58 protein-coding genes and 3 tRNA genes (1 of these 61 only partly in view) are annotated in these 54768 nt (G+C 62.3%); 29 read left to right on the top strand and 32 right to left on the bottom strand.

The features are described from left to right. The 6 genes from Q4G24_RS06415 to Q4G24_RS06390 all read right to left on the bottom strand — a co-directional run. Positions 1 to 713, bottom strand: partial view of a 3-hydroxyacyl-CoA dehydrogenase NAD-binding domain-containing protein gene (locus Q4G24_RS06415; protein ID WP_303365683.1) — the beginning only. 1483 nt of this gene lie to the left of the window's left edge; the window shows 713 of its 2196 coding nt (coding positions 1-713); it begins with the start codon at positions 711 to 713; its stop codon lies off the left edge, out of view. 11 nt (positions 714 to 724) lie between these two features. Then, positions 725 to 1936 (bottom strand): acetyl-CoA C-acetyltransferase, encoded by a 1212-nt coding sequence (locus Q4G24_RS06410; protein ID WP_303365682.1) that lies wholly within the window; start codon positions 1934 to 1936, stop codon positions 725 to 727. Positions 1937 to 2290: 354 nt separating this feature from the next. Then, on the bottom strand, positions 2291 to 4051 hold the full coding sequence (locus Q4G24_RS06405) for an acyl-CoA dehydrogenase C-terminal domain-containing protein (protein ID WP_303365681.1): 1761 nt from the start codon (positions 4049 to 4051) through the stop codon (positions 2291 to 2293). Further along, entirely contained in the window at positions 4002 to 4484 is a 483-nt protein-coding gene (locus Q4G24_RS06400) for a MerR family DNA-binding transcriptional regulator (protein WP_303365680.1), read from the bottom strand. Before Q4G24_RS06400 ends, Q4G24_RS06405 begins: the two co-directional genes overlap by 50 nt. A 108-nt stretch (positions 4485 to 4592) precedes the next feature. Continuing rightward, the gene (locus tag Q4G24_RS06395; protein ID WP_303365679.1) at positions 4593 to 5234 is read right to left on the bottom strand and encodes a trimeric intracellular cation channel family protein; all 642 of its coding nucleotides are present in this window, start codon (positions 5232 to 5234) and stop codon (positions 4593 to 4595) included. A gap of 3 nt (positions 5235 to 5237) precedes the next feature. Beyond that, entirely contained in the window at positions 5238 to 5624 is a 387-nt protein-coding gene (locus Q4G24_RS06390) for a MerR family DNA-binding transcriptional regulator (protein WP_303365678.1), read from the bottom strand. Between the two features lie 173 nt (positions 5625 to 5797). On the opposite strand from Q4G24_RS06390, the gene Q4G24_RS06385 reads away from it, so the two are divergent. The 3 genes from Q4G24_RS06385 to Q4G24_RS06375 are packed head-to-tail and all read left to right on the top strand — an operon-like array spanning position 5798 to position 8070. Then, positions 5798 to 6241 (top strand): PaaI family thioesterase, encoded by a 444-nt coding sequence (locus tag Q4G24_RS06385; protein ID WP_303365677.1) that lies wholly within the window; start codon positions 5798 to 5800, stop codon positions 6239 to 6241. After that, positions 6241 to 6756 carry a PaaI family thioesterase gene (locus Q4G24_RS06380; RefSeq protein WP_303365676.1) on the top strand — a complete coding sequence of 172 codons (516 nt, stop codon included), beginning with the start codon at positions 6241 to 6243 and terminating at the stop codon, positions 6754 to 6756. The genes Q4G24_RS06385 and Q4G24_RS06380 overlap by 1 nt, the downstream gene beginning before the upstream one ends. A 12-nt stretch (positions 6757 to 6768) precedes the next feature. Then, entirely contained in the window at positions 6769 to 8070 is a 1302-nt protein-coding gene (locus Q4G24_RS06375) for an MATE family efflux transporter (protein ID WP_303365675.1), read from the top strand. Positions 8071 to 8090: 20 nt separating this feature from the next. On the opposite strand, the gene Q4G24_RS06370 is transcribed toward Q4G24_RS06375, so the two are convergent. Beyond that, positions 8091 to 8405: a DUF1476 domain-containing protein gene (locus Q4G24_RS06370; protein ID WP_303365674.1), complete on the bottom strand. Its 315-nt coding sequence runs from the start codon at positions 8403 to 8405 to the stop codon at positions 8091 to 8093. Between the two features lie 161 nt (positions 8406 to 8566). On the opposite strand from Q4G24_RS06370, the gene purC reads away from it, so the two are divergent. Both purC and purS read left to right on the top strand, forming a co-directional pair. Further along, entirely contained in the window at positions 8567 to 9331 is a 765-nt protein-coding gene (gene purC, locus Q4G24_RS06365; RefSeq protein ID WP_303365673.1) for a phosphoribosylaminoimidazolesuccinocarboxamide synthase, read from the top strand. 11 nt (positions 9332 to 9342) lie between these two features. Further along, positions 9343 to 9582: a phosphoribosylformylglycinamidine synthase subunit PurS gene (purS, locus tag Q4G24_RS06360; RefSeq protein ID WP_303365672.1), complete on the top strand. Its 240-nt coding sequence runs from the start codon at positions 9343 to 9345 to the stop codon at positions 9580 to 9582. 7 nt (positions 9583 to 9589) lie between these two features. Here the strand turns inward: purS and Q4G24_RS06355 are convergent, their stop codons facing one another. Both Q4G24_RS06355 and Q4G24_RS06350 read right to left on the bottom strand, forming a co-directional pair. Continuing rightward, positions 9590 to 9784, bottom strand: coding sequence for a hypothetical protein (locus Q4G24_RS06355; RefSeq protein ID WP_303365671.1), 195 nt, complete (start codon positions 9782 to 9784; stop codon positions 9590 to 9592). Between the two features lie 120 nt (positions 9785 to 9904). Further along, positions 9905 to 11080, bottom strand: coding sequence for a deoxyguanosinetriphosphate triphosphohydrolase (locus tag Q4G24_RS06350; protein ID WP_303365670.1), 1176 nt, complete (start codon positions 11078 to 11080; stop codon positions 9905 to 9907). A 68-nt stretch (positions 11081 to 11148) separates the two neighbouring features. Here Q4G24_RS06350 and Q4G24_RS06345 point away from each other — a divergent pair, with 68 nt between their 5' ends. Further along, positions 11149 to 11487: an iron-sulfur cluster assembly accessory protein gene (locus Q4G24_RS06345; protein WP_303365669.1), complete on the top strand. Its 339-nt coding sequence runs from the start codon at positions 11149 to 11151 to the stop codon at positions 11485 to 11487. Positions 11488 to 11541: 54 nt separating this feature from the next. Here Q4G24_RS06345 and Q4G24_RS06340 read toward each other — a convergent pair whose 3' ends face one another. The 10 genes from Q4G24_RS06340 to Q4G24_RS06295 all read right to left on the bottom strand — a co-directional run bounded on the left by Q4G24_RS06340 (position 11542) and on the right by Q4G24_RS06295 (position 19351). Next, positions 11542 to 12006: an HIRAN domain-containing protein gene (locus Q4G24_RS06340; protein WP_303365668.1), complete on the bottom strand. Its 465-nt coding sequence runs from the start codon at positions 12004 to 12006 to the stop codon at positions 11542 to 11544. A gap of 68 nt (positions 12007 to 12074) precedes the next feature. Further along, a tRNA-Gly gene (locus tag Q4G24_RS06335) sits at positions 12075 to 12149 on the bottom strand. Positions 12150 to 12232: 83 nt separating this feature from the next. Next, a complete protein-coding gene (locus Q4G24_RS06330) occupies positions 12233 to 13570 on the bottom strand; it encodes an esterase-like activity of phytase family protein (protein ID WP_303365667.1) in 1338 nt (445 codons plus the stop codon). A gap of 71 nt (positions 13571 to 13641) precedes the next feature. Then, a tRNA-Gly gene (locus Q4G24_RS06325) sits at positions 13642 to 13716 on the bottom strand. A gap of 76 nt (positions 13717 to 13792) precedes the next feature. Next, on the bottom strand, positions 13793 to 14536 hold the full coding sequence (locus tag Q4G24_RS06320; protein WP_303365666.1) for an SDR family oxidoreductase: 744 nt from the start codon (positions 14534 to 14536) through the stop codon (positions 13793 to 13795). A 66-nt stretch (positions 14537 to 14602) separates the two neighbouring features. Further along, positions 14603 to 15469 (bottom strand): YgcG family protein, encoded by an 867-nt coding sequence (locus Q4G24_RS06315; RefSeq protein WP_303365665.1) that lies wholly within the window; start codon positions 15467 to 15469, stop codon positions 14603 to 14605. Next, positions 15466 to 16347, bottom strand: coding sequence for a polyphosphate kinase 2 (gene ppk2 / locus Q4G24_RS06310; RefSeq protein ID WP_303365664.1), 882 nt, complete (start codon positions 16345 to 16347; stop codon positions 15466 to 15468). The genes Q4G24_RS06315 and ppk2 overlap by 4 nt, the downstream gene beginning before the upstream one ends. Then, positions 16344 to 17270 (bottom strand): homoserine O-succinyltransferase, encoded by a 927-nt coding sequence (gene metA / locus Q4G24_RS06305; RefSeq protein ID WP_303365663.1) that lies wholly within the window; start codon positions 17268 to 17270, stop codon positions 16344 to 16346. Before metA ends, ppk2 begins: the two co-directional genes overlap by 4 nt. Further along, on the bottom strand, positions 17270 to 18133 hold the full coding sequence (locus Q4G24_RS06300) for an ATPase (RefSeq protein WP_303365662.1): 864 nt from the start codon (positions 18131 to 18133) through the stop codon (positions 17270 to 17272). The genes metA and Q4G24_RS06300 overlap by 1 nt, the downstream gene beginning before the upstream one ends. 105 nt (positions 18134 to 18238) lie before the next feature. Beyond that, entirely contained in the window at positions 18239 to 19351 is a 1113-nt protein-coding gene (locus Q4G24_RS06295; protein WP_303365661.1) for an OmpP1/FadL family transporter, read from the bottom strand. 192 nt (positions 19352 to 19543) lie between these two features. Here Q4G24_RS06295 and Q4G24_RS06290 point away from each other — a divergent pair, with 192 nt between their 5' ends. From Q4G24_RS06290 to Q4G24_RS06270, 5 genes are all read left to right on the top strand, one after another. Continuing rightward, on the top strand, positions 19544 to 20530 hold the full coding sequence (locus tag Q4G24_RS06290) for a tellurium resistance protein (protein WP_303365660.1): 987 nt from the start codon (positions 19544 to 19546) through the stop codon (positions 20528 to 20530). Positions 20531 to 20602: 72 nt separating this feature from the next. Next, positions 20603 to 22054, top strand: a complete 1452-nt coding sequence (gene guaB / locus Q4G24_RS06285; RefSeq protein WP_303365659.1) for an IMP dehydrogenase — start codon at positions 20603 to 20605, stop codon at positions 22052 to 22054. Positions 22055 to 22314: 260 nt separating this feature from the next. Beyond that, positions 22315 to 23445, top strand: coding sequence for an isochorismate synthase MenF (locus tag Q4G24_RS06280; protein WP_303365658.1), 1131 nt, complete (start codon positions 22315 to 22317; stop codon positions 23443 to 23445). A gap of 3 nt (positions 23446 to 23448) precedes the next feature. Then, the gene (locus tag Q4G24_RS06275) at positions 23449 to 24078 is read left to right on the top strand and encodes an isochorismatase family protein (protein ID WP_303365657.1); all 630 of its coding nucleotides are present in this window, start codon (positions 23449 to 23451) and stop codon (positions 24076 to 24078) included. Beyond that, positions 24075 to 24836, top strand: a complete 762-nt coding sequence (locus Q4G24_RS06270) for an SDR family oxidoreductase (RefSeq protein WP_303365656.1) — start codon at positions 24075 to 24077, stop codon at positions 24834 to 24836. Before Q4G24_RS06275 ends, Q4G24_RS06270 begins: the two co-directional genes overlap by 4 nt. Positions 24837 to 24899: 63 nt before the next feature. On the opposite strand, the gene Q4G24_RS06265 is transcribed toward Q4G24_RS06270, so the two are convergent. The 5 genes from Q4G24_RS06265 to Q4G24_RS06245 form a co-directional block, all read right to left on the bottom strand. After that, a complete protein-coding gene (locus Q4G24_RS06265) occupies positions 24900 to 26258 on the bottom strand; it encodes an NCS1 family transporter (protein ID WP_303365655.1) in 1359 nt (452 codons plus the stop codon). Between the two features lie 32 nt (positions 26259 to 26290). Next, positions 26291 to 27070 (bottom strand): aspartate/glutamate racemase family protein, encoded by a 780-nt coding sequence (locus Q4G24_RS06260; RefSeq protein ID WP_303365654.1) that lies wholly within the window; start codon positions 27068 to 27070, stop codon positions 26291 to 26293. A gap of 59 nt (positions 27071 to 27129) precedes the next feature. Continuing rightward, positions 27130 to 27205 (bottom strand) — tRNA-Ala (locus Q4G24_RS06255). Between the two features lie 160 nt (positions 27206 to 27365). Continuing rightward, a complete protein-coding gene (locus tag Q4G24_RS06250) occupies positions 27366 to 27758 on the bottom strand; it encodes a DoxX family protein (protein ID WP_303365653.1) in 393 nt (130 codons plus the stop codon). A 1-nt stretch (position 27759) separates the two neighbouring features. Beyond that, entirely contained in the window at positions 27760 to 28083 is a 324-nt protein-coding gene (locus Q4G24_RS06245) for a TIGR02300 family protein (RefSeq protein ID WP_303365652.1), read from the bottom strand. A gap of 89 nt (positions 28084 to 28172) precedes the next feature. Here Q4G24_RS06245 and Q4G24_RS06240 point away from each other — a divergent pair, with 89 nt between their 5' ends. Then, complete coding sequence (locus Q4G24_RS06240) at positions 28173 to 28859, top strand: M48 family metallopeptidase (protein WP_303365651.1); 687 nt, start codon at positions 28173 to 28175, stop codon at positions 28857 to 28859. 31 nt (positions 28860 to 28890) lie between these two features. Then, positions 28891 to 29535 carry a GntR family transcriptional regulator gene (locus Q4G24_RS06235; RefSeq protein WP_303365650.1) on the top strand — a complete coding sequence of 215 codons (645 nt, stop codon included), beginning with the start codon at positions 28891 to 28893 and terminating at the stop codon, positions 29533 to 29535. Positions 29536 to 29541: 6 nt separating this feature from the next. On the opposite strand, the gene Q4G24_RS06230 is transcribed toward Q4G24_RS06235, so the two are convergent. From Q4G24_RS06230 to Q4G24_RS06210, 5 genes are all read right to left on the bottom strand, one after another. Further along, positions 29542 to 30225, bottom strand: coding sequence for a hypothetical protein (locus Q4G24_RS06230; protein ID WP_303365649.1), 684 nt, complete (start codon positions 30223 to 30225; stop codon positions 29542 to 29544). 58 nt (positions 30226 to 30283) lie between these two features. Then, positions 30284 to 31597, bottom strand: a complete 1314-nt coding sequence (locus tag Q4G24_RS06225; protein ID WP_303365648.1) for a homoserine dehydrogenase — start codon at positions 31595 to 31597, stop codon at positions 30284 to 30286. 61 nt (positions 31598 to 31658) lie between these two features. Further along, positions 31659 to 32105: an isoprenylcysteine carboxylmethyltransferase family protein gene (locus Q4G24_RS06220; RefSeq protein WP_303365647.1), complete on the bottom strand. Its 447-nt coding sequence runs from the start codon at positions 32103 to 32105 to the stop codon at positions 31659 to 31661. After that, entirely contained in the window at positions 32098 to 32628 is a 531-nt protein-coding gene (locus Q4G24_RS06215; protein ID WP_303365646.1) for a hypothetical protein, read from the bottom strand. The genes Q4G24_RS06220 and Q4G24_RS06215 overlap by 8 nt, the downstream gene beginning before the upstream one ends. A gap of 222 nt (positions 32629 to 32850) precedes the next feature. After that, positions 32851 to 34236, bottom strand: coding sequence for a dipeptidase (locus Q4G24_RS06210; protein ID WP_303365645.1), 1386 nt, complete (start codon positions 34234 to 34236; stop codon positions 32851 to 32853). A gap of 185 nt (positions 34237 to 34421) precedes the next feature. Between Q4G24_RS06210 and hemA the strand changes: the two genes are divergently transcribed. The 7 genes from hemA (at position 34422) to Q4G24_RS06175 (ending at position 42239) form a co-directional block, all read left to right on the top strand. Next, positions 34422 to 35651, top strand: a complete 1230-nt coding sequence (gene hemA, locus Q4G24_RS06205) for a 5-aminolevulinate synthase (protein WP_303365644.1) — start codon at positions 34422 to 34424, stop codon at positions 35649 to 35651. Positions 35652 to 35760: 109 nt separating this feature from the next. Then, positions 35761 to 37026, top strand: coding sequence for a helix-turn-helix domain-containing protein (locus Q4G24_RS06200; protein ID WP_303365643.1), 1266 nt, complete (start codon positions 35761 to 35763; stop codon positions 37024 to 37026). Positions 37027 to 37101: 75 nt separating this feature from the next. Further along, complete coding sequence (gene ispG / locus Q4G24_RS06195; RefSeq protein ID WP_303365642.1) at positions 37102 to 38214, top strand: flavodoxin-dependent (E)-4-hydroxy-3-methylbut-2-enyl-diphosphate synthase; 1113 nt, start codon at positions 37102 to 37104, stop codon at positions 38212 to 38214. 360 nt (positions 38215 to 38574) lie between these two features. After that, the gene (locus Q4G24_RS06190) at positions 38575 to 39510 is read left to right on the top strand and encodes a siderophore ABC transporter substrate-binding protein (RefSeq protein ID WP_303365641.1); all 936 of its coding nucleotides are present in this window, start codon (positions 38575 to 38577) and stop codon (positions 39508 to 39510) included. Between the two features lie 71 nt (positions 39511 to 39581). Beyond that, a complete protein-coding gene (locus Q4G24_RS06185) occupies positions 39582 to 40517 on the top strand; it encodes an ABC transporter permease (RefSeq protein WP_368660926.1) in 936 nt (311 codons plus the stop codon). Next, positions 40507 to 41484 carry an iron chelate uptake ABC transporter family permease subunit gene (locus Q4G24_RS06180; RefSeq protein ID WP_303365639.1) on the top strand — a complete coding sequence of 326 codons (978 nt, stop codon included), beginning with the start codon at positions 40507 to 40509 and terminating at the stop codon, positions 41482 to 41484. Before Q4G24_RS06185 ends, Q4G24_RS06180 begins: the two co-directional genes overlap by 11 nt. Beyond that, complete coding sequence (locus tag Q4G24_RS06175) at positions 41481 to 42239, top strand: ABC transporter ATP-binding protein (protein WP_303365638.1); 759 nt, start codon at positions 41481 to 41483, stop codon at positions 42237 to 42239. The genes Q4G24_RS06180 and Q4G24_RS06175 overlap by 4 nt, the downstream gene beginning before the upstream one ends. 147 nt (positions 42240 to 42386) lie before the next feature. Here Q4G24_RS06175 and Q4G24_RS06170 read toward each other — a convergent pair whose 3' ends face one another. Continuing rightward, positions 42387 to 45122 (bottom strand): [protein-PII] uridylyltransferase, encoded by a 2736-nt coding sequence (locus Q4G24_RS06170; protein ID WP_303365637.1) that lies wholly within the window; start codon positions 45120 to 45122, stop codon positions 42387 to 42389. A gap of 41 nt (positions 45123 to 45163) precedes the next feature. Next, positions 45164 to 46357 (bottom strand): penicillin-binding protein activator, encoded by a 1194-nt coding sequence (locus Q4G24_RS06165; RefSeq protein ID WP_303365636.1) that lies wholly within the window; start codon positions 46355 to 46357, stop codon positions 45164 to 45166. Between the two features lie 218 nt (positions 46358 to 46575). On the opposite strand from Q4G24_RS06165, the gene rsmI reads away from it, so the two are divergent. The 3 genes from rsmI to gshB all read left to right on the top strand — a co-directional run bounded on the left by rsmI (position 46576) and on the right by gshB (position 48805). Then, the gene (gene rsmI / locus Q4G24_RS06160; RefSeq protein ID WP_303365741.1) at positions 46576 to 47394 is read left to right on the top strand and encodes a 16S rRNA (cytidine(1402)-2'-O)-methyltransferase; all 819 of its coding nucleotides are present in this window, start codon (positions 46576 to 46578) and stop codon (positions 47392 to 47394) included. Beyond that, on the top strand, positions 47394 to 47774 hold the full coding sequence (locus Q4G24_RS06155; RefSeq protein WP_303365635.1) for a YraN family protein: 381 nt from the start codon (positions 47394 to 47396) through the stop codon (positions 47772 to 47774). Before rsmI ends, Q4G24_RS06155 begins: the two co-directional genes overlap by 1 nt. 71 nt (positions 47775 to 47845) lie before the next feature. Further along, the gene (gene gshB, locus Q4G24_RS06150) at positions 47846 to 48805 is read left to right on the top strand and encodes a glutathione synthase (protein WP_303365634.1); all 960 of its coding nucleotides are present in this window, start codon (positions 47846 to 47848) and stop codon (positions 48803 to 48805) included. A 271-nt stretch (positions 48806 to 49076) separates the two neighbouring features. Here gshB and Q4G24_RS06145 read toward each other — a convergent pair whose 3' ends face one another. Next, complete coding sequence (locus tag Q4G24_RS06145; RefSeq protein WP_303365633.1) at positions 49077 to 49838, bottom strand: PAS domain-containing protein; 762 nt, start codon at positions 49836 to 49838, stop codon at positions 49077 to 49079. A 259-nt stretch (positions 49839 to 50097) separates the two neighbouring features. Here Q4G24_RS06145 and gmk point away from each other — a divergent pair, with 259 nt between their 5' ends. The 6 genes from gmk (at position 50098) to Q4G24_RS06115 (ending at position 54717) form a co-directional block, all read left to right on the top strand. Beyond that, on the top strand, positions 50098 to 50727 hold the full coding sequence (gene gmk / locus Q4G24_RS06140; RefSeq protein WP_303365740.1) for a guanylate kinase: 630 nt from the start codon (positions 50098 to 50100) through the stop codon (positions 50725 to 50727). Next, positions 50724 to 51245 carry a gamma carbonic anhydrase family protein gene (locus tag Q4G24_RS06135; protein WP_303365632.1) on the top strand — a complete coding sequence of 174 codons (522 nt, stop codon included), beginning with the start codon at positions 50724 to 50726 and terminating at the stop codon, positions 51243 to 51245. Before gmk ends, Q4G24_RS06135 begins: the two co-directional genes overlap by 4 nt. Position 51246: 1 nt before the next feature. Beyond that, a complete protein-coding gene (locus Q4G24_RS06130) occupies positions 51247 to 52344 on the top strand; it encodes an ATP-binding protein (protein ID WP_303365631.1) in 1098 nt (365 codons plus the stop codon). Positions 52345 to 52458: 114 nt separating this feature from the next. Next, the gene (locus Q4G24_RS06125) at positions 52459 to 52716 is read left to right on the top strand and encodes a hypothetical protein (protein ID WP_303365630.1); all 258 of its coding nucleotides are present in this window, start codon (positions 52459 to 52461) and stop codon (positions 52714 to 52716) included. A gap of 54 nt (positions 52717 to 52770) precedes the next feature. Beyond that, a complete protein-coding gene (locus Q4G24_RS06120; protein WP_303365629.1) occupies positions 52771 to 53472 on the top strand; it encodes an endonuclease/exonuclease/phosphatase family protein in 702 nt (233 codons plus the stop codon). An 81-nt stretch (positions 53473 to 53553) separates the two neighbouring features. Beyond that, positions 53554 to 54717, top strand: a complete 1164-nt coding sequence (locus tag Q4G24_RS06115) for an RsmB/NOP family class I SAM-dependent RNA methyltransferase (protein ID WP_303365628.1) — start codon at positions 53554 to 53556, stop codon at positions 54715 to 54717. The last annotated feature ends 51 nt before the right edge of the window (positions 54718 to 54768 follow it).

Raw genomic sequence — 54768 nt, 5'->3', positions numbered from 1 at the left:
GGATGATAGGGCGCACCACCGGGCATTTTCCAGCCCTTCTGGTCCCATGGCTTGACCAGATCGGCGGGCTTGGCATTCAGCACCCATTCGCGGGCGGCGGCGACCGGATCGTCTACCACCTCATGAATCAGCCCGGCCCCCTTGGCCTTTTCGGGCGACATCATCTGACCTTGCAGCAGGATCGGTGCCGCCGCCATCGCGCCCAGCAGGCGCGAGACGCGGGTGGTGCCGCCCATGCCGGGGAAGATGCCGACCTTGATTTCCGGCAGGCCGATCTTGGCCTTGGGGTTCGGGGCGGCAAAGATGCGATGCGTGGCCAGCGGGATTTCCAGCCCGATGCCAAGCGCAGTGCCGGGCAGGGCCGCAGCGATGGGCTTGCCGCCCTGTTTGGTTTTCGGGTCCATGCCCGCCAGTTCGATCTTGCGCAGGATCGCGTGGCTGGACATCAGCCCGTCGAACAGCCCCTTGGCCGGGTTGTCGCCCGCGCCCTCTTTCATCTTGGCGATGACGTTGAGGTCCATCCCGCCGGCAAAGTCTTTCTTGCCCGAGGTTATGACGATGCCCTTGACGGCCTCATCGGCCAGCGCGTCGTCGATCAGGCTTTCCAGCAGAGGCCATGCCTCCATCGACAAGACGTTCATCGACTTGCCCGGAACGTCCCAGGTGATGATGGCGACGCCGTCGGCGTCTTTCTTCATGGTGAAATCGGTCATGTTTCCCTCCCTCAGACGCGCTCGATGATGGTGGCCGCGCCCATACCGGACGCGATGCAAAGTGTCGCCAGCCCGGTGGACAGGTCGCGCCGTTCAAGCTCGTCCAGCAGGGTGCCAATGATGATGGCGCCGGTTGCGCCAAGCGGATGGCCCATGGCCATGGCGCCGCCATTGACGTTGACCTTGTCAGGCGACACGTCAAACGCCTGCATGAAGCGCAGCACGACCGAGGCAAAGGCTTCGTTGACCTCGAACAGGTCAATGTCGCTGATCGATATGCCGCTGTCGCGCAGGATTTTCTCGGTGACGGGCACCGGGCCGGTCAGCATGATCGTGGGGTCGGTGCCGATCTTGGCCGTGGCGCGGATGCGGGCGCGGGGTTTGAGGCCGTAAGCCTTGCCGAACTCGGCATTGCCGATCAGCACGGCGGCGGCCCCGTCCACGATGCCCGAGCTGTTGCCGGCATGGTGGATGTGGTTGATTTTCGACAGATGCGGGTATTTCATCATGGCGATTTTATCAAAGCCGGGCATGACCTCGCCCATCTCGGCAAAGCTGGCTTTCAGCTTGGCCAGATCCTCGGCAGTGGTGCCGGGGCGCATGTATTCGTCACGGTCCAGAATGACCAAACCGTTCTGGTCTAGAACCGGAACGATGGATTTGGCGAAACGATTATCCGCCCATGCCTCGGCCGCGCGGCGCTGCGATTCGACGGCCAGCGCATCGGCCTGTTCGCGGGTAAAACCGTATTCGGTGGCGATGATGTCGGCGCTGATGCCCTGCGGCACGAAGTAGCTGTTCATCGCCAGCGAGGGATCAACGGCAATCGCCGCGCCGTCGCTGCCCATGGCCACGCGGCCCATCATTTCCACGCCGCCGGCGATATAGGCCTGACCGGCGCCGCCCTTGACCTGGTTGGCGGCAAGGTTCACCGCTTCCATGCCGCTGGCGCAGAAGCGGTTGATCGAGAGGCCGGGAATCGACTCGTCCAGATCGGATGCCAGCACCGCCGAGCGGGCCAGGCAGCCGCCCTGTTCCATAACTTGGGTCACATTGCCCCAGATCACATCCTCGACCGCATGGCCTTCCAGACCGTTGCGTTCCTTGACGGCGTTCAAAAGCCGCGCCGACAAAGCCAGCGAGGTGACTTCATGCAGGCTGCCATCCGGGCGGCCCTTGCCGCGCGGGGTGCGGGCGGCGTCATAGATATAGGCTTCAGTCATGTTTCCTCCTTGAGCCTGCCCGGTTTGTGAAAGCCTGCCGGGCCGTCCGTTTCTGGTCCCGCGCGGGTGGTGCCAGCGCACCGGGGGCTTCGCGCCCCCGGACCCCCGCGGGATATTTTTCTGAAGAAGAAGGGCCTGCGTTAACCCTTCTTCAACCCTTTGGCCCTATAAGCGGACCTGCGGTGCAGGCTGGGAAGCCGATGACCGCTGAAGGAGAAAGCCCCGGTTTGCACCATTGATGCCGATGGCCGTGTGCAGGCCGGGGCCGCCCCTTCTTCTTCATTCAAATATCCCCGCCGGAGGCTCCGGCGCGGGACAGGTACCCGGTCGTTCGGAATCGGGCGCGGCGTTGCATCAGAACTGATCCGCAGCCAGTGCCATGACCGGATCGGCACCGGACTGGATACGGGCCAGATGGGTGGCGGTCACGGGCAGCAGACGCTTCATGTAATAGCGCCCGGTGGCCAGTTTGGTGGCGTAGAAATCACCCACGCCGCCAGCCAGTGCGGCCTTGGCCATTTGCGCCCACATCAGGCCAAGGGTGACATGGCCGAACAGATGCATGAAATCATACGACCCGGCCAGCGCGGCATTGGGGTTCTTCATGCCGTTTTCCATGAAGAACATGCCTGCTGCCTGCAAATCCTTGGATGCGGCTTTCAGCGGATCAAGGAAATCGGCTTTCAGGGCCGCATCCCCTTCGTTTTCCTTGATGAAGGTTTTCACCATCTCGAAAAACGCCATGACATGCTTGCCACCGTCGGCTGCCAGTTTGCGGCCCACAAGGTCCAGCGCCTGTACGCCGTTTGCGCCTTCATAGATCATGGTGATGCGGGCATCGCGGACGAACTGGGACATGCCCTGTTCCTCGATATAGCCGTGACCGCCATAGACCTGCTGTGCGGCAACCGCCGTGTCGAAGCCCTTGTCGGTCAGGAAGCCCTTGATGACCGGGGTCAGCAGCGAGATCATGCCTTCGGCAGCGGCATCGCCGTTATGGGCCTTGTCGATCATATGCGCCCCCCAGAAGGACAGGGCGCGGGCGCCTTCCAGAAATGCCTTTTGATCCATCAGGTTCCGGCGCACATCAGGATGCACGATGATCGGGTCGGCGGGGCCAGAGGGGTTTTCGGTCCCGGTCACGGCGCGGCCTTGCAAACGGTCGCGGGCATAGGCCACGGCGTTCTGATAGGCAACTTCGCCCACGGCATAGCCTTGCAGGCCGACGCCCATGCGCGCTTCGTTCATCATGGTGAACATGGCGCGCATCCCCTTGTGCAGATCGCCAAGCAGCCAGCCTTTCGCAGCGTCAAAGTTCATCACGCAGGTGGCGTTGCCGTGAATCCCCATCTTTTCTTCGAGATTGCCGACTGAGACGCCATTGCGGGTGCCGATGCTGCCATCGTCATTGACCAGAAACTTGGGGACGATGAACAGGGAAATGCCCCTGGTGCCTTCGCCGCCGCCGGGCACCTTGGCCAGCACCAGATGGATGACGTTTTCCGACAGGTCGTGATCGCCGGCCGAAATGAAGATTTTCTGCCCGGTAATCAGATAGCTGCCGTCATCCTGCGGTTCGGCCTTGGTGCGCAGCATCCCGAGGTCGGTGCCGCAATGCGGCTCGGTCAGGTTCATGGTGCCGGTCCAGTCGCAGGCGACCATTTTCGGCAGATACATCGCCTTTTGCTCATCCGTGCCATGGGCGTGGATGGCAGAATAGGCACCATGGGTCAGGCCCTGATACATATTAAAGGCCATGTTGGCAGAGACGAACATTTCGCCGGTGGCCAGCCCGATGGTATAGGGCATCCCCTGACCGCCATATTCCGGGTCGCAATCCAGCGCGGTCCAGCCGCCTTCTTTCATCGCCTCAAAAGCGGCTTTGAACCCTTCGGGCGTATAGACCACACCGTTTTCCAGCCGGCAGCCCTGCTGATCGCCGACGCGGTTCAGCGGTTCCAGCACCTCGGAGGCCAGTTTGCCGGCGGCTTCCAGAACCGCCTCGGTCATGTCAGGGTCCAGATCCTCATGGCCGGGCAGGCCGGATTCCGAGATTTTCAGAACCTCATGCAGCAGGAATTGCATGTCGCGGGTGGGGGGCGTGTAGCTGGTCATGGTTCCTCCGGGGATTAAAGTTTGGTTGGGCCAGGGCCGCTTCGGCCTGCGCGATACGTTGGCGCAGTTCATCTATGGCGGTGGCCAGTTCGGTTTGTTGCTGTTCCATATCGGCAAGCCGGGCGCGGCTGGCGTTCAGCGTTGCTTCCAACTGCGGACGGTTGCTGCCGGTCGGGTCATAGAGTTCCAGCAGCTGCCGGATGTCTTCAAGGCTGAAGCCAAAGCGTTTGCCACGCAGGATCAGCGTCAGCCGGGCGCGGTCGCGGCGGTCATAGAGGCGGTGCTGGCCGCGGCGTTCGGGAAAGATCAGCGCGCGGGCCTCGTAAAAGCGCAGCGTGCGCGGGGTCACATCGAACAGGGCGCACATTTCGCGGATGGTCAGCCGGGACTGGTCGTCCGGGGTGATATGGTCCGTCGGGGCGATCTGATCCATGCGCGACCTCCTTTTTCGCCAAATCAGGTTAGCCGCCTGATCCGGGCGATGGCCAGAGGGAAGTTGACGCGAAGGTAAACGGGAACGCAGCGTCACAATACGGGCGTGTCAGTGCCGTGGTGGTCCGACCTTTGGCGGGCGCGGGCGATAGACCGGCAGGCGCCAGCCCCATTGCAGGCTGCCCGCCCGCAGCACCAACACCACGGCGGCGCAAAGCAGCAGGCCGATGGCGCGGTCGCCGGTCAGGGCCAGCGCGGTTTCGGCGGCAATAGCCCCGCCAAAGGCGGCGGTGATATACAGCTCACCCTGTTTCAGGATCAGCGGCACCTCATTGGCGACGACATCACGCATCAGCCCGCCAAAGCTGCCGGTCATTACCCCCATGGCGATCACCGTTACGGTTCCCGCGCCCATGTCCTGCGCAATGCCGACCCCTGCCGGGACGGCCACCGCCAGCGCTGCCGCATCCAGCCACAGCAGCGCCCGATAGCGGCTTTCCAGCAGATGTGCGGTGAAAAATACCAGTGCCGCCGCCGCCACGCAGATCAGCAGGATGGCCGGCCGGTCCAGCCAGAAAACGGGACGGTCCAGCACCACATCGCGCAGCGTGCCACCGCCCACGCCGGTCAGCGCTGCAAAGAACACAAACCCCACCGGGTCAAGCTGCGCCCGGCTGGCGACCAGCGCCCCGGTCAGGGCGAAAATCAGCACCGACAGGTGATCCAGCACCGGCAGCAGTTGCGCGGCCATGCCTCAGCCCTTGAGCATGTCGTTAATCAGAACCTCGGTCTCATCGCGCAATTCGCGCAGGTCGTTGATGGTCACGTCCAGTTCCTGCCGCTGCTGGTCCAGCGCCAGCAATTGCCGATCGGCATATTCAACCCAGATACGATATTGTTCCAGCGTGCCCTGATTGCCATACATTTCCAGCCATTGCCGGATTTCCTCCAGGCTGAAGCCGAACCGGCGGCCGCGCAGGATCAGCGTCATCCGTGCCACCTCTCGCGGGCCATAAAAACGCGAGCGCCCCTCCTTTCGGGGGCTGAGCAGTTCGATATATTCATAATAGCGCAAGGTCCGGGGCGTCACGTCGAAACGCATACACATATCCTTGAAGCTCAGCTCATCGGTGGCGGTCATGCCTTGCCCCCTTGGGGTCGTGAAAAATTGCCCGGATTATGCGCAACCGGGGCGGGACTGTGCAACCCCTTGAGTGCCATTATGGTTGACGTAAGGTTAGCTGTTGTAAGGTGACTTGCCCGTATTCGCAGCTTGCGGCACAGTTGGCGGATGTTTTTATTGTAAGGCCCACAATGACCGACCTGCCCGCCGACCCGACCGAGCGCGCCCGAATCATCGCCCGGAACCTGATCGACATGCTGCCTCATGCTACCGCGCTGGGGCTGCATCTGGAGGAGGTGGACGAAGGCGCGGCATCAATCTCGATGCCTTGGCGGGCCGATCTGGTGGGTGATCCACAGACTGGGGTGATCCATGGCGGCGCGGTTTCGGCGCTGATGGATACTTGTTGCGGGGCGGCGGTGCTGGGGCATCCACAGGTGCCGGGACCGGTGGCGACCATTGACCTGCGCATCGACTATATGCGGGCGGCCAAGCCGGGACAGCGGATCATTGCGCGGGCGGAATGTTACCATCTGACGCGATCCGTGGCCTTTGTCCGCGCCCATGCCTATGACGAGGACGGTACCCGTCCGGTGGCGACGGCAACCGGCACCTTTACCACGGGGGCGGCGTGATGGCGGATCGGAACGAGCCTTTGGCGCAGGTCAAAAGCCGCCGCGATTCGGCGTTGGCGGTGCTGGCCGGTACCATGCCCTATGCCAATTGGCTGGGGATCCAGTTTGAACGCCGTGGCGATGAGCTGACCGGCATCCTGCCCTTTGATGGCAAGCTGATCGGCAACCCGGTGCTGCCGGCGATCCATGGCGGGGTGACGGCGGCCTTTCTGGAAACCACGGCGGTGATCGAACTGGCCTGGACGGCAATGTGGGATGATCTGGAGGCGGGGCGCGTCACGCCCGAACTTGGCAATCCGGCCAGCCTGCCGCGCCTGCCCAAGACAATCAGCTTTACCATCGACTATCTGCGCTCGGGCCTGCCGCGGGACGCCTATGCGCGGGCGCGGGTGGTGCGGTCGGGGCGACGTTATGCCACGGTGCAGGTCGAGGCGTGGCAGGACAACCGCGCCCGGCTGTTCGCGCAGGCGACCGGGCATTTCCTGATGCCGCAAAGCCGCGGAGCCGGTGCCTGAGGTGGTGCTGATATGGGTGTGCTGACCAATCGCCGGGTACTGGCGATTGCGCTGCCGATTGTGCTGTCGAACATTACCGTGCCGCTGCTGGGGCTGGTCGATACCGGGGTGATCGGCCAGCTTGGTCAGCCCGCGCCGATTGGTGCGGTGGGGATTGGCGCGGTGATTCTGGCCTCGGCCTATTGGATTTTTGGCTTTCTGCGCATGGGAACGACCGGGCTGGTGGCGCAGGCGCATGGTGCGGGCGACCGCACGGCGGCGGGGGCGCATTTGCTGCGGGCGCTGGCGATTGCGGGCGGCGCGGGGCTGCTGTTCATCCTGCTGCAAGCGCCGCTGTTTTGGGCTGCCTTTCGTCTCGCTCCGGCCAGTGCGCAGGTCGAGGCGCTAGCGCGTGATTATCTGGCCATTCGTATCTGGGGCGCACCGGCGGCAATTGCGGTCTTTGCGCTGACCGGCTGGATGATTGCGACCGAACGGACCCGCGCCGTCCTTGCTCTGCAATTGCTGATGAACGGCACCAATATCGCGCTGGATTTATGGTTCGTTCTGGGGCTTGGCTGGGGCGTGCAAGGCGTGGCCGCCGCCAGCCTGATGGCGGAATATCTTGGCGCAGGCTTTGGCCTGTATCTGGCCCGTGACACCATCCGCGCGGCGCTGGGTCAGCCGCTGTGGTCCGCGCCCGAACTGCGCCGCCTGTCCAGCGTGAACGGGAATATCCTGATCCGCTCGGTGCTGCTGCAAGCCAGCTTTACCAGCTTTCTGTTTCTGGCGGCGGGGCAGGGCGATGTGACATTGGCGGCCAATCAGGTCTTGCTGCAATTTCTGACCATTGCTGCCTATGCGCTGGACGGCTTTGCCTTTGCCGCCGAATCGCTGGTCGGGCAAGCGATTGGCGCAGGCCGGCCGGGGCAGGTGCGTCAGGCATCGCGGTTGACCGCGCAATGGGGCGTCGCGGGGGCGGTGCTGATGGCGCTGGTTTTTGCGCTCGCGGGCGGCACGATCATCGACGCGCTGACCACCGCGCCCGAGGTCCGGGCCGAATCGCGTCATTACCTGCCATGGCTGGTGGTGCTGCCCCTGGTCAGTGTCGCCAGCTATATGTTCGACGGTATTTTTATCGGTGCCACGCTGACCCGGGAAATGCGCCAGACCATGACGATTTCCGCCGCGCTTTATGTGATGGCGCTGGTGATTTTTCTGCCGATTTGGGGCAATCACGGCCTTTGGGCAGCGCTGGTGGTGCTGAACGCGGCACGGGGGCTGACCATGTGGCCGCATTACAAAAAGGCCGAGGCAGCAGCCGCCCCGGCCTGATTCTTGCGGTAAAGAAAGCCTCAGGCTTCTTCAGCGACTTGCTGGCGGGCCACGCCCAGCAGTTCAGCCATCTTGGCGCGGATCATCGCCTCATCGGCCTTGCCTTGCAGATCGGCGGAAACCTTGCGGAACACATCTTCTTCGCCCGGCTCTTCCATGTCGGATGCCACCACGCTCATCGCATATTCGCGGGCGGCATCGCCGCTTTTGCCCAGAATACCGGCGGCCCATTCGCCCAGCAGGCGGTTGCGGCGTGCCTCGGCCTTGAAGCGCAGGGTCTCATCATGGGCGAACTTGGATTCATAGCCCTTTTCGCGGTCGTCGAATGTGGTCATGGGTGCCTCCTCATGGTGGGTTGTCATGGGTATGCCCGATCCGGGCGCACCATCGCAAGCCGGAACATCAAGGCCAACCCGCCGCCACCCCATTGCCGCAGCCCGCGCCGTGGCTTATAGCCAGAGAAACAGGGATTTGACCGGCAAAGCGAGGGGCAGCCATGGCGGCACGGCGCAAGAAAATCTACGAAGGCAAGGCAAAGATCCTTTATGAAGGCCCCGAGCCGGGAACGCTGGTCCAGTATTTCAAGGACGACGCCACCGCTTTCAACGCACAGAAAAAGGCCGTGATTGAGGGCAAGGGCGTGCTGAACAACCGCCTGTCCGAGTTCTTCATGCAAGGGCTGACCAATATCGGCGTGCCGAACCACTTTATCCGCCGCATCAACATGCGTGAGCAGTTGATCCGTCAGGTCGAGATTATCCCGCTTGAGGTCATCGTGCGCAACTTTGCCGCTGGCTCCATCGCCAAGCGGCTGGGCATCGAGGAAGGCACTCCGCTGCCGCGCCCGATCGTTGAATACTCCTTCAAGAACGACGAATTGGGCGATCCGTTCGTGTCCGAGGAATATATCATCGCGTTTGGCTGGGCCGCACAGCAGGATCTGGACGACATCGTAAGCCTTGCACTGCGGGTCAATGATTTCCTGTCGGGCGTGTTCTATGCCGTGGGGATCAAGCTGATCGATTTTAAGATCGAGATTGGCCGGGTGTGGGATAATGACTTCATGCGCCTGATCGTGGCCGATGAGATCAGCCCCGATTCCTGCCGCCTGTGGGATGTGAAAACCGGGCAAAAGCTGGATAAGGACGTGTTCCGCCGCGACCTTGGCAACCTGACCGATGCCTATACCGAGGTTGCCCGCAGGTTGGGCCTGATGCCCGCCAATGCGACCCCGATCACCAAGCCGACATTGATTAACTGAAAGGACGACCGATGAAAGCGCGTGTCACCATCATGCTGAAAGACGGCGTTCTGGACCCGCAGGGCGAGGCGATCCGCCACGCCCTTGGCGGGCTTGGCTTTGCCGGGGTTGGCGGCGTCCGTCAGGGCAAGGTGATTGAACTGGACCTGAGCGCCACCGACAAGGCTGCCGCCGAAGCCGAGGTCGGCCAGATGTGCGAAAAGCTGCTGGCCAATACGGTGATCGAGAAATACCGCGTCGAGATTCTTTGAGGCGCGATCACCTGACCGTCCCGCAGGCGCGGCGCTGTTCAAGCGCCGCGTTTGGTTTTTGTGTTTGGTGGCGGCTTCGATGCTGCAATAGTTCTCGCTGCTGCCGGGTAAAGAGTGCTGACACCTCAGCCAGCGTCGAAAATATGGCATCGACATAGGCTACGTTGGTGAAAATATCGCGGGCGCGAACAACCTCATTCATGCTGAACCTGTTGCCCCGGCGCAGAGCCTTGTGCCGGGACGCCGGGATGCCGCACTGACAAGCCCCATGCAGAACGGTCATTTTTCTTGGGTGTTCTCAGCGTGACCGGGCAGTTTGATCCTAGCCGAACAACCGCTGATATTCGGCCATCGCGTAACGGTCAGTCATACCCGCGACATAATCCAACACCAGTCGGGCGCGGGTGGTTTCGTCCGTGCAGCGCAGGGTCTCGGCCTGCCAATGGGCGGGTAAAAGGGCGGGGTCATGCATGAAGGCCGGGAACATCGCCTGCAACATCCGGGTGACGGCCCGGCGTTCCTCGACCACGGAAGGCGCGCGATACATGCGCTGGAACAGAAAGCGTTTGACCGCTTTCAGGTTCTGATACAGCGGCTTGGAAAAGCGGATGATCGGGCCGTCGCTGTTGCGGATGTCATCGACATGGGCGGGTTTCAGCGCCGCCAGCCGGTTCTGCGCCACGGCGATCACATCTTCGACCATGATGCCAAAGACCCGGCGCAGGGCCTCATGCCGGCGACGCATCGGGTCAAGGCCGGGGTGCAGGCGGTCCACCTCGGCAAAGGCGGGGCCAGCGATGGGCAGGTCCATCAGGTCGGCTTCGGTGAACAGGCCCGAGCGCAGCCCATCATGCAGATCATGGTGATTATAGGCGATGTCATCGGCCACGGCGGCCACCTGCGCCTCGGCGCTGGCATAGGTGGTCAGTTCCAGATCCCATGCGGCGTTCACCTCGGCCAGCGCATAGGGCAGGGAGGCGGCACCACCCGCAGGGCCTGGTCCGACAACCGGGCCATTATGCTTGGCGATGCCTTCGAGGCTTTCCCATGTCAGGTTCAGCCCGTCAAAACCGGCGTAATGGCGTTCCAGCCGGGTTACGATCCGCAGCGCCTGCGCATTATGGTCAAAGCCGCCATAGGGGGCCATCAACTCGGCCAGCGCGTCCTCGCCGGTATGGCCGAAGGGCGGGTGGCCAAGGTCATGGGCCAGTGCCACGGTCTCGGCCAGATCGGTGTTCAGATCCAGCGCCCCGGCGATGGTGCGGGCGACCTGAGCGACCTCGATCGTGTGGGTCAGACGGGTGCGGAAATAGTCGCCGCGGTAGTCCTGACCCTCGCGTTCCACAAAAACCTGCGTCTTGTGTTTCAGCCGCCGGAAGGCGCTGGAATGAATGATACGATCGCGGTCGCGCTGCCATGGGCTGCGAAAGGTCGAGAGGGCCTCGGGGTAAAGGCGGCCACGGCTTTGCGTGGGCTGGCAGGCATAGGGCGCGGTCATCAGGGTTCCTTGCGGCAGAGCTGAACCGACCCTATATTCCAAGCCTGTAAGGACAACGGGAACAGCCCATGAACCTGGAACTGAATCTGCCGCCCAAGGTTACACCGCGCGCTTTCGCCCGGCTGGCCGAGATCAACGAAGGCACGGATGCGCCGCGCCCCTTGCGGGTTGCCGTGGCAGGCGGAGGCTGTTCGGGGTTTCAATACGACATTCGGCTGGATGATGCCGCCAGCGACGATCTGGTGCTGGAAGGCGAGGGGCAGCGCGTGCTGGTCGATCCGGTGTCGCTGCCGTTTCTGGCCGGGGCGACGATTGATTTTGAAGATGAGCTGATCGGGGCGCGTTTCGTGATCGACAATCCAAATGCCACCAGCTCTTGCGGCTGTGGCACAAGTTTCTCGATTTAAGAGTCTTTGTTCAGAGGGGCTTGCGCCCCTCTGGTGCCTCCGGCGGGGATATTTTCAGACAAAAGATGCGGCCGAATATGATGCGGCCGAATATTCGGTCGCCAGCAGCCGCAGGACCGGCTCTCCTTCGTCCCAGTCGGTTGCAAAGAAATCCGTCCGGTCATTGGTCGTGCCAATAACCTCGGCCATGGCCAGATGACCTTCGTCCATTGCGGCGGCAATATCGGGATTGGCGGCGCGGGGGATATAGCCCAGCTTGCTGCCGTCGGGACCGATGACGGCGACGGCATTGCGGTCATAGGGGTTGTCGGCCTCGCGCCGCAATTCCACGCGGCTGCCTTTGGTCAGCACATTCGCCGCCAATGCCTGATCCAACCCATGATAGCCGCCGCCCGCGATGGCGAAATCCAGCACATGAACGTAATTCGGCGCGGGGGCGGGCAGAGCCGCCAGCGGACGCGCCATCACCCCGCCAAGAGTGGCGAGAACAGAGGCGTTGAACTGGCGGCGGGACAGCATGTGCGAGGGCCTTTATATAAAAAAACCGCCTAAAATGGTGGCTGGTTAATGTCGTGGAAGATTTCCGATGGAGCGGGCGATGAGATTCGAACTCACGACCCTAACCTTGGCAAGGTTATGCTCTACCCCTGAGCTACGCCCGCACTCCGTTTCGGTGCGGGGTAATTAGCGCCGGTTGCGGTGGGGTGCAAGGGGGGCAGCGCGTTTTTTCGCGCCGCCCTTTGGGTTATTTTGCCGCCAGCAGTTCTGGCACATCCAGCAGGATAAATTCGTTATTGGCGGCCTTGCCAAGCTCGCGCCCGCCGGAAAACGGCAGGTTGTTGTCATTGGCGACCATGATCTGCGTGTCGTTGACCGCCATCACGTCCTCGATGGTGAAGAAGGGGAAGGTGAATGGCCCGTCACCCGTGCGAGAGGTTTCCAGACGTGCCTTGCCGTCCGGGTCGGTAATCTTCATCAGGTCGATGTCCCCGATGCGGCGCATGAAGCCATCGGCGTCACGGTCGGCGGTATCGACCAGAACGATGCGTTTGTGCAGCGCCGGAACCGGATAGCAACCCTGCGCCGGTTCGCCCTCGCAGCGCAGACTGGGATCGCCTTCGCCGTTGTCACGCTCGATCACCAGGGCGCGGGTCTCGTCGATAAAGTTGAAATCACCGATTGCCGTTGCGCCTTCGGCCAGACGGAAGCGGGCCGTGTCGCCCGTCCATTCGCCCTTGGCCGGGTCAAAGATCAGCACACGCAGGAAATCACCCTCGGGCTGGCCGTCCTGATCCAGCAGCGGTTTTTCGAGCATTGCCCACAACAGGTTGGTGCCGGGTTGCAGGGCCATGCCTTCGTAGCCGCCCGAACGCTGACTTTGGAAATCAACGCCAGCAGCGGCGGGGACACGCAGGGCCGGGTGATCGGGGCTGCGCAGCGGTTGGCCGTCGAGCAGCGTTGGGTAAACCTCAATGATGCGGCCAGACAGGTCGGCGCGGATCAGCCACGGGCCGAACTCGTCGCTGATCCAGACTTCGCCGTTCAGCACCTGAATGCTCTCCGGGTCGAAATCCGCGCCGGTCAGGTAACGCGAATCACTGCCTTCATAGGCGATGCGAAACGGCACTTTATGGTCAGGGTCGTGCAGGAAGACGGTTTCATTGATCGCCACGGTGCCAGCGTCGAAATCGGGTGTCAGCCGGTTGAACATCAACAGCGCGTCAGGGCTGTTCACGCGCGACCCGAAACCGTTGTCGATCAGCGCATAAACGGAACCATCCTCGGCCCGGTTCATGGCAAAGCCAGACAAGCCCTGAAACGGCTGACCCAGAAACGGCAGGCTGATGCCGGTCGGGTGGCTGCCATAGGCCGCGCCGGTGTCGCCGGGCTTGCTCATTGGCCGGCGATTCGGGGCCTCGCCCGTAAATTTGCCCGAAACCCACGCATCGCGGGGCGCGTCGGCGGGCGGGGCAACCATCGTCATGGCCGGGATATAGGCGTGGCCCGCCAGCTTGGCGGGGTAGGTTTCCTGCGCCATCGCAGGGCTGGCGAGCAGGGCAGCGGTCAAAAGCAGCTTACGCATCATCATTCCATCAGTTGCTGATGGCGGCTTTATGCGCGGCTTGCGTGACGCTGTTATGACGGCTGAACCGATGGAGCGGGCGATGAGATTCGAACTCACGACCCTAACCTTGGCAAGGTTATGCTCTACCCCTGAGCTACGCCCGCACTCCGTTTCGGTTCGGGGGATGTAGGCCGGGACGCGGACGGGCGCAAGAGGAAAAATGCACCCGCCCGGATTTTTTCAGCGCATCCGCAGCGCGCCGTCCAGACGGATGGTTTCGCCGTTCAGATAGCCGCTTTCGACGATAAAGGCGGCGGTGCGGGCATATTCGTCGGGATCGCCAAGGCGCTTGGGGAAGGTGACTTCGGCGGCCAGCCCGTCCTGCACCTCTTGCGGCAGGCCGCGCAGCATCGGGGTGCCGAAAATCCCCGGCGCAATCGCCATGATGCGGATGCCCTGCCGGGCCAGATCGCGGGCGATGGGCAGGGTCATGCCTGCGATGGCGGCCTTGGATGCGGCATAGGCGGCTTGCCCGGCCTGACCGTCAAAGGCCGCGATGCTGGCCGTGTTCACGATAACGCCATTTTCCGGGCGGCCGTTTTGGGCCATCTCGGCGGCGGCAAGACGCAGCACGTTGAATGTGCCGATCAGGTTGATCTCGATGGTGCGGCGAAAGCGGGCCAGATCATGTGGCCCGTCGCGGCCAATGGTCTTTTCGCCGGTTGCGATGCCGGCGCAGTTCACGCAGATGTCGATGCCGCCCATGGTTTCGACCGCTGCCGCAATGGCTGCTGCCACGCTGGTTTCGTCGGTGACATCGGTGCGCTGAAAACCCGCACCAATGCTGGCGGCGTATTCCGCGCCGGTTTCGGCCATGTCCAGAATCGTCACCTGTGCACCGCGCTGTGCGAAATGTGCTGCCGTGGCCGCGCCAAGACCTGATGCGCCGCCGGTGATGATGGCGCGGCTGCCCTGAAGTTCCATGAGACCCCCTCCCGATCTGAATTGAACGGTTGTTAGATTAACCGCCGCGCCGGGATGGGGCAAGCCTTACCAGCGGCCCGAGGCCCCGCCGCCGCCCGAATGTCCGCCGCCGAAGCCGCCCGAGCGTCCGCCGCTTGAGCGCGGACCTTCCGAGCGGCTGAACCCCGAGACCGGCACTGGAATCATAGTGCCTTGATCGTGCCAGCCGCAATCGGGGCAGGTGTGGCGGGTCTGGACCATCCGTGTCGGGCTGCCGCCGGGCAGGGTTTGGGTGGCGTAATCATCATGTCGTTGCAGCTTGCGGCTGCCGCATTGCGGACAGGCGCACCGCCCGTGCCGGCGCAGGGCATTGCGGCCAAGATGCAGGGCAAAGGCTGCGAAAAACGTGCCGAAAATGCCAATCGGCAGCCAGTCCTGCCAGCGCCGGGCCGCAGTCGGGGTGCGGCCCTCGGCCTGTGGGCGGGCGATCTGGTCAATCACCGCCAGCGTTCCGGCCTGTATTCCGTCAGACATGCGGCCCTGACGAAAGGCGGGCAGCATGTCGCGGCTGATGATCTGTGCCGCCACCTGATCGGCGCGGGTAGGATAGCCTGCACCAAGCTCGATCCGGGTCTCGCGGTCGTCGCGCAGGATCAGCACCATGAATCCATCGTTGCGGTCGCGGTCGCCCACGCCCCAATGATTGAACAACCGCGTTGCGAAATCCTCCAGCGTTGCGTCGCCATAACCCGCGCGGCTGTCCAATGTCACCACGGTGCCTTCCACGCCGGTGTCATCATGCAGCGCGATCAGTGCCTGATCCAGAATCCGCGTTGTGTCCTCGCTCAGCAGGCCCGCAAAGTCGTTGATGCTGGTGTGCAGCCAGTCGGGCAGGCCCTGCTGCGCAAGCGCGGGCAGGGGCAGCAGCACTGCAAGAACCAGCGCCCGGATCATCGCAGCAGCATTTCCGGCCCGCCCGCGATCAGCGGATCGACGGTGCCGATGGCGTCTGCGTCCTTGCCCGCGTAATCAACCGCGTTCAGGATGGTTTGAATGGCCGCGATCCGCGCCCGTTTCTTGTCGTCCGAGCGGATCACCACCCAAGGCGCAACCGGCGTATGCGACAGCGACAGGGTTTCGCGGATGGCAGCGGTGTAATCGTCCCATTTCGCCAGCCCGTCCACGTCGATGCTGGACAGTTTCCATTGCTTCAGCGGGTCTTTCTCGCGGTCCAGAAAGCGGCGAAGCTGTTCGGCGCGGCCCACGTTCAGCCACAGCTTGACCAGCGTTACACCATCATTAACCAGCAATTCCTCGTATTTCGGAAGCTGGCGGAAGAAATGCTCGCGCTGGTCGTCGGTGGCAAAGCCAAAGACTTTTTCCACCACGCTCCGGTTATACCAACTGCGGTCGAACAGGGCGATTTCGCCGCTGGCGGGCAGCCAGTCGGTGTAACGCTGGAAATACCATTGCGAGGCTTCGCGTTCCGTCGGTTTGGGCAGCGCGGCGATATAGGCGGAACGCGGGTTCAGGTTCTCGCGCACGCGTTCGATCGTGCCACCCTTGCCGGCGGCGTCGCGGCCCTCGAACAGCACCGCCACGCGCTTGCCGCTGTGGATCACGTCGTACATCATCTTGACCAACTCGCGCTGAAGCCGGTCCATGTGGGCGTTATAGTCCTTACCGGACATTTCCGCGTCATAGGGAAAGGCAGGGTCCAGAATATCATCCTTGCCCGCGGTCTTGATCACTTTGCGGATCTCTTTCGGGGCCTGCTTTTCCAGATATTCTGTGATCTTGCCGACCAGCGGCATGGTTGGGGCTTTGCTCATGTCCGGTTCCCGATATTGTTCAGATCAAAGGGCGTGGTCTGGTAAATCTCATTCACCCAATTGCCGTAAAGCAGATGTGCATGGCTGCGCCAGCGGTTGCTTGGCGGGCGGGTCGGGTCATCATCCGGGTAATAGTTCCGCGGCAAGGCAATCGGTTTGCCCGCCGCCACGTCGCGGTCATATTCCTCTTTCAAGGTGCCGCTGTCATATTCCAGATGGTTATAGATATACAGCGCCCGGTGGTCCGCGTCCTGCACCAGACAGGGGCCGACCTCATCGCTGGCCAGCAGGGTTTTCAGCCCGGCAGCGTCCAGTTCGTCCTGGCGCATTTCAGTCCAGCGGCTGACAGGAACCAGCACATCATCGGAAAAACCGCGCAAAAACGGGCTGGCCGGTGCAAGGTTCTGATGCCGGAAGCAGCCGAATGCCTTATCCGTCAGCAGGTGCTTGCCGACGCCGTGGAAATGGCTGGCCATGGCCATGCCGCCCCAGCAGACGCCAAAGGTCGAATGGACATGGCTTTGCGTCCAGTCGAACACCCGGCGCAATTCGTCCCAATAGGTCACATCCTGATAGGGCAGGGTTTCGACCGGGGCGCCGGTGATAATCAGCCCGTCAAAGCGTTCGCCGCTGGCCTGAACCTCGGCAAAGGTGCGGTAAAAGCTGGCCAGATGGTCAGCGGCGGTGTTGCGGCTTTCGTGATCGGACATGCGGATCAGGTGAAAGTCGATCTGCAAGGGGGTGGCGCCAATCAGCCGGGCGAACTGGTTTTCCGTCTGGATCTTCTTGGGCATCAGGTTCAGCAGGCCGATGCGCAGCGGACGGATGTCCTGAGTCGCCGCACGCCCCGGCGACATGACCATCACCCCTTCTTGCGACAGGATGTCAAAGGCGGGCAGGTCTTCGGGCAGCGTAATCGGCATCAGTCGGTCTTTCGGTCAATAGCGGCGGCAATCAGATCGGTGAAATCGGCAGGTGTCCTGACCTGCGCGACCTCATTCGCGGTGACGGTTACGCCGCGCCGGGCCATGGCGGCGTAGCGCGGCTGGCGATGCGCCAGCGCGCGGGAATAGGTCCATCGGATGAAATCGTCCGGGTCCACCTGATCTTCACGCAGGCCCCGCTCGACCCGATAGGCGACCCATGCTTTTTCCAGAAATTGCGGCTGGTAATACATTGGCTTGGGGGCGCGGTCGAAACGGCGGATCAGCTCGGCGGTGTGTTCGTCGCTGCCCTTGATCCAGACCATCAGCAATTCGCGCTCCAATCGGGTCAGCACCGGATCGTCGTTGGCTTCGGGGTCCACCACCTCGCAGATCGAGCCGCCCGAATCGCAGACGAAATGCGGGATGCGGTAAATGTCGCGGGCGCGGTGGATGAAATGCGGCGTATCCAGCAGCGCCGCAATTTCCGCCGCGCGATGCTGGTTCTGGCGCTGGACATATTCGTCATAGGCCAGCCCGCCGCGCGTCTCGGAACCGGGCTTGCCCAGATAGGTGGACAGCGGCGCGAGGTTGTCAAAGGTGATATTGCTGGCGATATAGACGGAATCGGACAGCAGAAGTTCCCGCAGCAACGGCACCTGCATCGCGTGGCGCTTGAACTCATCCGCAATCAGCTCGCCCATATAGCGGGTGCCGATGCGGTAATCGACGCTGTAATGGAACCAGTCGCCGGTGCCGCGCAGCATGTTCGACAGATAGGTTTTCCCAAGGCCCGACATGCCGAATAACAGCACGCGCTTTTGGCTTGCCGCCTGCCAGTCCTTGCCGCTGCGATAGATCATGCGCCCTCCGGGGTTTCGGTTGCCCCGATGTAATCCCTGCGGCGGGCAGAAAAAAGGCCCCCGTTTCAGGGGGCCTTTCAAGTGGTTGGGTCAGAAGTGGTCAGGTCAGAAGCTGTAACCGACCTTCAGCCCTGCCGCCCAAGCGTCGTTACCGCGCATTTCGGCGACCGGCTGTGCGGTCGTGGCCCAGGCATTGCCCAGTTTCATGTAGCGCAGGCCGGCCGTGACCTTGATGTTGTCCTGCGTATAGATCGCGGCGACGCCGATACCCTTATAGCCGTTGGTGGGGGCAAGGGGCGAAACCTCATCCCCGCCGCCGGATTTTTCATAGGTTGCAAAAACGCTGCCCGACCAGTTTTCGGTGAACTTGCGGCCAACACCCAAGGTCAGTGTGGTCGAGTTCGACAGGTCGGTCAGGTTGCTGCCGCTGGTCGCGGCGTTGAAGAAGGTCGGCTGGGTTTTCATCTGGGTCCAGTGTTCCCAGCGCAGGCTGCCGAACACCAGCGTATCGGCGGCAACGCCGGTCTGGAAATCCAGCGTCACGGCCTCGGGCGTGGTGACTTTGGTGTCGCCAGCGGCCATGACATTGGTGCCCATGCGTTCCACGGTGGGGAACTCATGCGTGGTTTTGGACTGATAGGTCAGCGCGACGCGCAGCGCTATCTCGGGGCGTTCATAGGCACCGCCGATCAGATAGCCAAAGCCCCAGTCGGAATCCAGCGTGGCATTGTAGCCGGAAAGCTGACCATAGCCCAAACCGGCCAGCGTTACCGAAGCATCGGCCTTACTGGCGCGAAAGCCACCGTGCATCGACCAGTTGTCATCAAACTTGTAACGGCCAAGAAAGGTAAACCCCTGAGAGTTCACCTCGGCCTGGGTGCCGCCAAGCACGGTGGCCGCCGGATTGCCGTCATAGGCAATGTCTGCGCCATAGGCGTTGTCATAGGTGAAGGCCAACGAAACCTTGTCGTTCACATCGGTTTTATAGGCCAACCCCGGCAGGGTATGATCGGCTGCCACATTGCTGATCGGCCCGGTTTGCGCATTGCCGGTCACATCCGGCATGACCTTGCCATAGGACAGCTCGACATAATTGGCCGATTTCTCGAACAGAATCCCGATGGACTGATCCGAGCGGCTGAGGCCCCCGGCCAGTGCCGGGGCGGCGGTGGTCAGCAGCAGTGCTGCGGTGCAAAGCGATTTTTGTGTGGTGTTCATGGTTCCCTCCCTAACTCCCGTTTGAACGAGATTGCCCCAAGCGTTAGTCGCTTCGGATTAAGAATCAATGAACAGAACGTCGTGACGTGGCGTTCTGTCGCGGTTGTCGCCTTGGCGTGACGTGTTTGCAACGGCTGGTCTGTTGCCGCGTGGTTTGTCATATTCAGGCGATGCAATAGAAAAGGCCAGACCATGCGCCAGCCCCTGCCACGTTTCAAAGCCCCCCGCACCGCGCCCGCTGGACGCTTCCGCCGTGTGCCGCCCGCGATTTTTCCGCCGCTTCTGGGGCTGATGGCGCTGGCGCTGGCCTGGCGCGAAGGGTTGGCCAATTTCGCGCTGCCCCCGGCACTGGCCGAGTTCGGCGCAGGCATGGCGCTGGCCTTGTTCGCGGCGGCGTTTTCCTATGCGGCCAAGCTGGTCCGTCGCCCCTCGGTGCTGACCGAGGAGCTGGAGATTCTGCCGGGGCGCGCCGGGGTCGCGGCCTCGGTCCTGTGCATCTATCTGGCCGCTGCGCTGCTGGCCCCCTACGCACCGGGGCTGGCACGGGCGCTGTTGCTGGCGGGGCTGGCGGCGCATGTCGGCTTTCTGGTGGTTCTGATCCGGGTGATGCTGACCGGCCCGGCTGAGCGGCGGCGGGTGACGCCGGTCTGGCACCTGTCCTTTGTCGGGTTCATCGTCGCGGCGCGGGTGGCGCAGGATTTCGGCTGGCAGGGGTTGGCGGTGGCGCTGTTCTGGCCAAGCCTTTTGACTGCGTTGCTGATCTGGATTGTCAGCGCCCTGCAATTGCGGACCGAAACCGTGCCGCCGCCGCTGCGCCCGCTGCTGATGATCCACCTTGCGCCGGTTGCGGTGCTGGGCGGCGTTGCATTGCGGCTGGGTTATCCCGGCGCGGCCTTGGCAGGCTGGCTGGCGCTGGCCGGGGTGCTGGTCGCGCTGGCCGGGTTGCGCTGGTTGGTGGCGGGGGGCTTTTCGGCGCTCTGGGGCGCGTTTACCTTTCCGCTGGCGGCCGTGGCGTTGTTTTGGGGCGGGCTGGCCGCGCAGGGTGGTGAAACGCAACGTCTGCTGGCCGGGGTGCTGCTGATCGCGGCCACGCTGGTGATTCTGCCGGTGTTTTTCCAGATCTGGAAAACATGGGCGAATGGCCAGCTTGCCACCCGCAGCAATGCCGCGATTGCGTGACAGCTCTGGACAAAGCCTGCAACCCGTGAAAAGGGGAACTGCCAAACGATCCACGCATACGGAGTTCCCCCCATGCAGATTCGTGAGGCTCTGACCTTCGACGATGTTCTTCTGGTTCCCGGCGCATCCTCGGTGATGCCCTCGACGGCGGATGTGACCACATGGGTCACGCGCTCGATCCGGCTGAACATCCCGCTTTTGTCCAGCGCGATGGATACCGTCACCGAAAGCCGCATGGCTATCGCTATGGCGCAAGCGGGCGGCATGGGGGTAATTCACCGCAACCTGACCACCGAGCAGCAGGCCGATGAAGTCCGCCGCGTCAAGCGATTCGAATCGGGGATCGTCTATAACCCGATCACCCTGCGCGCCGATCAGACGCTGGCCGATGCCAAGGCCCTGCAAGAGCGTTACAACGTCACTGGATTTCCGGTCGTGGACGAGCAAAACCGCGTGGTCGGCATCGTCACCAACCGCGACATGCGTTTCGCCAGCGACGACCGCACCCCGGTCAAGGCGATGATGACAGCCGAAAATCTGGCGATCCTGCGTGAGCCTGCCGACCGTGAACAAGCGATCAGCCTGATGAAAGCCCGGCGCATCGAAAAGCTGCTGGTGACAGATGCGCAGGGCCAGTTGACCGGCCTGCTGACGCTGAAAGATACCGAAAAATCGGTGCTGAACCCCTTGGCCTGCAAGGATGATCTGGGGCGGCTGCGGGTGGCGGCGGCCTCGACCGTCGGGGATGAAGGGTTCGAGCGCAGCCTCGCGTTGGTTGAGGCTGGCGTGGATATGGTGGTGATCGACACCGCGCATGGCCATTCCGAGGGCGTGGCCCGCGCTGCGGCGCGGCTGAAGGCTGCAATCGGGGATCGGGCGCAGCTTTGCGTCGGCAATATCGCCACCGCCGAAGGGGCGCGGGCGCTGGTCGATTCCGGGGCTGATGCGGTCAAGGTCGGGATCGGGCCGGGGTCGATCTGCACCACGCGCATCGTGGCAGGCGTCGGCGTGCCGCAATTGACGGCGATCATTGACGCGGTTTCAGGCGCGGGTGAGGTGCCGGTGATTGCAGATGGCGGCATCAAATATTCGGGCGATTTCGCCAAGGCCATTGCGGCGGGTGCCGCCTGTGCCATGGTTGGCAGCGCCATCGCCGGGACCGATGAAAGCCCCGGTGAGGTGATTCTGTATCAGGGCCGCAGCTTCAAATCCTATCGTGGCATGGGCAGCCTTGGCGCGATGGCGCGGGGCAGTGCCGACCGCTATTTCCAGAAAGACGCGGCCAGCGACAAGCTGGTGCCAGAGGGGATCGAGGGGCAGGTGCCCTATAAAGGCCCCGCCGGAACGGTCATTCACCAGCTTGTCGGCGGGTTGCGCGCCGCCATGGGCTATACCGGCAACGCCACCATTGCCGATATGCGTCAGGGCTGCCAATTCGTCCGCATTACTGGCGCAGGCTTGAAAGAAAGCCACGTCCACGATGTTCAGATCACGCGGGAAAGCCCGAACTATCGCTTGGGGTAAATCGCGGGCATCAGCTTTTGGCGCGTCCCGGATCGCTTGAGGGCCGAGGCGCTGCTGAGATGCAAAGGCGGTTGTGCATAAGCTGCCCGCAGGTTGCAGACGGGGCAGGGCTGCCACCTGTTCATTTGAACCGTTTGCCGTATTGCCGGGGCGAGGATCTGTCGGGGCGAATCGGCGGTTGACTCGCCGCCCGGCTGCCGGGATACAGACGGCGGCAGCTTATGGCCTTTGTGCCTGCAACCTCACGAATGATTTCTCTGATGCTCTGCCGGTTTTCTGGCGAGGAAGGTTGTATGGACGGCGAGAATTGTCCTGAAAGCAGATGTTTTTCCTTTTCCGGCCCTGCTGGTCAGATATCGGGTCAGCATGGGCGGTTGCTGGCGCGTGGCATCGGGGCCGATCTGGCGGCGCGTCTGGCCGGGGTCTCGGGGCTGATCGGCGGGGCGCTGCCGTTTGACCGGCAGGGGCAGGATTATCTTTGGCGGGCCGAGCGTGGCTCGACCGTTGCTGCGCCCGTCTTGCCCGATCTGCATGTCCGTGCCGTTCAGGCCGAACCCGCGCCGCAGGTCTATGCGGCGTCTGTCGCGCAGGCGCTGGATGAACTTGGGGATGATCTGCGCAAGGTGGTTCTGGCGCGGACGCTGGCGGTGGTGGCGGATCGGCCCTTGCCGCAGGACGCGATTTTCGGGCGGCTGGCGCAGGATGCGACGGTGACGGCGTTCCGCGTGGCGCTGCCCGGAACGCAACGGGCGCTGATCGGGGCAAGCCCGGAATTGCTGGTCAGCAAGGCGGGGGGGCAGATCACCTCGCACCCGCTGGCGGGGTCGGCGCGGCGGCCGGCGGATGCGGGCGCGGACCGGGCGGCGCGCGACGGGCTGGCGGGATCCGACAAGGACCGGCGCGAACATGCGATTGTCGTGGAATATATCCTCGACACGCTGACGCCCTATTGCCGCGATCTTGCCTGCCCCGAAGGCACGACGATCGCCTCGACCCGCAGCATGTGGCACCTTGGCACCCGGATCACGGGGGCCTTGCGCGATGCGGATATGCCCTCGGTCCTGCTGGCGTCGGTGCTGCATCCGACGCCAGCGGTTTGCGGGGTGCCGTGTGACCGGGCGGCGGCGCTGATCGGGCAACTGGAGCCGGTGGAGCGCGGCTTTTACGCAGGCGCGGTCGGCTGGTGCGATCTGGACCGGCAAGGCGATGGCGCGTGGTATGTCGCGATCCGCTGCGCCGATATTTGCGGGACGCAGGCGCGGCTTTATGCCGGCGCGGGCATCGTGCCGGGGTCCGATCCGGTGGGCGAAACCGCCGAAACCGGCGCTAAGTTCGGCGCCATGTTGCAGGTGCTTGGCCTGCCTGCTGACGCTGCATTGAAGGAAGACTGACCCATGGCCCTGCCTGTGATCCCCGCCTATGACCTGCCCGACGCGGCGCCCACGGCCCGCGCGCCCTGGCGGCCCGAAGCGCATCGTCTGGCGCTGCTGATCCATGACATGCAATGGTATTTCTGTGCGGCCTATGGCGATCAGCCCGCGCCCTTGCCGGCGGTTGTCGGCAACATCGCCGCGCTGGCGGATGCGGCGCGGCGCGCGGGTGTGCCGGTGTTCTATACCGCGCAGCAGGGCGACCAGTTCCGCCCCGACCGGGGGCTTCAGGCCGATCTGTGGGGGCCGGGGATGCGGGCCATTCCCGAACATCAGGAGATCATCGCCGCGTTGACCCCGCAGCCGGGCGATATCGTGCTGGTGAAACACCGCTACAGCGCGTTCCAGCGGTCCAATCTGGCCGATCTGATGCGGGCGCGCGGGCGCGATCAACTGGCGATTGCCGGGGTTTATGCGCATATCGGCTGCCTTGCCACCGCGGCCGAGGCATTTCAGCGCGACATTCAGCCCTTTGCGATTTTCGACGCACAGGCCGATTTCAGCCGCGACAAGCACGATATGGCGATGACCTGGGTCGCGGCCACCTGCGGCGTGCCGGTCAGCCACGCGGATCTGCTGGGGGTGCTGGCATGAAGCTGACGGGGTTTGATGGTGCCAGCGCCTTTGTCACCGGGGCAGCGGGCGGGATCGGCCGCGCCGTGGTGCAAGCGCTGACGGATGCGGGCGCGCGGGTGATGGCGACGGATCAGGCTGTGACCGAGGCGAACAGCGACCGGGTTGCATGGCGGGCGTTGGATGTGCGCGACCGCTCCCGCGCCGATACCCTGCTGGCCGAGGCCGGGGCGCGGCACGGTCCGGTCACGCTGGCGGTTCATGCGGCGGGCGTGCTGGCCACCACGCCGCTGCTGGAGATGACGCCCGACGAATGGCAGCGGCTGATCGACATCAACGCGGGCGGGACGCTGAACATGCTGGCAGCCTTGGGGCAGGTGATGGTGCCGCAGCGTCGGGGCGCGATCGTGGTTGTCGGGTCGAACGCGGGCGGGGTGCCGCGCCTTGGCATTGGGGCCTATGGCGCGTCCAAGGCGGCGGCTGCGATGCTGACCCGCTGCGCGGGGTTGGAGCTCGCCCCTCACGGCATCCGCTGCAACCTGATCGCGCCGGGGTCCACGCTGACGCCGATGCAGACCGGCATGTGGTCAGACCCGGATGCGGGCCGGGCGGCGGTAATCGCAGGCGACGCCGCCAGTTTCCGCGCCGGGATCCCGCTTGGCAAGCTCGCCAGCCCGCAGGACATCGCGCAGGCGGCGATGTTTCTTTTGTCCGATCAGGCGGGGCATGTGACGATGGCCGATCTTTATGTGGACGGTGGCGCGACGCTCAGGGCATAGGGTGGATTTGAATATGCCTCAGGTGAGATTAAATCACCTGAGGCTGTTTTTGTTGCGAAGGCGTCAGTTTTCCAAAAAGCGACGCGATGAAGGCAGGGTTTTCATCAGGATGTAATACGTCAGACCTGCCGGTATCAGACTTGCATACCATGATATTCCGGGCATCAGCAGGGCAACAAAGACCCCTGCTGCTGTTGCAATGATTGCTGCCCAGTTGATTCCTGCATAGGGGCCGGTTTCGGCATAAAGCAGGTCAATGTTCAGATTCCGCTTGCGCAGAATATAATAATCGACAACCAGAACAGCAAAAATCGGCCCAAGGAATGCTGAATAGGTTTGAATGAACAGGGTCAGCCCTGCCGCAGATTCATCCTTGACCAATTCCCACGGAAAGGTGCCAAAGGCAAGCAGGCCAACAAGAACCGCTGCCGTTTTGAAATTGATCTTGAATACATCCATCAGTGCATAGGCCGGGGGGATGACATTGTTCAGAACGTTCGTTGTAACCTGTGCAAAAACAATGAACAGCAGTGTGATGATCAGTAGGGGCTTGTTATCTACGGCGCTTGAAAAGACTTTGATCGGGTCAACCTCACCTGTCGCGCTGGAGACCATCAGGCCAATCAGCCCCATGAACAGGGTCGCGGGCAGGATAGAGTTTGCATAAATAACGACCTGCCGCAACGGTGAAACATTCTTGCGCAATTCTCGTGAGTAATCCGAGACATTCAGCATCATTGTGCTGTAAACCCCCAGAAACAGCATTGTCGCGCCCCAGAAAGGTGCGCCCCATGTACCTTCAGCCTGTAATAAGTTGGCAGAGATTGCATCTCCGTATTTATTTGTGACACTGAAGAACATATAGATCAGTGCACCAATGATGAAAACCGATCCGATATTTTCCAGCCATTTGATGCCGCTGAAGCCAAGAACAGACAGGCCGATCTGTAGGAATTGAAAGGCGATGAACCAGAATATGATGCTGTCAAATCCGAACAGGGTCACGGATACCAGATTTAATGCGCCAGCACCAATCCAGCTTTGAAAACCGAACCAGACGATTGCGGGCACGGATCGTACCAGTGCAGGCAATCTGGTCCCGGTAAAGCCGAATGATGAGCGCGCCTGAACCATGAATGGGATGCCGTATTTATGACCTGCGGCCCCGTTGATGGCCAGCGCGATTCCGATGACGGTGCAGCCTATGGCAATAGCCAGAAAAACTTGAAGAAGATTAAGCGTTCCTGCCAGACCAGAGCCAACCGTGAACGTTCCGATCGACACGCATCCCCCCAGCCAGGCAAAGAGATATGACCAGCCCCCCATGATCCGTTCTTGTTGCGGAGCAAGGCTTTCTTCGCCCAGCTTTTTGTGATCGGCGGCATGTGCGTGTGTGTTGGCCGCATTGTGTGTTTGTGACATTCTGTCCCCCTATTGGTTATCCTGCGTCGTCATTATTTTTTATTCGGTTGGGCATAGGCGCATATTTTGCTGGTTTTCAGGCCGGTTGCCGCAAGGCCCTCAACGAATTTGACTGCGACTGTAACCCCATCAATTACAGGTATGCCGGTTTCCTGACTCAGCCAGTCCGTCAGATCAGCCATGCCCGCGCAGCCTAAAACGATAGCTTCGCAATTATCTTCCTGAATGGCGCGCAGGATTTCGTCGCGGACCTTTTCCTTGGCACCCGAGCCTTCTTCCTCAAGTGCAAGAACCGGAATACTGGCTGAGCGGACCTTGCGGCATTGATGTGCCACACCGTAGCGGCGGGTGAGTTCCTCGATCACCGGGACCGAGCGGGGCAGGGTGGTAATAACCGAAAAACTGGTTGCCAGCATGGTGGCCGCCTTCATTGCGGCTTCGGCAATACCGATGACCGGGCCGCTGGCAAGTTCGCGGCAGGCGCCGATGCCGGGATCGTCAAAGCAGGCAACGACGATACCGGCAACGCCATCCCGCTCGGCGTCTCTGACGTGACGAAGCAGCGCCGGCACCGACATGGCTTCATCAAAATGTCCTTCGATGCTGACGGGCGAGCCTTCGCCGGTGCGTGCAACAATCTCGACCCCCGGCCCGGCAACCCGCCGGGCACTGGCGGCGATTTTATCCGTCATGGTTTTTGTTGCATTCGGATTGACAAGCAGGATTTTCATAGACGCCTCCGCAGTATGTTTCCTGCGGCATCGTCTTGGAGTTGCCCTCTGTCTGTCAATATTTACCGCAGGGAAGCACAAGCGGAAACCTGCTGTGCTGCATTGTTCAGCAAGTATGACAGGCGTTTGTAAAAGATAATTGGTGGAGCCAAGGGGAGTCGAACCCCTGACCTCTTGAATGCCATTCAAGCGCTCTACCAACTGAGCTATGGCCCCACCGGAGGTCCGGGCTGCGTATCTTGCCGCCCGCGTGGGGGGTCGTATAGGGGCTGGCGCGGGGGGGCGCAAGCGGAAAGTTTTATGAAAATGACATTTTCTGCGGAAAAATAAAAACGGGGCCATGCAGGCCCCGTTTCATGTTGTTTTTGCTGATTTTTCAGCGATCCCGGCCTTGTGCCGCGTCCAGGCTGATCGGGCCGGGACCGGCAAAGACCAGATACAGGAACACAAAGCAGAACAGGATTGCCGCATCGCCGCCGTTTAGTGCCGGGAAGAAGCTCTGCGGCGCATGGGCGATGAAATAGGCGCAGGCCATCAGCCCCGACAGTACAAAGGCCACCGGGCGGGTGAACAGGCCGATCACCAGCAGCGCACCGCCGACAAGTTCCAGCACGCCCGCGATCCACGGCAGCGAAAACGCGGCCGGGTGAAAGTCACTGGCGGGAAACCCCAGCAGCTTTTGCGTGCCATGAGCCATAAAAATCAGCGCCGCCATGATCCGCAGCACGCTGCGCATCACCGGGGCATATGTGTTCAGGCGCGCGAACATATCACTCCTCGTCATCGCCTGCGACATCGGCGATGTCGTCCAGCGAAACATCGTCGTTGTCATCGTCATCATCCAGCAGATCGTCGTCCAGATCGCCGCCGGTGTCGTCATCGTCCAGATCGTCGTCATCCAGAACGTCGGTCTGGTCATCTCCGCCGCGTGCGCTCTTGTCCGAAATCAGCGACCGCGACCGGCCTTGCATCAGGCTTTCCAGCGTGAAGGTGTTGCCACAGGCCGGGCAGGTCATCGGGTCTTTTTGCAGGTCATAAAAGCGCGTGGCGCAATGCGGGCACAGGCGCTTCGTTCCCCATTCCTCTTTGGGCATGGCAATCTCCTTCCGCCACCATTAGGTAAATCCGAGTTGCCCTGCCATATGGTGCGCGGGCTTTCAAGGCAATTCCGACAGGCGCGGCAATGAACCAGCAGGAAATCATCATCGGGCAGCATCGGGTGCAGATCCGGCGACATGCGCGGGCGCGGCGGATTGTGTTGCGGGTGGCGCGCAGCACCGGGGCCGTCACGCTGTCCTTGCCGCCGCGTATGGCGCTGGCTGAGGCGCAGGCGTTTTTGCACAGCAAGGCGAGCTGGCTGGACCGCACCGCAGCGGCGTTACCCGGCCCGGTGCGGGTCGGGGCAGGGGTCGTGCTGCCGGTGGCCGGGCAAGGGGTGGTGGTGACGCCTGCGCCAGTGCGGGTGGTGACGCTTCAGGATGAAGCGTTGCTGGTGCCGGAAAACCGCGCCATCGGGGCGACGGTGCAGGGCTGGTTGCGTCATCGCGCGCATGAGGCGCTGCGCCCGGCCTGCGATCGCTTTGCGGCTGCGCTTGGCCGCCAGATTACGGCGATCAGCCTGCGGGATACGCGGTCGCGCTGGGGCAGTTGCACCCATGACGGGCGGCTGATGTTTTCATGGCGGCTGGCAATGGCGCCGCCTGTGGTGCTGGAATATGTCGCCGCGCATGAGGTCGCGCATCTGGCGCATATGGACCATTCGCCGGCCTTTTGGGCCACCTGCGAATCGCTGATGCCGGGCCATGCGCCGCATCGGGCCTGGCTGCGGGCGCATGGCTCTGACCTGCTGCGCTGGCAATTCCGCGATTGACGGGCGCGGATTTTGTGATCACAAGCGGGCTATGACCCTACGCCGTCCCTCGGAACCCGCCGCGCATGAGCGCCTGTATCGCAGCCTTCGCAGCCGGATTCTGGTCGGTGATCTGGCCCCGGCGCAATCCCTGACCCTGCGCGGGATTGCTGCCGAATCGGGGCTGTCGATGACCCCCGCGCGGGAGGCCGTTCGGCGGTTGGTGGCAGAGGGGGCGCTCAGCCTGTCGGCCTCGGGACGTGTTACCGCCCCGGCGCTGTCGGATGAGCGGATCGAGGAACTGGCCGCCATGCGGGCGCTGCTGGAACCCGAATTGGCCGCCCGCGCCCTGCCGCGTGCGCATTTCGCGCTGATCGACCGGCTGGCAGCAATCAATGACGGCATTGCCGATGCGGTCCGCCACCATGATGCGGGTGGCTATATCCGCAGCAATCTCGAATTTCACCGCACGCTTTACCTGCGGGCGCAGGCACCTGCGATGCTGGCGATGGTGGAAACCGTTTGGCTGCAATTGGGGCCGACGATGCGTGCGCTTTATGGGCGTGTCAAACGGCAGGAACCGCCGCGCCATCATCGCATCATCATTGCCGCGCTGAAGGCCGGGGACGAACCCGGCCTGCGGCTGGCGGTCCGGGCCGATGTAACCCATGGGCTGCGGCATTTGTCGAACGGCTGAGCGGACTTAGCTGCGCGGTGCGCGGATCAGGATTTGCAGCACCAGCGCAATCACCAGCCCGTTCAGCAGGTGCCATATCCAATGCAGCCCCATCGGCAGCGCCGCACAGGCGTGTAGGTCAAAGGTCCGCGCCGTCAGCGAGACCAGAAACACCAGCCCCGCGCCCCAGACCCAATGCCGCAGCGGATGCTGTCGCCACCATGCGATCAGCGAAAACACCGCAAAGGCCAGCACCGCAGGCGCATATTGACCCGAGCCGTTCAACGGGTCCGGCCCGCGTGGTGCTGCTTGTCCGGCATCGCCGTCGCCGGTCAGGAACAGCACCGTCAGCCCGCTCGCCAGAACCAGTGCCAGCAGCGCGACCAGACCGGGGCGCACGCCGCCCAGCCGGTTCAGCGCGACAAAGCAATACAGTGCCACAAAAGACCAGATTGGCACCGTATCGGCAAAGGCCGACCAGACCTGCGCATAGGTATGGAACAGGAATGACCCGACCCCGATCCCCCCGGCCAGCACCACCAGCAGCCAGACCAGCGGGTTCAGCTCGGCCCGGCGGCGGGCCTCATAAGCGCCCCAGAGAGCAGCGGCGATAAAGGATGCATTCGTGATCGCATTAACCGGCTCGGACCAGAAGGACGGGTCCAGCCGCTCGCAGTAAATATCGACGGGTGTGGTCCAGTATCCGGCCATGAGTGATCCCCCTTTGCGCCATGCTGACGCAATCGGGGTTGGCACTCAAGCCCGTAGCTCAGAGTTCCTCGATCCGCAGTTCCACCGGCTCGCCCACGAGAACGCCAGTGCCGGGCAGGGCGGCGATGGCGTGGTCGATGGCTTCGGGCGTGGTGGAATGGGTGACGATCAGCACCGGTGCCTGTCCGGTATCGCTGTCATACTGGCGCATCTGGTCAATGGAAATCCCGGCATCGCCAAGCACCGTTGCCACCTTGGCCAAGGCACCGGGTTTATCCAGCAGCTCCATGCGGATGTAGTAAGGGGCAGGCACGGCCGTGCGGGCCGCGACCGGGGTTGCCAGCGCGGTTGCCGGCTGACCAAAGACCGGCAGGCGGACGTTGCGGGCAATGTCGATGATGTCGGACATGACCGCGCTGGCGGTCGGGCCTTCGCCCGCACCCGCGCCGCGCAGGACCAGCTGGCCCACGCTGTCGCCCTCGATCACCACCATATTGGTGCCGCCCTGCAACTGCCCGATGGGGCTGTCGGCAGGCACAAGGCAAGGCGACATGCGCTGTTCCAGCCCGCGCCCGGTCATTTGCGCCACACCCAGCAGCTTGATGCGATAACCCAGTTCCCCGGCCTGGCGGATGTCGTCGATGCTGACCCGTTCGATTCCCTCGATCTCGACCGAGGGGAAGCTGACACGGGTGCCAAAGGCGATCGAGGCCAGAATCGCCAGCTTGTGACTGGCGTCGATGCCGCCCACGTCCAGCGTCGGGTCGGCCTCCAGATAGCCAAGCTGGCGGGCCTCCTCGAAGACTTCGGCATAGGGCAGACCAGCGGATTCCATCCGGGTCAGGATATAGTTGCAGGTGCCGTTCATCACCCCCATGACACGACGGATATCATTGCCAGCCAGCGATTCCGTCATGGCCTTGATGACCGGGATGCCACCGGCCACGGCAGCTTCGAACCGGATGGTGCGGCCCAGCGATTCTGCCAGCTCGGCCAGTTCCTGCCCGTGAACGGCCAGCAGGGCCTTGTTGGCCGTGACCACATCCTTGCCCGAGCGCAGTGCGGTTTCCACGGCTTCACGCGCGATGCCTTCATCGCCGCCGATCAGCTCGACGAACAGATCCACGTCATCGCGGGCGGCAAGCTGGCGCGGGTCGGCAACCCAGTCGTAATGCGACAGGTCGGCATCGCGGTTCTTCATCTGGTCACGGGCTGAAACCGCGCTGATCGAAACCGCGCGTCCGGCGCGGGCCGACAGCAGATCGACATGGCGCTGAATGATCTTGACCACACCAATGCCAACGGTGCCAAGCCCCGCAATCCCAAGGCGCAGCGGCGCATTTGACGGGGTGGCTTGGGTTTGGGCAGACATGGGGGCCTCATTTTGCAGCTTTCCCACGCTGTTAGCCCGAGACGCGCGGCAGGGACAAGGGCTAAAGCCAGCGCCTTGTCTGCTGGCGATAGGCTGGCCAGTCTCTTGGAAACAGTCGGGCAAGGCGCTGTTCTTCGGGCAGGATAAAGCGTCGTGTCAGCACAGCCATCAGGACCAATACCAGAGGCAAGGCCCAAACCGCGCCCAACAGCAGGCAGGCCCCGGCCAGCAGCAACAGATCGGCCAGATAGATCGGGTTGCGCGACATGGCGTAAAGCCCGCTGGTCAGCAGAGTGCGGGGCTGGCCGTGCGGGTCCAGCGTGCTGCGCGCCGCCAGCATTTGGGCCGCGGCAATCAGCATCATCAGTGCGCCGGACAGGATCAGCCCCCAACCGCCCAATGCCATCAAAGGGTTGTGAACCGGAAAAATCTTGCCCCCGACATAGGCCAGAAGCGCAAAGCCGGCCAGCCAGACCGGCGGATAATCAGGCGTCAGCCTATCAGGCATCAGGCGCATTGTCGTCCATTCCTTGCCATTGGCCTTCGATCCCGGTGCGCCGCATGATGTCCACCACCTGCCGCGACAGGGCAAGGCTTTGTTCGAGGATGTCATCCAGATCGGCGGGGCTGACCTGTCCCTGAAACTGATGGCCACGGGTGTTGATGAAATCCGGCCGCCAGAACGCGCCCTCATCCAGTTTCCATGAAGCATGGCATAACAGGTTGCGATCGTCCTTCAGCGCCCGCAGCGCGGCAATCAGCATCGGGTCGTCGTCAGCATGAGGGTGGCGGTGCAGTTCGGCTGAAAAGGCGTCGATCAGCGTCCCCAGCGAATCGTCGGCAATATCATCCATCCGTGTCAGCCAACGCCGCAGCGCCGCCTCGCCGGGGTTTTCGCCCAGCCGCTGCGCGGCCAGCGCGTAGATACAGCGTTTCAGCGCCTCCTCCAGAAAGCCGAAACTGGCGATGCAATGGCCGATCCGTGCCGCGAACTCATCGGGCAGGCGGGCAGGGGCGCGGGGAAATGACATGGCTGGCCTCGTGGTTCAGAGGTGGAGGGGGGGCTTTGCCCCCATCGCCTGCGGCGATTCCCCCAGGATATTTACAGACAAAAGATAGGGCTTTGTCGCAAGATGTGGCCCCCTTGGGTGATTTCAGCCCCGGCGCCCCCCGGAATATTCAAGAACAGAAGGCACATCTTTTGTCCTCAAATATCCGCGGGGGAGTCCGCAAGGACGGGGGCGGCAGCCCCCTTACTCCAGTGCCGCCAGAATCCGCGCCCAACTGCGTGCGCCTTTGGCGAAGCTTTCGACGTTGTATTTCTCGTTCGGGGAATGAATCCGGTCGTCGTCGCGGCCAAAGCCGATCAGCATGGAATCCATGCCAAGGATCGACTTGAAATCCCCCGCAATGGGGATCGAACCGCCCGCACCGATAAAGGCGGCCTCTTGTCCCCATTCCTGCGAGAGCGCCTGTTTCGCGGCAGCAAAGGCGGGGTTTGAGGTGTCCATCACGCTGGCCGGGCTGGTGCCGTGGTCGTGGAACTCGATCCGGCAGTCGGCGGGGGTGAAGCGGCGGATATGGTCCTGAAACGCGGCGCGGATGGCCTGCGGATTCTGGGTGCCGGTCAGGCGGAAGCTGACCTTGGCGCGGGCTTCGGCGGGCAGGACGGTCTTGAACCCTTCGCCCGCATAGCCGCCCGCGATGCCGTTGATTTCACAGGTCGGTTGCGACCAGACCATTTCAAGGCCAGTGCGTCCGGTTTCACCAATCGGCTGGCTCAACCCGACTTTGGACAGGAAAGCGCTGGCGTCAAAGCCCAGCTTGTCCCAGTCGGCGGCCAGTTCCGGGGTCAGCTCCCGCACGCCATCATAAAAGCCGGGCAGGGTGATGCGGCCGCTGTCGTCTTTCAGTGCCGCCAGCGCATTGCACAGGATCTGGACCGGATTCGCCGCCAGCCCGCCGAAGCTGCCCGAATGAAGGTCGCGGTCGGCGGCGCGGATCACCACCTCTTGCCCGACCAGTCCCCGCAGCATGGTGGTGATTGCCGGGCGGCCGTCGGCATACATGCCGGTATCGCAGATCATCGCCAGATCGGCGCGCAACTCATCCGCGTTTTCGGTCAGGAACGGGATCAGGCTGGGCGAACCGGATTCCTCCTCGCCCTCGAACAGCAGCACCAGATTGGCGGGCAGGGTGCCGTGGACCTCTTTCCATGCCCGGAAGGTTTCGACAAAGGTCATCAACTGGCCCTTGTCATCGGCGGCACCACGGGCGCGGATCACCTTTCCGTCAGGTGTATCCTGAATATGCGGCTCGAACGGCGGGTTATCCCAGAGATGCAGCGGATCGACCGGCTGCACGTCATAATGACCATAGAACAGCAGTCGTCGCCCTTCGCTGGGCTGGCTATGGGCAACGACCATCGGATGCCCCGGCGTGTCGCGCAGGCTGGCGGTGAAACCAAGGCCGGTCAGCTCATCCACCAGCCATTTCGCCGCCCTGCGACAATCTGCCCGATGCGCCGGATCGGTCGAGATCGAGGGGATGCGCAGGAAATCCTGTAACCGCTCCAGCGCGGCGGGAAGTCCTTTGTCCAGTGCGGAAAGCACCGCATCAAGCTGTTCAGTCCGGGGCATGGCTCACCTTATTCTGATGGTTTTTATTGGGTTTCTTGCGGGGGTTTCCCACGTCACAACCTGCATTTTCGTCTGTCTTTTTCCAGATTTGATGCTTATCAAGGCTGGGCGCGAAGGATCGGTCCACAAGAGTTTGTGCCGGTCACAATGACCGCCCCCAGCGAAACAGGCAAGGGAACGCCAAGATGAATTACGAAGCCGCTCTGGATACCGCCATTGGCCGTCTGCACGAAGAAGGCCGCTACCGCGTGTTTATCGACATCGAGCGGCGCAAGGGCCAGTTCCCCCATGCCGTCTGGACGCGCGAGGATGGTTCGGAAAAAGACATCACCATCTGGTGCGGTAATGACTATCTTGGCATGGGCCAGCATCCGGTGGTGCTGAACGCCATGCATGAGGCGCTGGACGCGACCGGCGCGGGTTCGGGTGGAACGCGCAATATTTCCGGCACTACGGTTTATCACAAACGCCTGGAGGCCGAACTGGCCGACCTGCACGGGAAAGAGGCCGCGCTGGTGTTCTCCAGCGCCTATAACGCCAATGACGCGACGCTCTCGACGCTGCGCAAGCTGTTTCCGGGGCTGATTATCTATTCCGACGCGCTGAATCATGCCTCGATGATCGAGGGGATCAAGCGTTTCGACGGCGAAAAGCGCATCTTCCGCCACAATGATGTGGCGCATCTGCGTGAATTGCTGGCGGCGGATGATCCTGCGGCGCCCAAGCTGATCGCCTTTGAGTCGATCTATTCGATGGATGGCGATTTCGGCCCGATTGCCGAGATTTGTGATCTTGCGGACGAATTCAACGCCCTGACCTATCTGGATGAGGTCCATGCCGTTGGCATGTATGGCCCTCGTGGGGGTGGTGTGGCCGAGATGCAGGGCATTGCCCATCGCATCGACATTTTCAACGGCACGCTGGGCAAGGCGTTCGGTGTATTCGGCGGTTACATCGCTGGCACCGCCAAGATGATGGACGCAATTCGCTCTTATGCGCCGGGGTTCATCTTTACGACCTCGATCCCGCCGGCGGTGGCGGCCGGTGCGGCAGCTTCGATTGCTTACCTGAAAACCGAAGCCGGGCAGGCGCTGCGTGATGGTCAGCAATCGAATGCAAAAATCCTGAAAATGCGCCTGAAGGGCTTGGGTATGCCGATCATCGACCACGGCACCCATATCGTTCCGGTCCACGTTGGCAATCCGGTGCATTGCAAGATGCTGTCCGATATGCTGCTGGACGAATTTGGTATCTATGTTCAGCCGATCAACTTCCCGACCGTGCCGCGCGGGACCGAGCGTCTGCGCTTCACCCCTTCGCCGGTGCATGATCCCAAAGAGATCGACGCGCTGGTCAAGGCGATGGATGTGCTGTGGTCGCATTGTGCGCTGAATCGTGCCGAGGCGGTGGCGTGACATAAAGACGGGCTGTTCTGATCGCGCTGCTGTGATAACCTTATCTTAATCAATCTATGACAGGGTGCGATTCGAAGCACCCTGTTGGTGGCAGACGAAGGACAGGCGCATGATCGGGCTGAGGGCAAAATCCCCGGCAAATCAAGATATTGAACGGGACGTTGCGCCAGAAGGCTTTGACGACCCGGACCTTCGGCTTGGCGATGTGATGCGCGGGGAACGGGCGACGCTCGGAAAATCCCTGCTGGATGTGCAGCGGGAACTGCGCATCCGCGCATCTTACGTTGCGGCAATTGAAAATTGTGACATTTCGGCTTTTGACGCGCCCAGTTTCATTTCGGGCTATGTCCGGTCCTATGCCAAATATCTGGGAATGAACCCGGAATGGGCCTTCCGCCGCTTTTGTGCCGAATCGGGCTTCGTGCCGGTGCATGGCATGGCTCCGGCGGCCTCTGGCCCCAAGCCGCAGCGCCGCCCCGCCGATATGGCCGAGGCGCTGGCAAATCCGCGGGCCTTGTTTATCCCGCAGCCACAAAGTTTCTGGTCAGGGGTCGAACCGCGTGCCATTGGTTCGGTCGTGGTGCTGGCCTTGCTGGTCGGGGCGCTTGGCTATGGCGGCTGGTCCGTCCTGCAAGAGGTGCAGAAGGTCCGCCTTGCACCGGGGGATGAAGCGCCCGGCGTAATCGCGGCGCTGGACCCGACGCAAGATCCCGCCACTCCGGCGCTGATTGAAACCGCTGATGCAGGCGTGAACCTGCCGCAGCCAGAGGGGCTGGACCGGGCCTATCGCCCGGAAACGCTGGATGTGCCGGTGCTGATTGCCCGCGATGGGCCGATTTCCGCGATTGATCCGGGGTTGCCTGATCAGGCAACCCGTCAGGCTGCCGTTGATCCGCGTGATCTGGTGCCTGTGCCGGTCGCGGGGGAGGCTGCGTTGACCACGCTGGCCCGCGCCATGCAGAATGGCCCGCAGCTGCCGGTTGAGCAGGCTGCCGTGCGCACCGTGGCCCCCGACGCCCCCGAGGTTGAGGTTCTTGCCGTGCGTCCGGCATGGGTCCGGGTCCGCGCGGCGGATGGCACGATCCTGCTGGAAAAAACCATGGATGCGGGCGAACGCTTTGCTCTGCCCAAGCTGGAGGAGCCGCCGATCCTGCGCAGCGGCAATTCCGGCGCGGTCTATTTCGCGGTGAACGGTCGCACCTATGGCCCGGCAGCGCCCGGTCCGCAGGTGGTGAATAATGTGGAACTGTCGCCCACCGCGCTGACGGCGAAATATGCCTTTGCTGATCTGGCCAAGGATGAGGATTTGGCCCGGATGGTGGCCGTCGCCAGCGCCGAACAGCATGTCCCGCCTGCTGATGGGGTTGCGCCGTAAGGCGTGATCCCGGTGCGGTTGCCGTGGCGCCATGATCGGCGTATGCCCAATGGCGCACAGCCCGAGGGGAACCTGATGAGCCATAACCCGATCCGTCCCTGGCGCGACATCTCGCGCCGCAAATCACGTCAGATCATGGTCGGTAATGTTCCGGTCGGGGGCGATGCGCCGATTTCGGTGCAGACTATGACTAACACCGATTCGGGCGACGTGCGGGCAACGCTGGATCAGGTCATCCGCGCGGCAGAGGCGGGGGCGGATATTGTGCGCATCTCGGCCCCCGATCAGGCGGCGACGCAGGCACTCAAGGAAATCTGCCGCGAAAGCCCGGTGCCGATCGTTGCGGATATCCATTTCCACTATAAACGCGGGATCGAGGCGGCAGAGGCCGGTGCCGCCTGCCTGCGTATCAACCCCGGTAATATCGGGGACAGCAGCCGCGTGGCCGAGGTGGTGAGGGCCGCCAAGGACAACGGCTGTTCGATTCGCATTGGCGTGAATGCGGGCAGTCTTGAAAAGCACCTGCTTGAAAAATATGGCGAGCCGTGTCCAGATGCGATGGTCGAAAGCGCATTGGATCACATAAAGATCCTGCAAGACCATGATTTCCATGACTATAAGGTCAGCGTAAAGGCCAGCGACGTGTTTCTGTCTGTGGCCGCCTATATGCAGCTTGCCGATGCCACCGACGCGCCGCTGCATCTTGGGATCACCGAGGCGGGTGGCCTGCGCGGCGGTACGGTGAAATCCGCCATCGGGCTGGGCAATCTGCTGTGGGCGGGCATGGGGGATACGATCCGCGTCAGCCTGTCCGCCGATCCGGTCGAGGAGGTCAAGGCCGGGTTCGAGATGCTGAAAACGCTTGGCCTGCGCACCCGTGGCGTTCAGATTATTTCCTGTCCATCCTGTGCGCGGCAGGGCTTTGACGTGATTAAAACCGTTGAGGCGCTGGAGCAGCGGCTGGAGCATATCAAAACCCCGATGAGCCTGTCGATCATTGGCTGCGTGGTGAACGGCCCCGGCGAGGCGCTGATGACCGACCTCGGCTTTACCGGCGGCGGCGCGGGCAGCGGCATGATTTATATGGCCGGCAAGCAAAGCCATAAGATGAGCAACGATCAGATGATCGACCATATCGTGCAACTGGTCGAGGAACGTGCCGAAAAGCTGGAAGCCGGGCAGGATTGAGGGGCGGTCAGGTTTTCCATTTGTGGCGTAGTCATTGATTGCGACATCAAGGCTGAGTTTGTTTCAGCCTTTCCATTGCATGAGGTCGCGTGGGTGGCCGCGAAAGCCCGTGGCGCAGGCGGCCGCCAGGATTAAATATTGTAATTCAGTATATTGACAAAATACTTTCAGGTGAAATCTAGGGCAATCCGTTTCGTGCAGGGCTGGCAGAACCACGGTTTCTGAAAATGGCGCAGCCCGGATTTCATACAAAAACACTCCGGTTTATCTTGACAGTATGAGCGGCTGGATTTAACGCGGGGTGCGTCCAGTCGATTTGTCTGCCCGGACGCCCTGAAAATGTTGCTGAAGGATACCGGCATGACGATTTTCCACCGTAATTTCATGGGCGCGGCTGCGGGAGCTTTGGTGGCGCTGACGCTGGCTGGCGGGGCGTGGGCCGAGGAGATGACCCTGACCCATCCGCAAGGCCAGACTGTTCTGGCGGCCAAGCCTGAAACGGTTTTCGTCACGGATTGGGCGGCTTTTGACAATCTGAGTGCGCTTGGTGTGCCTGTGGCGGGTGTTCCGGGGGTCCGTATGCCGGGTTATCTGGCCGATCAGGCCCCAGCCGATGCGGTTGAGATCGGATCGCTGCAAGAGCCGGATTTCGAGGCGATTGCTGCAGCAAAGCCTGATCTGGTGATCGTTGCCGCGCGGTCCCGCACGGCTTATCCCACCATGTCTGCTATTGCGCCGGCCTTTGACGCCAGCATTGACGATTCCGCGCTGATTCCGGGTGTCAGGTCGCAGCTTAAAACCTATGGCGAGGTTTTTGGTGTGCAGGACCGCGCTGCCGAACTGATCGCCAATCTTGACGCCAAGCTGGCGGAGGCGCGCGATCTGGCCAAGGGTAAGGGGACCGGGCTGGTGATCGTGACCAATGCCGGCAAGATCGGGATTTACGGCCCGTCCTCGCGTATTGCCTGGGTCTATGATGAGCTGGCTGTGCCTTCCGTTTTTGACAACGTAGAGGATGGCGACCATGGCGGTGACGCGATTTCCTTTGAATATCTGGCGGAACACAATCCCGACTGGCTGTTCATCGTGGATCGTGATGCTGGCGTCGGAACCTCGGGCGAGGGCGGCGCGGCGCGGGCCTTGCTGGATAACGAAATCATCCATGGCACGAATTTCTGGTCCAAAGATCAGATGATCTTCCTTGATCCGGCGGCGGCTTATACGACCATGCACGGCTATCAGGGGCTGATGCTGATGCTGGATCAGGTCATCGCCGGTTATCAAAAGGCGGGCTGAGGCCGCACCCCACCCAAACAGGCAGGGTTGCATCACCTATGCAGAAAACCGGATTATTCGCAGCGGCAGTTGTGGCGGTCATTGTTTTGGCCGCCATCAGCCTGTTCATCGGGGTCGGTGATGTGACCCTGACCGGGCTTTTGTCGGGCGAAGGCGAGCAGGCACAACTGTTGCTGGCAGCCTCGCGTATCCCGCGCACGCTGGCGCTGATCCTGACCGGCTCGTCTTTGGCCATTGCCGGGCTGGTTCTGCAAATCATTGTGCGCAACCGCTTTGTTGAGCCTTCCACCATCGGCACAACGGAATCGGCCAGTCTGGGTTTTCTGATCGCAACGGTTCTGGTGCCGGCATGGCCGATGATGGGCAAGATGCTGATTGCGGCCCTGTTTGCCTTGGCTGGCACGGCGCTGTTTCTGCACCTGCTGCGGCGCATCCCCCCGCGTGAGGTGCTGCTGGTGCCATTGGTCGGCATCATGCTGGCCGGGGTCATCGGGGCGGTGACAACCTTTTTCGCGTATCGGTTCGAACTGCTGCCTGCGATGCTTGCGTGGAACATGGGCGATTTTTCCGGCGTGCTGCGCGGACGCTATGAATTGCTGTGGCTGGGGCTGGCAGCGACGCTGTTTGCATGGCTGATTGCCGACCGCCTGACCGTTGCCGGTATGGGCGAGGATTTCAGCACCAACCTTGGTCTGAATTACAACCGGATCATGGCGGCCGGGCTGGTTATCGTGGCGGTGATTTCGGCGGCCTGTCTGGTTTCGACGGGGCAGATTCCGTTCTTGGGGCTGATCGTGCCGAATATCGTCAGCATGATGATTGGCGACAATATGCGCAGCGCCGTGCCTTGGGTGGCTGTGATGGGGGCGCTGATTGTGCTGGCCTGTGATATGGCCGGGCGCTTGATCCGCTTTCCCTATGAAATCCCGATCAGTGTCGTTTTGGGAGTGATCGGCAGCATTGTGTTCCTGTGGCTGTTGCTGAGAAAGCGCCATTATGCCCAGTAATCCTGCCATTTCGCGGCTCAGCCGTCCGCATGTTACGCTGATCGTGCTGGGGCTGCTGGCGCTGGTGTCGGTCGTCGGGTTTATGACCATCGGCGCACGCGGCAACTGGGGCTTCGTGCTGCCGTTTCGGGGGATGAAACTGGCCGGGCTGATCCTTGTCGGCTATGCCGTGGCGGTGTCCACGCTGATGTTCCAGACGGTGACAAACAACCGCATCCTGACGCCCTCGATCATGGGCTTTGATGCGCTTTATGTGCTGGTGCAGACCAGTCTGGTGTTCTTTGCAGGCACAGCGGCTTTTGTGACCATCTCGGCCCCGATGCGCTTTGGCATGGAAATCCTGCTGATGCTGGGGTTCTCGGCGCTGTTGTTTCGCTGGTTGTTTTTAGGGGCGCGGCGCAGTCTGCATCTTTTGGTGCTGGTGGGGATCGTGTTCGGGGTGCTGTTCCGCAGCCTGTCCAGTTTCATGCAGCGGATCATGGACCCGAACGCCTTTCAAGTGCTGCAAGACAGCTTTTTCGCCAGCTTCCAGACGTTGCACCCGGAATTGCTGGGGGCCTCGGTGGTGCTGATCGCAGGCGTTTCGCTGGTGTTATGGTGGTTGTCGCATAGTTTTGACGTCCTGGCGCTGGGGCGCGAGACCGCAATCGGGCTGGGGGTGCCTTACCGGCGCAATGTGTTCATCATTCTGATCTGCATTGCGGTGCTGGTGTCGGTCTCGACCGCGCTGGTCGGGCCTGTGTCTTTCTTTGGCCTGCTGGTGGTCAGCCTTGCGCATGGGCTGACCGGCAGCGCCCGCCATCGTTACCTGTTGCCGGCCGCCGTGCTGCTGGCGGTGATCTGCCTGGTCGGCGGGCAACTGGTGCTGGAGCGTGTTTTTGCCTTCAATACCGCCCTGTCGATTATTGTCGAGTTCCTTGGCGGTCTGGTCTTTATTTATCTTGTCCTGAAAGGAGCGGCGCGATGATCCACGCCCGAGACATCAGCAAATCCTATGCCGATGCCCCGATCCTGAAGAATGTCAGCGTGCAGATTCCCAAGGGTGGGCTGACCGCGATCATTGGGGCCAATGGCACCGGGAAATCCACGCTTCTGTCGATCATCAGCCGGTTGCTGCCGATGGATGCTGGCTCGGTCAGTGTGGATGGGCTGGATGTGACCTGTTCCGACAGCCGCGAACTGGCGCAGCGCCTGTCCATTTTGCGGCAGGACAATCACATGACGGCGCGGATCACCGTGCGCGATCTGGTATCATTCGGCCGCTATCCCTATTCGCAGGGACGGTTGCGACAGGCCGATCAGGCCCATATCGACGCGGCGCTTGGGCATATGGACCTGACCGATCTGCAAGACCGCTTTCTGGATCAGCTTTCCGGCGGTCAGCGCCAGCGGGCTTTTGCGGCGATGGTGCTGTGTCAGGATACCGATTATATCCTGCTGGATGAGCCGCTGAACAATCTGGACATGAAAAATGCCCGCACGATGATGCAATCACTGTCGCGCATGTGCCGCGAGTTGGGCAAGACTGTGGTTGTTGTGCTGCATGACATCAATTTCGCCTCGTGGTATTGCGACAATATCATCGCACTGAAGGGCGGCGATATTTGCTGCACTGGGCCGACCGAGCAGATTATGACCAGCGATTGCCTGCGTCAGATCTATGACATGGAGATCGAGATCGTCGAGACCGGGGGCAAGCGCACCGCGCTTTACTATGGTTGAGCAAGGGGCTGCCCAAACCCTATGGCGGGGGTTTCACCCCCGCACCCCCAGGATATTTGAGTGAAGAAGAATGCGCCTTCTTCTTCATATAAATATCCTCAGGGAGTGAGGGCGTCAGCCCGAGGGGGCGCGAGCGCCCCCTTTTTACTACCCGGCCGCCCGATCCGCCCCTGCCTGAATGGCGTCGCGCAGCTTGCGTTCCAGTGCGTCGCGTTTGCCATCCGCAAACAGCTTCATGCCGAACATATCCTTGACGTAAAAGCTGTCCACGACCTGCGCGCCAAAGGTGGCGATGACGGCACTGGCGATCTGGATATGGTTCGCCGCCAGCGTCCGTGTCAGGTCATAAAGCAGGCCGGGGCGGTCGCGGGTGTCCACCTCGATGATGGTATAAATATCGCTGCCCTCGTTATCGAAGGTGATATGGGTCGGAAAGCGGAAGGCGCGGGTGCGGCGGGCGGGTTTGTCTTTGCTGGCCAGCGCGTCGCGTGGCACGATCCGGCCCGCCAGAGTCTTGGCGATGGTCTCGCGCATCCGGGGCAGGCGGTCGGCGGCATAGGGGTGGCCGTCGGTATCCTGCACCCAAAAGACGGCGGTGGCAAAGCCGTCCTTGCTGGTATAGGTCCGCGCATCCACCACATTTGCCCCGACCAGAGCCAAGGCACCGGCAAGGCGCGAGAAAATCCCCGGATGGTCGGCCAGCGCAAAGGCGGCGCGGGTGGCGTCACGGTCGGCGTCGGGGTGCAGGTCGAGGCGGATTTCATCTGGCCCGATTCCGCGCAGCAGCCGGGCAAAAACCGCCTGCGTCTCGGTTGGCAGACCGGACCAGTAGCTGTCGTAATGGCGCTTGCTCTCGCTGCGGATGTCGGTTGCGTCCCAGCCTTGGGCGATCAGCATATGGCGCAGGGCGCGCTTGGCCTCGCCGCTGCGTTTTTCGCGGTTCAGTTCCTCCAGCCCGTTTTCCAGCGCAAGGGCGGTTTCATCATAAAGCCGCCGGATCAGCGCGGCTTTCCAGTTGTTCCATGTCCCCGGACCTACGCCGCGAATGTCGCAGACGGTCAGCACGGTCAGCAGGTCCAGCCGCTTGCGGGTTTTCACCAGTTTGGCAAAATCGCGCAGGGTGCGCGGGTCGGAAATATCCCGTTTTTGCGCCACATCCGACATCAGCAGGTGGTTCCGCACCAGCCATTCCACATCCGCCACCGCCTGCGCGGGCATCCCGAGCCGGGCGCAGATGCGCCGCACCAGTCGCGCCCCAAGGATCGAGTGATCCTCGGCCCGGCCCTTGCCGATGTCATGCAGCAGAACGGCCATATACAGCACCCGGCGGTCAATGTCGCCCTGCATGATGGCGGTGGTTGTGGGCAGGTCGTCAGCCTCGCCACGCTCAATCGCGGCCAGAGCAGCGACGCATTGGATCAGATGCTCGTCCACCGTGAACTGGTGATAGACGTTGAACTGCATCATCGCCACGATGTCCTGAAACTCGGGGATATAGGCCCCCAGCACACCAAGCTCATTCATCCGGCGCAGGGCGCGTTCTGGGTTGCCATGGCGGATCAGCAGATCGGTAAAGATGCGGGCAGCCTCGGGGCTGCGGCGCAAAGGGTCGTCGATCCGGTCAAGGTTGTTGGCCACCAGCCGCATTGCATTGGGGTGGATCAACATGCCGGTGCGCAGGGCTTCTTCGAACAGGCGCAGAAAGTTCAGCGGGTCGTTCAGAAACTCGGACTCATTGCCGATGTTCAGCCGGCCCATGTCATGTGCAAAAGGCGGGTTCAGCTTGCGCCGGCGTTTCAGCAGGCGTTGCAGCATCGGTGGTTTGCGGACGTGCTTTGCCTCCAGCGCGGTCAGGAACACGCGGGTCAGCTCGCCCACGCGGGTGGCGTGGCGAAAGTAATCCTGCATGAAATGTTCTACCGCACGGCGGCCGTTGCCGTCCTCATAGCCCATGCGGCGGGCGACTTCGGGCTGAATGTCAAAGGTCAGTTGCTCGACCGGGCGGCCTGCGATCAGGTGGATATGGCAGCGCACGGCCCAGAGGAAATCCTCGGCCTGCCAGAAGGCGGAATGTTCGTCGCGGCTGAAAAAGCCAAGGTCTACCAGTTCGACAGCACGATCGACGCGGTGGATATATTTGGCGATCCAGTAAAGCGTTTGCAGGTCACGCAGCCCGCCTTTGCCTTCCTTGATATTGGGTTCCAGAACGTAACGCTGGCCGCCCTGACGCCGGTGGCGATTGGCGCGTTCTTCCAGTTTGGCCTCGATAAAGGCGGGAATAGTGCCGGAAAACAGGTTGCTCCACAGCTTTTCGCGCAATTCCTCGCTGCTGCGGGCGTCGCCGCAGATGTGGCGGGCCTCCAGCAGGGCGGTGCGGATGGTCATATCCTCGGCCCCGAGGCGCAGACAATCGTCGATGGAACGGATGGAATGGCCGATCTTCAGCTTCAGATCCCACAGCATATACAGCATGGATTCGACCACGCTTTCTGCCCAGCCCGAGATTTTCCAGGGGGTCAGGAACAGCAGGTCCACATCGGATTGCGGTGCCATTTCGGCGCGGCCATAGCCGCCGACGGCCAGCACGGAAAGACGCTCGGCCTCGGTCGGCGCGGCCAGTGGGTACAGGCGGGTGGTGGCGGTGTGGTGGATGGCGGTGACGATACCATCGGTCAGGCTGGCGATGGCGCGGACGGTCTCACGCGCCGCGCGTGGGTGTGTTTCGAAACCGGCGGTGATGTCGGCCATGGCCTCGGCGCGGGCGGCGGCGAGGATCTCGACCGTGCGGCGGCGGATCTCCTTGGGGTCGCTCAGCTCTGCAAGTTCAGCGTCCAGCAGGGGCAGAAAACTGGCCGGATCGAGAAGACTATGCGCCCCGGGCAAGGCCGGGGCGCTTTGGGGCAAGTGAGGCGCAGGGGCCACGATCAGAAACCGGCACCGCGGAAGCTGCGCGGGGCAGGCTCCAGAATCACCACCTGCTTGTCGCGGATGGTGGCGACGGCCAGCCCACGCTGGTTGGTCCCGTCCGGACGCAGCCGGAAGGTGCCGCCGACGCCGGCGAAGCCGCTGTTGCTGGTCAGGCCCGAGGTCATCACCGTATCACGGCGCCCTTTGGCCGCCAGCGCGGCAATGGCCGACACCCCGTCATAGGCCAGCGAGGCCAGATCATGCGGCGCGGCACCGCTGTTGGCGGCACGGTAACGCTGGTCGAATTGCGCCTTCAGCGTGGTGTCGGGGATGGCGAACCAGCCGCCCTGCGTGCCCGGCAGTTGCAGGCGCGTCGAGGGCGTATCCCAGCGGGTCAGCCCCATGAATTGCGTGGTGGCTGAGGTTACGCCCTGCGCGGCCAGCCCGTCGGTCAGATAGGGCAGCACGGGCTGCGCATTGGCCGTCATAAAAATCGCATCGGCGCGGTTTTCCTTGGCGGCGGCGGCAACTTTCGGGATGACCCCGTCAATACCAGCCTTTGAGACGTTATGCGTGGCCTTTCCAGCCAGAGAGGCACCGTTGCGGGCAATGGCGCGCTCGATCGCATGGGCACCGACCTGACCTGCCACGTCATCCTCGGCCACCAGCAGCACCCGACGCTTGCCCTGACGGACGCCATAACCGACCAGCCGGTCGGCGACGTTGTCAAAGGTATTGCCCAGCACAAACAGGTTGCCCCCGGCAATATCAGCATTGTTGCTGAAACTGAGGACGTTCACATTATCGTCCTTGACGGCATTGGCTGCCGCATTGGCGGCATCGGCAAACAGCGGGCCAATGATGATCCTGGCCCCATCTGCGACAGCCTTATCCGCTTGTGCCGCAGCGCGTTCCGGGCTGGCACCGGTCTCATAGACGCGCAGGTCGATCTTCGCCCCTTGGGCATCGGCAACCGCCATGCGGGCAGCATTGACCAGCGAACGCGACAGATTGTTGACATCGGCATTGCCGCTGTTGCCCGGAACCAGAAGTGCGACCTGCACCGGCTGGCGCGGGTCAATCGGCTGGCCGGTCTGTGGGCCGGAAAATCCGCCGGTCATCGACGCGCCACAAGCTGAGAGGGCAAGGACGGATACCAGTGTGGCGATTTTGGGCAGCGGGTTGCGCGGCAGAGAAGCTGTGGCAAACATGGGGTGATTCCCTGATGTGAGGGGTGAAACAACTTGACGCAGGCAGGATATTGCCAGAACGCGCGTAAGGCAACGCGACCAGCCGTCAGCGAAAGGAGCCGCCCATGCCATCCGATCAGCGTTTTCATAACACCGGGCCGGATCGTGCGCCGGGATCCAATCCGCCGCGCGAACTGCCCGCCAAAATCCGCGCCGAGCCTTTGGAAGCTGGCGTTTACATGCTCGCAACACCGATCGGCACCGCGCGGGATATTACCTTGCGGGCGTTGGATGTCCTCAACTCTGCCGATATTCTGGCGGCCGAGGACACGCGCAGGATGCGACATCTGCTTGATATTCAAGGCGTTCCTTTGCGCGGACGGCGGATTGTCGCCTATCACGATCATAACGAAGCCAAGGCCGGGCCGGAGTTGCTGGCCGCTTTGGCTGAAGGTTGCAGCGTGGCTTATGCCTCAGATGCCGGAACGCCGCTGGTGGCCGATCCGGGCTTCAGACTGGGACGGGAAGCCTTGGCGGCGGGCTATCGGGTCCATGCTGTGCCAGGGGCCTCAGCGGCCTTGGCGGCGCTGACGGTTTCCGGCCTGCCAAGCGACAAGTTCTTGTTCGCCGGTTTCCCGCCAGTCGCCAAATCCGCCCGCCGCCGCTGGCTGCAAGACTGGACCAGCCACAAGGCGACGGCAATTATTTTTGAAAGTCCCAGGCGGATTAACCAAACATTAGAGATTTTCTGTGAAACAATACCAGAACGTGAGATGGTGCTGTGTAGAGAATTGACCAAGCGATTCGAGGAAGTGATGCGGGGAACAGCCGCAGATATCCGGGCAAAATTGCCTGATGACGGGCCAAAAGGGGAAATCGTGCTGCTGGTCGGTGCGGCTCCCGATGATGTGCCTGTTGCTGCGGATGTTGATGCTCTGCTGCGTGATGCTTTGGCGCGTTTGTCGCTGCGCGATGCCAGCGATGAGGTCGCAGCCCGGCTGGGGATGAAACGGCGTGAGGTTTATACCCGCGCTTTGGAATTGGGAAAGGAAGAATGATGCAGGTCAGGTCGTTACGCAGCCAGCGCGGGGCATTGGCCTATGCGTCAGGAATGATGGCCGAACATTCGGTCGCGGAGCATTATCAGATTGGTGGGGCGCAGGTTCTGGCGGAACGCTGGCGCGGACGGGGCGGTGAAATCGACCTGATCGTGCAGGATGGTGAAGAAACCGTCTTTGTCGAGGTGAAGAAAGCCGCGACGACCGATCTTGCGGCATGGCGCCTGAATCGACGGCAAATGGATCGTATCTGCATGGCGGCTTGCGAATATTGTGACAGCTTGCCGACCGGAATGCTGACCCCGATGCGCTTCGATGTGGCGCTGGTCGATGATTTCGGCCGGATCGAGATGATTCCCAATGCCTTTGGCGAGCATTGAACCTATGTGCTTGCAAGCCGTTTGGCTTCGCGTGACAACGGGGCATTATTTTGTCCGCGAAAGGGAATGTCATGGGCCTGAAAGTTGCATTGCAGATGGACCCGATCGAATCGGTTGCGATCACGGGTGACAGCACCTTCCGACTGGGGATGGAAGCGCAGCTTCGTGGGCATGATCTGTTCCAATATACCGTTGACAGACTGCGGTATGACGAAGGGCAGGTGCGGGCCTATGGGCGTTCGGTGACGCTGCGCCAGAAAGAGGGGGATCACGTCAGTTTTAGCGAATGGCAGGACGTTGATCTGGCTGATTTCGATGTGATCTGGCTGCGGCAGGATCCGCCTTTCGATATGGCCTATATTACCTCGACGCATCTGCTGGACCGACTGAAAGAGACGGTGTTGGTCGTCAATGATCCGTTCTGGGTGCGCAATTGCCCGGAAAAGCTGATGGTGCTGGACTTCCCCGACCTGACGCCGCCGACCATGATCGCGCGTGACGCCTCTGCGATCCGGGCGTTTCGTGAGAAGCACGGGGATATTATCTTGAAACCGCTTTACGGCAATGGCGGTGCCGGGGTGTTTGCGCTGCGTGAAGGCGACGCCAATCTGGCCTCGCTGCTGGAGCTGTTTGCGGGGATCAACCGCGAGCCGGTCATCGCGCAAAAATACCTGCCGGAAGTCCGCAATGGAGACAAGCGGATCATTCTTGTGGATGGCGAACCCGTCGGGGCAATCAACCGGGTTCCTGCGGCAGGTGAGGCGCGGTCTAATATGCATGTGGGGGGGCGGGCCGAAAAGGTCGCTCTGACTGCGCGCGAGCACGAGATTTGCGCGCGTCTTGGTCCTGTCTTGCGTGAAAAGGGGCTGCTTTTCACCGGAATCGACGTGATTGGCGACTGGCTGACGGAAATCAACGTGACCTCTCCAACGGGGATTCAGGAATTGGAGCGCTTTGACGGGACCAATGCTGCGGCCTTGATTTGGGAAGCCGTTGAGCGGCGCTGGCAGGAGGGCTATGCGCACTGCTGAGCCGGTTGAGGCGGTTCGAAACCGCTGAGCGCTGGAGGGAAGTAAGACATGCTGAACCAGATATGAACTTTGCGGTTGTGGTTTGGCAAAGTGATAGCTGACCTTTGTTTTATGCGTTTTGGGAGTGATAGCTGACCTTTGTTTTATGCGTTTTCGGGCGGTTTGTGCTGCCTGCTTGTCTTGAAGCGAAATAATGACGCACTGTCATCAAGGACGGGTTTGCTTCGGGACGTGTCTGTAAAGGGTGAAGGGGCCGGACAGCGCCATCGGATCAGTCGCTTGAGATGATACGAAAACGGGCGCGGCGCTCCTCCGGGGTGGCGTCGTTGGGCAAGGGGGCTGCCGGGCGAGACAAATTGGCATCGGGTTGCGTCATGGCAGGCTGCCACGGGGTTGCGGCTTCGTCAAACCCGCGGGCGAAAGAGGGCGTCGGAGCCATAACCTGCGCACCGGGAATCAGCGGGGTGATCTGTTCTGCGGCAATGTCAAAGCGGCGCGGGGCGCGGCCGATCTGGCCTTCGGTCACGAGGCAGCCAAGCGCCCGTGTCACATCCCCGAGATCCGAGCGCAGCGGCAGCAGCAGCATTTGCCCGTTTAGCGCGGGGCGGGCGTAATCCGCCGGGGCGGTCAGCGTTAGGGAAATGATTTGCGGCGCCTTGAACATGCTTTCCAGCACATCCGAGAGGCGTCCGCGTGCGGAGGGGTTCAGCAGGGCGCAAAGCGGCATTCCGCGCACCTCCATGCCCATCAGATCGACCAGATGCCGTCCGGCCAGACGAAAGCGGGCGGCTCCGGGGGCGATGCGCTCAAGGATAAAGGCGTGATCCAGCGCCCCGCGAATCCCGGCGGGCTGAACATCGGTGCGATCGGGGATGGCGCGACCTTTGCGCAGACCCTCCCAATAAGCCCGCACCCCGGCGCAAATCCGGGCCGGATTGGCCTGATCGAAATCGGCCAGATGCAGGATATGGCCCGGTTCGGCAGTCGAGTCCTTGCCGGATGGGGGGCGAGCGCCGCTTTCGTCATCTGTCATCTGTTCGTGCCGCCCTGTTGCAGCGTCCTTTTGTCTGCCTGTTAAAACCGTATCAGCGCCGGAAAAAGCGCCTGTTGCAAGTGCAGCATAGCGGAAAACCTCTGGACTTGTCCGTTTGTTTCTTTCCTGTTGGTTAAAGCCTGCTGTGCATCGGTGGGACCGGGTGGCCGCCAGCGGGGCTTGACCGCGCCCGGCTGGCTGCGCCATTCAGGGGCAGTATCGGTTTGGCAGGGAAGGATAAATTATGGTGCAGGCTGGGCTGGAACGCACGGGGCTTCTGATTATCCTGTCCTCGCCTTCGGGGGCTGGGAAATCGACGCTGGCCCGACGGCTGATGGACTGGGACCAGACGTTGCGCTTTTCGGTTTCGGCCACGACCCGCGCCCCGCGGGTCGGTGAGGTGGACGGCCAGCATTATCATTTCACCACGATTCCCGATTTTCGTGCCATGGTCGATCAGGGCGGAATGCTGGAATATGCTGAGGTTTTCGGCAATTTTTATGGCAGCCCCCGCGCTCCGGTCGAGGCCGCGATGCAAGTCGGGCGGGACACGCTGTTCGATGTGGACTGGCAGGGGGGACAGCAGATCCGGGCTTCGGCGCTGGGGTCGCATGTGGTGTCGGTCTTTATCCTGCCGCCTTCGCTGACTGAACTGGAGCGCCGCTTGCGCAGCCGGGCGCAGGACAGTGACGAGGTGATCGCGGGCCGGATGGCGAAGTCGCGTGACGAAATCAGCCATTGGGCCGAATATGATTATGTGCTGGTGAATGACGATCTGGATACGACCGAGGCGGCGCTGCGCCAGATCCTGACCGCCGAGCGTTTGCGGCGGGACCGGCAGCGGGGGCTTGGCCCCTTTGTCAAAGGGCTGATGGAGGAAAACGCATGATTTGGGAATTGGACGGGATCGCCCCGGAACTGGCCGCTGATGCCTGGGTTGCGCCGGATGCGCAACTGATGGGGCGTGTGGTGCTGGAGGCGGGGGCCTCGGTCTGGTTCGGGGCGGTGCTGCGGGGCGATAACGAAGAAATCCGCCTCGGGCGCTGCAGCAATGTTCAGGACTTGTGTTGTCTGCATACCGACCCCGGTTTCCCGCTGCGGATCGGTACGAATGTGACCGTGGGGCATCGGGCGATGTTGCATGGCTGCGAAATCGGGGATGGGGCGCTGATTGGGATGGGGGCCACCATTCTGAACGGGGCGAAAATCGGTGCGGGGGCGCTGATCGGTGCCGGTGCATTGGTAGCTGAGGGTAAGGAGATTCCGCCCGGTGCGCTGGTGATGGGCGCTCCCGGTCGTGTGGTGCGCGAATTGGACGAGGCTGCACAGCAGGGGCTGCTGGAATCTGCCGCCCGCTATCGTGCCAACGCCCTCCGCTTTCGTCAGGGTCTGAGGCAGGTTGGCTGATATGGAGCCGCGCCGCGCTGAACTGCTGCTGAACGGGTTTCCGCTGCCGGCGCTTGCGGTCGATCATCGCAGTCGTGTGCTGGCGGTCAATCCGGCGGCCGAGGCGATGTTCGGGCCTGACCTGACCGACCGGCCCTTTGTCACCGTGATCCGCACGCCGCAGATCAATCACGCGATTGAATGGGTGCTGTCAAACGAGGGTGAGGCGCCGGTTTTTCAGGCTTCGGGCCTGCATCCGCCCGAAGGCGGCGTGGCGCTGCGGGTGACGATCAGCGCAAGGGGGCGTGACCGCGCCTGTGACGCCAGTATCGCGCCAATCCCGATCCGAGGTCGGCCCGGCGCGCTGGTGGTGTTGCAAGACACCAGCGGCATTGAGCAGGCCGAGCAGATGCGCCGTGATTTCGTCGCCAATGTCAGCCATGAGCTGCGGACTCCACTGACGGCGCTGATGGGCTTTATCGAAACATTGCGTGGTGCGGCCCGTAATGATGCGGCGGCTCGGGATCGGTTTCTGGCCATCATGGAAAGCGAAGCCGGACGGATGAGCCGGATGATCTCGGACCTTTTGTCGCTGACGCGGGTTGAATCGAATGAGCGCATCCGGCCGTCAAAACCGGTGGATCTGGCCGCGCTGTTGCGGGCGGCAGCGGCAACGCTGACACCTGCGGCGACGGCGGCGGGGGTGGTGATCCGGCTGGAAGGGGTGGATCAGCCGGTGGTTCTGGCGGGGGACTCTGATCAATTAACGCAGGTTTTTCATAATCTTATTGAAAATGCGATGAAATATGGCGGCTCTGGCGGCGAGGTCGGCCTGTCCATGACGTATTTGCCCCATGATCCACAACTGCGTGGCCCGGCATGGGCGGTTGTGGTGACGGATAAGGGTGAGGGGATCGACGCATTGCATCTGCCGCGCCTGACCGAGCGGTTCTATCGCGTGGACGATCACCGCTCACGCGAGAAGGGCGGCACCGGGCTGGGGTTGGCGATTGTCAAGCATATCGTGAACCGCCACCGCGGGCGGCTGCGGATCGAAAGCGAAAAGGGCAAAGGCAGTCGTTTCAGTGTTATTCTGCCTGAACGGCATCAGCGCGGATAATGTTGACCTAGCGGCAACTTGTCGCAGATTTTCTGTATCTAAACGGCTAGTTTAAACTTGCACCCCTGGGTTGAGTTCGCCATTCTGGAATCTCAGTTCAGTTTGGGGACGGCAATGCGGCTGGTGAACGTGCGGCTATATCTGATCGGCGGTTTGGGTCTGGCGCTGTTTCTGGTTGGGCTCGTGGCGGCATTGCTGCAAACCGGGCGCTGGCTGGCCAGCCTGTCACAGGTTCTGACAGGCGGTGCCGGTGTGGAATATTGCATGACCAATGTGGGCTATATGGTGCTGGCCTGGCTGTTTGTCGGTCTGGTCCTGTGGTTCAACAGCGTGCTGACGGATCTGCTGCTGTCACGGTTGCGGCTGAACTGACCCCCTGCGGCTTGCACCTTCTTGGGCAATCCGCCACGATGCCACCGGGTTCAGATGTGGCAGGCAATGACGGGTTTCCGGCTTCTCAGTTACAACATCCGCAAGGCGATCGGCACTGATTGGCGGCGTGATCCGCAGCGGGTGCTGGAGGTGGTGCGCGAACTGCGCCCGGATATCGCCATTTTGCAAGAGGCCGACCGTCGTTTGCCACCACGCCCTTCGGCCTTGCCGCTGGATGTGGTTCAGGCCGCAGGCTTTGAGGCTTTGCGCCCGGCAGGTGCGGGGCCAAGCCTCGGCTGGCATGGTAATGCGATTCTGGTCCGCCCCGGCATCTCTGTCGAGCGGATTGAGGGCATCGACCTGCCGGGGCTGGAGCCGCGCGGCGCCCTTGCGGCCCGGTTGCTGCTGCCGGGCGGGGCGCTGCGGGTGACGGGGGCGCATCTCGGTCTGCTGCGGCGCAACCGGCGCGAGCAACTGACGGCGCTTCTGGGGCGCGCGGCAGATGCGCCTGAAGCGGCGCAGATCATGGCCGGAGATTTTAACGAATGGTCGCGGCAAGAGGGGCTGGGCCGTCTGGCGCGGCGTTTCGAGATTCATGCGCCGGGCCGCAGTTTCCACGCCAGCCTGCCGATGGCGGCGCTGGACCGGATTGCCACCATGGGGCTGGTCGTGCGCGGCGGTGGGGTGGGCGGGACGGCCTTGGCCCGCAAGGCCAGCGATCACTTGCCGATCTGGCTGGACCTTGACTTCGCCTGACAGGAAAGTTGCAAGGTCACATGGATATTTATGGACAAAAGATGAGGCGGGCATGAGCGCGATATTCCAGCGGGGTGGAGCATGACGCCTGGTGCAAGGGTCGCCGCGGCGGCGCAGGTTCTGGATCAGATTCTGGCAGGGCAGGCGGCTGAAACGGCCTTGCTGCGCTGGTCGCGGTCGAGCCGGTTTGCGGGATCAGGTGATCGTACGGCGGTGCGGGATCTGGTCTTTGACGCCTTGCGATGCCGCTCGAGTGCCGCGGCAATGGGCGGTGAGTTGAGCGGACGCGGCCTGATGCTGGGGCTGGCCCGGCTGATGGGGCGCGACGTGGCGGCGCTGTTCAATGGGCAGGGACATGCCTTGCCGCTGCCGGATCTGGCAGGCCGCCAGCCGGATACTGATGCAGCAAGCGACATTCCGGCTTGGCTGTTGCCCCGGATGCGGGCCGATCTTGGTGCTGATTTTGATGCGATCTCAGCCGCAATGCGGCTGCGGGCGCCGGTCTGGCTGCGGGTCAATCTGGCGCGGGTGACACCAGCGGAAGCCCCGGCGATTTTAGCTGCGGACGGGGTTGCGGTTCAGGCCTCCGATATGCTGCCGGATGCGCTGCAAGTGCTTGAAGGTGCAAGATCTGTTCAGCGTAGCCGGGCTTATCTTGATGGTCTGATCGAGTTGCAGGATCTCTCGCCGCAACTGGCCTGTGCGGCGGTTCCGTTGCGGCCGGGGGACAGCGTTCTGGATTATTGCGCGGGCGGTGGCGGTAAGGCGCTGGCGCTGGCTGCGCGGCAAGCCGGGCTGGCGCGGGTCGTGGCGCATGATGCCGATGCCGGGCGGATGCGCGACCTGCCGGAGCGCGCGCGCCGGGCTGGAACGATGGTGGAAATCGCTCGGCCGGGTCAGGTTGCGGGGGCGTTTGATCTGGTGGTGGCGGATGTGCCGTGTTCGGGGTCGGGAAGCTGGCGGCGTGACCCGGATGGGAAGTGGCGGCTGACCCCGTCGCGACTGGATGAGTTGCTTGGTGTTCAGTCTGAGATCATGGATAAGGCGTCGCATTATGTCATGCCCGGTGGGGTTCTGGCTTATATGACCTGTTCTGTTCTGCGGGCCGAGAACCAGAATCAGGTTAATGACTTCTTGTCGCGCAACCCGGATTTTAGTTCGGACTTCATACAGAACTATAACCCGTTAACCGCTTCGGATGGTTTTTTTCTGGCAGTTTTGCAGCGAAAACCGGGCGCGCGTTAACCCGTCGTTAAGGTTTTGGTGCTAGGGCTGAATTCAGCAATGATTCTGAAA

The sequence above is a fragment of the Paracoccus sp. (in: a-proteobacteria) genome (genome assembly GCF_030538695.1).
Classification (GTDB): domain Bacteria; phylum Pseudomonadota; class Alphaproteobacteria; order Rhodobacterales; family Rhodobacteraceae; genus Paracoccus.
This window is presented reverse-complemented; position numbering and strand designations above follow the sequence as displayed.

Excerpts from the sequence above, each read along its gene's own strand:
- Q4G24_RS06165 (WP_303365636.1), bottom strand. The coding sequence starts at position 46,357 with ATGTTTGCCACAGCTTCTCTGCCGCGCAACCCGCTGCCCAAAATCGCC.
- Q4G24_RS06340 (WP_303365668.1), bottom strand. The coding sequence starts at position 12,006 with ATGCTGTCCCGCCGCCAGTTCAACGCCTCTGTTCTCGCCACTCTTGGC.
- Q4G24_RS06385 (WP_303365677.1), top strand. The coding sequence starts at position 5,798 with ATGACCGACCTGCCCGCCGACCCGACCGAGCGCGCCCGAATCATCGCC.
- Q4G24_RS06330 (WP_303365667.1), bottom strand. The coding sequence starts at position 13,570 with ATGCGTAAGCTGCTTTTGACCGCTGCCCTGCTCGCCAGCCCTGCGATG.
- Q4G24_RS06320 (WP_303365666.1), bottom strand. The coding sequence starts at position 14,536 with ATGGAACTTCAGGGCAGCCGCGCCATCATCACCGGCGGCGCATCAGGT.
- Q4G24_RS06135 (WP_303365632.1), top strand. The coding sequence starts at position 50,724 with ATGATTTGGGAATTGGACGGGATCGCCCCGGAACTGGCCGCTGATGCC.
- Q4G24_RS06275 (WP_303365657.1), top strand. The coding sequence starts at position 23,449 with ATGGCCCTGCCTGTGATCCCCGCCTATGACCTGCCCGACGCGGCGCCC.
- Q4G24_RS06405 (WP_303365681.1), bottom strand. The coding sequence starts at position 4,051 with ATGACCAGCTACACGCCCCCCACCCGCGACATGCAATTCCTGCTGCAT.
- Q4G24_RS06175 (WP_303365638.1), top strand. The coding sequence starts at position 41,481 with ATGATCCACGCCCGAGACATCAGCAAATCCTATGCCGATGCCCCGATC.
- Q4G24_RS06250 (WP_303365653.1), bottom strand. The coding sequence starts at position 27,758 with ATGTTCGCGCGCCTGAACACATATGCCCCGGTGATGCGCAGCGTGCTG.
- metA (WP_303365663.1), bottom strand. The coding sequence starts at position 17,270 with ATGCCGATTACGCTGCCCGAAGACCTGCCCGCCTTTGACATCCTGTCG.
- Q4G24_RS06225 (WP_303365648.1), bottom strand. The coding sequence starts at position 31,597 with ATGTCTGCCCAAACCCAAGCCACCCCGTCAAATGCGCCGCTGCGCCTT.
- Q4G24_RS06300 (WP_303365662.1), bottom strand. The coding sequence starts at position 18,133 with ATGATCTATCGCAGCGGCAAGGACTGGCAGGCGGCAAGCCAAAAGCGC.
- ispG (WP_303365642.1), top strand. The coding sequence starts at position 37,102 with ATGAGCCATAACCCGATCCGTCCCTGGCGCGACATCTCGCGCCGCAAA.
- Q4G24_RS06130 (WP_303365631.1), top strand. The coding sequence starts at position 51,247 with ATGGAGCCGCGCCGCGCTGAACTGCTGCTGAACGGGTTTCCGCTGCCG.
- Q4G24_RS06240 (WP_303365651.1), top strand. The coding sequence starts at position 28,173 with ATGAACCAGCAGGAAATCATCATCGGGCAGCATCGGGTGCAGATCCGG.
- hemA (WP_303365644.1), top strand. The coding sequence starts at position 34,422 with ATGAATTACGAAGCCGCTCTGGATACCGCCATTGGCCGTCTGCACGAA.
- Q4G24_RS06230 (WP_303365649.1), bottom strand. The coding sequence starts at position 30,225 with ATGGCCGGATACTGGACCACACCCGTCGATATTTACTGCGAGCGGCTG.
- Q4G24_RS06245 (WP_303365652.1), bottom strand. The coding sequence starts at position 28,083 with ATGCCCAAAGAGGAATGGGGAACGAAGCGCCTGTGCCCGCATTGCGCC.
- Q4G24_RS06400 (WP_303365680.1), bottom strand. The coding sequence starts at position 4,484 with ATGGATCAGATCGCCCCGACGGACCATATCACCCCGGACGACCAGTCC.
- purS (WP_303365672.1), top strand. The coding sequence starts at position 9,343 with ATGAAAGCGCGTGTCACCATCATGCTGAAAGACGGCGTTCTGGACCCG.
- Q4G24_RS06180 (WP_303365639.1), top strand. The coding sequence starts at position 40,507 with ATGCCCAGTAATCCTGCCATTTCGCGGCTCAGCCGTCCGCATGTTACG.
- Q4G24_RS06290 (WP_303365660.1), top strand. The coding sequence starts at position 19,544 with ATGCGCCAGCCCCTGCCACGTTTCAAAGCCCCCCGCACCGCGCCCGCT.
- guaB (WP_303365659.1), top strand. The coding sequence starts at position 20,603 with ATGCAGATTCGTGAGGCTCTGACCTTCGACGATGTTCTTCTGGTTCCC.
- Q4G24_RS06155 (WP_303365635.1), top strand. The coding sequence starts at position 47,394 with ATGCAGGTCAGGTCGTTACGCAGCCAGCGCGGGGCATTGGCCTATGCG.
- Q4G24_RS06145 (WP_303365633.1), bottom strand. The coding sequence starts at position 49,838 with ATGACAGATGACGAAAGCGGCGCTCGCCCCCCATCCGGCAAGGACTCG.
- Q4G24_RS06395 (WP_303365679.1), bottom strand. The coding sequence starts at position 5,234 with ATGGCCGCGCAACTGCTGCCGGTGCTGGATCACCTGTCGGTGCTGATT.
- Q4G24_RS06380 (WP_303365676.1), top strand. The coding sequence starts at position 6,241 with ATGGCGGATCGGAACGAGCCTTTGGCGCAGGTCAAAAGCCGCCGCGAT.
- purC (WP_303365673.1), top strand. The coding sequence starts at position 8,567 with ATGGCGGCACGGCGCAAGAAAATCTACGAAGGCAAGGCAAAGATCCTT.
- Q4G24_RS06210 (WP_303365645.1), bottom strand. The coding sequence starts at position 34,236 with ATGCCCCGGACTGAACAGCTTGATGCGGTGCTTTCCGCACTGGACAAA.
- Q4G24_RS06350 (WP_303365670.1), bottom strand. The coding sequence starts at position 11,080 with ATGACCGCGCCCTATGCCTGCCAGCCCACGCAAAGCCGTGGCCGCCTT.
- Q4G24_RS06115 (WP_303365628.1), top strand. The coding sequence starts at position 53,554 with ATGACGCCTGGTGCAAGGGTCGCCGCGGCGGCGCAGGTTCTGGATCAG.
- Q4G24_RS06235 (WP_303365650.1), top strand. The coding sequence starts at position 28,891 with ATGACCCTACGCCGTCCCTCGGAACCCGCCGCGCATGAGCGCCTGTAT.
- Q4G24_RS06190 (WP_303365641.1), top strand. The coding sequence starts at position 38,575 with ATGACGATTTTCCACCGTAATTTCATGGGCGCGGCTGCGGGAGCTTTG.
- Q4G24_RS06295 (WP_303365661.1), bottom strand. The coding sequence starts at position 19,351 with ATGAACACCACACAAAAATCGCTTTGCACCGCAGCACTGCTGCTGACC.
- gshB (WP_303365634.1), top strand. The coding sequence starts at position 47,846 with ATGGGCCTGAAAGTTGCATTGCAGATGGACCCGATCGAATCGGTTGCG.
- Q4G24_RS06280 (WP_303365658.1), top strand. The coding sequence starts at position 22,315 with ATGCTCTGCCGGTTTTCTGGCGAGGAAGGTTGTATGGACGGCGAGAAT.
- Q4G24_RS06345 (WP_303365669.1), top strand. The coding sequence starts at position 11,149 with ATGAACCTGGAACTGAATCTGCCGCCCAAGGTTACACCGCGCGCTTTC.
- Q4G24_RS06220 (WP_303365647.1), bottom strand. The coding sequence starts at position 32,105 with ATGCCTGATAGGCTGACGCCTGATTATCCGCCGGTCTGGCTGGCCGGC.
- Q4G24_RS06390 (WP_303365678.1), bottom strand. The coding sequence starts at position 5,624 with ATGACCGCCACCGATGAGCTGAGCTTCAAGGATATGTGTATGCGTTTC.
- Q4G24_RS06200 (WP_303365643.1), top strand. The coding sequence starts at position 35,761 with ATGATCGGGCTGAGGGCAAAATCCCCGGCAAATCAAGATATTGAACGG.
- Q4G24_RS06265 (WP_303365655.1), bottom strand. The coding sequence starts at position 26,258 with ATGTCACAAACACACAATGCGGCCAACACACACGCACATGCCGCCGAT.
- Q4G24_RS06270 (WP_303365656.1), top strand. The coding sequence starts at position 24,075 with ATGAAGCTGACGGGGTTTGATGGTGCCAGCGCCTTTGTCACCGGGGCA.
- Q4G24_RS06355 (WP_303365671.1), bottom strand. The coding sequence starts at position 9,784 with ATGAATGAGGTTGTTCGCGCCCGCGATATTTTCACCAACGTAGCCTAT.
- Q4G24_RS06370 (WP_303365674.1), bottom strand. The coding sequence starts at position 8,405 with ATGACCACATTCGACGACCGCGAAAAGGGCTATGAATCCAAGTTCGCC.
- Q4G24_RS06215 (WP_303365646.1), bottom strand. The coding sequence starts at position 32,628 with ATGTCATTTCCCCGCGCCCCTGCCCGCCTGCCCGATGAGTTCGCGGCA.
- Q4G24_RS06410 (WP_303365682.1), bottom strand. The coding sequence starts at position 1,936 with ATGACTGAAGCCTATATCTATGACGCCGCCCGCACCCCGCGCGGCAAG.
- ppk2 (WP_303365664.1), bottom strand. The coding sequence starts at position 16,347 with ATGAGCAAAGCCCCAACCATGCCGCTGGTCGGCAAGATCACAGAATAT.
- rsmI (WP_303365741.1), top strand. The coding sequence starts at position 46,576 with ATGCTCGCAACACCGATCGGCACCGCGCGGGATATTACCTTGCGGGCG.
- Q4G24_RS06375 (WP_303365675.1), top strand. The coding sequence starts at position 6,769 with ATGGGTGTGCTGACCAATCGCCGGGTACTGGCGATTGCGCTGCCGATT.
- Q4G24_RS06125 (WP_303365630.1), top strand. The coding sequence starts at position 52,459 with ATGCGGCTGGTGAACGTGCGGCTATATCTGATCGGCGGTTTGGGTCTG.
- Q4G24_RS06120 (WP_303365629.1), top strand. The coding sequence starts at position 52,771 with ATGTGGCAGGCAATGACGGGTTTCCGGCTTCTCAGTTACAACATCCGC.
- Q4G24_RS06315 (WP_303365665.1), bottom strand. The coding sequence starts at position 15,469 with ATGATCCGGGCGCTGGTTCTTGCAGTGCTGCTGCCCCTGCCCGCGCTT.